Origin of the sequence: Bradyrhizobium sp. 179, assembly GCF_023073535.1 — a bacterium.
Classification (GTDB): Bacteria; Pseudomonadota; Alphaproteobacteria; order Rhizobiales; family Xanthobacteraceae; genus Bradyrhizobium.
In genome coordinates this window covers 1-57,671 of the sequence record NZ_JADPJR010000036.1, presented here as the reverse complement: position 1 = coordinate 57,671, position 57,671 = coordinate 1, and the positions used below count along the sequence as shown (strand labels likewise).

The 57,671-nt window shown below is 61.8% G+C and carries 44 protein-coding genes, 1 tRNA gene and 1 pseudogene (1 of these 46 running past the window's edge); 19 read left to right on the top strand and 27 right to left on the bottom strand.

Going from position 1 to position 57,671, the window contains the following annotated elements:
• Positions 1-1,115, bottom strand: partial view of an acetyl-CoA C-acetyltransferase gene (locus IVB12_RS08890; RefSeq protein ID WP_247297782.1) — the 5' portion only. It extends 64 nt beyond the left edge of the window; 1,115 of the gene's 1,179 nt are visible here — the first part of the coding sequence; the start codon lies at positions 1,113-1,115; its stop codon lies beyond the left edge, outside the window.
• 304 nt (positions 1,116-1,419) lie between these two features.
• Between IVB12_RS08890 and phaR the strand changes: the two genes are divergently transcribed.
• Together phaR and IVB12_RS08880 are read left to right on the top strand one after the other, a co-directional pair.
• Positions 1,420-2,010 (top strand): polyhydroxyalkanoate synthesis repressor PhaR, encoded by a 591-nt coding sequence (gene phaR, locus IVB12_RS08885; RefSeq protein WP_247276259.1) that lies wholly within the window; start codon positions 1,420-1,422, stop codon positions 2,008-2,010.
• 43 nt (positions 2,011-2,053) lie between these two features.
• Positions 2,054-2,671, top strand: a complete 618-nt coding sequence (locus tag IVB12_RS08880; RefSeq protein WP_247297781.1) for a class I SAM-dependent methyltransferase — start codon at positions 2,054-2,056, stop codon at positions 2,669-2,671.
• A 192-nt stretch (positions 2,672-2,863) separates the two neighbouring features.
• On the opposite strand, the gene IVB12_RS08875 is transcribed toward IVB12_RS08880, so the two are convergent.
• Complete coding sequence (locus IVB12_RS08875) at positions 2,864-3,751, bottom strand: branched-chain amino acid aminotransferase (protein WP_247297780.1); 888 nt, start codon at positions 3,749-3,751, stop codon at positions 2,864-2,866.
• Positions 3,752-3,865: 114 nt separating this feature from the next.
• On the opposite strand from IVB12_RS08875, the gene IVB12_RS08870 reads away from it, so the two are divergent.
• Complete coding sequence (locus IVB12_RS08870; RefSeq protein WP_247297779.1) at positions 3,866-4,801, top strand: alpha/beta hydrolase; 936 nt, start codon at positions 3,866-3,868, stop codon at positions 4,799-4,801.
• 8 nt (positions 4,802-4,809) lie between these two features.
• Here the strand turns inward: IVB12_RS08870 and IVB12_RS08865 are convergent, their stop codons facing one another.
• From IVB12_RS08865 to IVB12_RS08855, 3 genes and pseudogenes are all read right to left on the bottom strand, one after another.
• Positions 4,810-5,055, bottom strand: a complete 246-nt coding sequence (locus IVB12_RS08865; RefSeq protein WP_247298006.1) for a hypothetical protein — start codon at positions 5,053-5,055, stop codon at positions 4,810-4,812.
• Positions 5,056-5,260: 205 nt separating this feature from the next.
• A pseudogene (locus tag IVB12_RS08860) lies at positions 5,261-5,820 on the bottom strand (carboxymuconolactone decarboxylase family protein).
• 81 nt (positions 5,821-5,901) lie between these two features.
• On the bottom strand, positions 5,902-6,366 hold the full coding sequence (locus tag IVB12_RS08855; RefSeq protein WP_247276253.1) for an Lrp/AsnC ligand binding domain-containing protein: 465 nt from the start codon (positions 6,364-6,366) through the stop codon (positions 5,902-5,904).
• Positions 6,367-6,528: 162 nt separating this feature from the next.
• On the opposite strand from IVB12_RS08855, the gene IVB12_RS08850 reads away from it, so the two are divergent.
• Positions 6,529-7,542, top strand: a complete 1,014-nt coding sequence (locus tag IVB12_RS08850; protein WP_247298003.1) for a 1-aminocyclopropane-1-carboxylate deaminase — start codon at positions 6,529-6,531, stop codon at positions 7,540-7,542.
• 101 nt (positions 7,543-7,643) lie between these two features.
• Here IVB12_RS08850 and recQ read toward each other — a convergent pair whose 3' ends face one another.
• The 6 genes from recQ to IVB12_RS08820 form a co-directional block, all read right to left on the bottom strand.
• On the bottom strand, positions 7,644-9,509 hold the full coding sequence (recQ, locus tag IVB12_RS08845; protein WP_247297778.1) for a DNA helicase RecQ: 1,866 nt from the start codon (positions 9,507-9,509) through the stop codon (positions 7,644-7,646).
• A 235-nt stretch (positions 9,510-9,744) separates the two neighbouring features.
• Positions 9,745-10,488, bottom strand: a complete 744-nt coding sequence (locus IVB12_RS08840; RefSeq protein WP_247297777.1) for a polysaccharide deacetylase family protein — start codon at positions 10,486-10,488, stop codon at positions 9,745-9,747.
• Positions 10,489-10,591: 103 nt separating this feature from the next.
• Positions 10,592-11,590: a homoserine O-succinyltransferase gene (locus tag IVB12_RS08835; RefSeq protein ID WP_247297776.1), complete on the bottom strand. Its 999-nt coding sequence runs from the start codon at positions 11,588-11,590 to the stop codon at positions 10,592-10,594.
• Between the two features lie 12 nt (positions 11,591-11,602).
• Positions 11,603-12,904: an O-acetylhomoserine aminocarboxypropyltransferase/cysteine synthase family protein gene (locus tag IVB12_RS08830; RefSeq protein WP_247297775.1), complete on the bottom strand. Its 1,302-nt coding sequence runs from the start codon at positions 12,902-12,904 to the stop codon at positions 11,603-11,605.
• A gap of 290 nt (positions 12,905-13,194) precedes the next feature.
• The gene (locus IVB12_RS08825) at positions 13,195-14,754 is read right to left on the bottom strand and encodes an amidase family protein (RefSeq protein WP_247297773.1); all 1,560 of its coding nucleotides are present in this window, start codon (positions 14,752-14,754) and stop codon (positions 13,195-13,197) included.
• A 119-nt stretch (positions 14,755-14,873) separates the two neighbouring features.
• Complete coding sequence (locus IVB12_RS08820; protein WP_247297771.1) at positions 14,874-16,055, bottom strand: MFS transporter; 1,182 nt, start codon at positions 16,053-16,055, stop codon at positions 14,874-14,876.
• A gap of 98 nt (positions 16,056-16,153) precedes the next feature.
• On the opposite strand from IVB12_RS08820, the gene IVB12_RS08815 reads away from it, so the two are divergent.
• The 7 genes from IVB12_RS08815 to IVB12_RS08785 all read left to right on the top strand — a co-directional run bounded on the left by IVB12_RS08815 (position 16,154) and on the right by IVB12_RS08785 (position 24,521).
• Positions 16,154-17,107, top strand: a complete 954-nt coding sequence (locus IVB12_RS08815) for a LysR family transcriptional regulator (protein WP_247297768.1) — start codon at positions 16,154-16,156, stop codon at positions 17,105-17,107.
• A 187-nt stretch (positions 17,108-17,294) separates the two neighbouring features.
• Positions 17,295-18,512, top strand: coding sequence for a site-specific integrase (locus IVB12_RS08810; RefSeq protein WP_247297767.1), 1,218 nt, complete (start codon positions 17,295-17,297; stop codon positions 18,510-18,512).
• Between the two features lie 339 nt (positions 18,513-18,851).
• Positions 18,852-19,091, top strand: coding sequence for a helix-turn-helix domain-containing protein (locus tag IVB12_RS08805; protein WP_247297765.1), 240 nt, complete (start codon positions 18,852-18,854; stop codon positions 19,089-19,091).
• A 17-nt stretch (positions 19,092-19,108) separates the two neighbouring features.
• Positions 19,109-19,456: a hypothetical protein gene (locus IVB12_RS08800; RefSeq protein WP_247297763.1), complete on the top strand. Its 348-nt coding sequence runs from the start codon at positions 19,109-19,111 to the stop codon at positions 19,454-19,456.
• Positions 19,457-19,729: 273 nt separating this feature from the next.
• Complete coding sequence (locus IVB12_RS08795) at positions 19,730-20,338, top strand: hypothetical protein (RefSeq protein WP_247297761.1); 609 nt, start codon at positions 19,730-19,732, stop codon at positions 20,336-20,338.
• A 356-nt stretch (positions 20,339-20,694) separates the two neighbouring features.
• Positions 20,695-21,225, top strand: a complete 531-nt coding sequence (locus IVB12_RS08790) for a terminase small subunit (protein WP_247297759.1) — start codon at positions 20,695-20,697, stop codon at positions 21,223-21,225.
• A gap of 710 nt (positions 21,226-21,935) precedes the next feature.
• Complete coding sequence (locus IVB12_RS08785; protein ID WP_247297757.1) at positions 21,936-24,521, top strand: hypothetical protein; 2,586 nt, start codon at positions 21,936-21,938, stop codon at positions 24,519-24,521.
• 621 nt (positions 24,522-25,142) lie between these two features.
• Here the strand turns inward: IVB12_RS08785 and IVB12_RS08780 are convergent.
• The 10 genes from IVB12_RS08780 to IVB12_RS08735 form a co-directional block, all read right to left on the bottom strand.
• On the bottom strand, positions 25,143-25,676 hold the full coding sequence (locus IVB12_RS08780; protein WP_346658491.1) for a DUF4411 family protein: 534 nt from the start codon (positions 25,674-25,676) through the stop codon (positions 25,143-25,145).
• Positions 25,664-26,857, bottom strand: coding sequence for an XRE family transcriptional regulator (locus IVB12_RS08775; protein ID WP_247297755.1), 1,194 nt, complete (start codon positions 26,855-26,857; stop codon positions 25,664-25,666). Before IVB12_RS08775 ends, IVB12_RS08780 begins: the two co-directional genes overlap by 13 nt.
• A gap of 599 nt (positions 26,858-27,456) precedes the next feature.
• Positions 27,457-28,581, bottom strand: a complete 1,125-nt coding sequence (locus tag IVB12_RS08770; protein WP_247297753.1) for a hypothetical protein — start codon at positions 28,579-28,581, stop codon at positions 27,457-27,459.
• A gap of 275 nt (positions 28,582-28,856) precedes the next feature.
• Positions 28,857-29,183, bottom strand: coding sequence for a hypothetical protein (locus tag IVB12_RS08765; protein ID WP_247297751.1), 327 nt, complete (start codon positions 29,181-29,183; stop codon positions 28,857-28,859).
• Between the two features lie 23 nt (positions 29,184-29,206).
• The gene (locus IVB12_RS08760) at positions 29,207-29,431 is read right to left on the bottom strand and encodes a hypothetical protein (protein WP_247297750.1); all 225 of its coding nucleotides are present in this window, start codon (positions 29,429-29,431) and stop codon (positions 29,207-29,209) included.
• 71 nt (positions 29,432-29,502) lie between these two features.
• Positions 29,503-29,904, bottom strand: a complete 402-nt coding sequence (locus IVB12_RS08755) for a hypothetical protein (RefSeq protein WP_247297747.1) — start codon at positions 29,902-29,904, stop codon at positions 29,503-29,505.
• A complete protein-coding gene (locus tag IVB12_RS08750) occupies positions 29,901-33,479 on the bottom strand; it encodes a helicase-related protein (protein ID WP_247297745.1) in 3,579 nt (1,192 codons plus the stop codon). The genes IVB12_RS08755 and IVB12_RS08750 overlap by 4 nt, the downstream gene beginning before the upstream one ends.
• Entirely contained in the window at positions 33,476-36,076 is a 2,601-nt protein-coding gene (locus tag IVB12_RS08745) for a hypothetical protein (protein WP_247297743.1), read from the bottom strand. The genes IVB12_RS08750 and IVB12_RS08745 overlap by 4 nt, the downstream gene beginning before the upstream one ends.
• An 858-nt stretch (positions 36,077-36,934) precedes the next feature.
• Positions 36,935-39,844, bottom strand: a complete 2,910-nt coding sequence (locus IVB12_RS08740) for a DUF499 domain-containing protein (RefSeq protein WP_247297741.1) — start codon at positions 39,842-39,844, stop codon at positions 36,935-36,937.
• Positions 39,845-40,215: 371 nt separating this feature from the next.
• Positions 40,216-40,305 (bottom strand) — tRNA-Ser (locus IVB12_RS08735).
• Positions 40,306-40,499: 194 nt separating this feature from the next.
• Between IVB12_RS08735 and IVB12_RS08730 the strand changes: the two genes are divergently transcribed.
• Positions 40,500-40,841, top strand: coding sequence for a hypothetical protein (locus IVB12_RS08730; RefSeq protein ID WP_247297739.1), 342 nt, complete (start codon positions 40,500-40,502; stop codon positions 40,839-40,841).
• Positions 40,842-40,973: 132 nt separating this feature from the next.
• Here the strand turns inward: IVB12_RS08730 and IVB12_RS08725 are convergent, their stop codons facing one another.
• From IVB12_RS08725 to IVB12_RS08715, 3 genes are all read right to left on the bottom strand, one after another.
• Positions 40,974-42,437: a trehalose-6-phosphate synthase gene (locus IVB12_RS08725; protein WP_247297737.1), complete on the bottom strand. Its 1,464-nt coding sequence runs from the start codon at positions 42,435-42,437 to the stop codon at positions 40,974-40,976.
• Positions 42,438-42,676: 239 nt separating this feature from the next.
• On the bottom strand, positions 42,677-43,498 hold the full coding sequence (gene otsB, locus IVB12_RS08720; RefSeq protein ID WP_247297735.1) for a trehalose-phosphatase: 822 nt from the start codon (positions 43,496-43,498) through the stop codon (positions 42,677-42,679).
• 3 nt (positions 43,499-43,501) lie between these two features.
• On the bottom strand, positions 43,502-44,986 hold the full coding sequence (locus tag IVB12_RS08715) for an MFS transporter (RefSeq protein ID WP_247297997.1): 1,485 nt from the start codon (positions 44,984-44,986) through the stop codon (positions 43,502-43,504).
• Between the two features lie 180 nt (positions 44,987-45,166).
• Here IVB12_RS08715 and IVB12_RS08710 point away from each other — a divergent pair, with 180 nt between their 5' ends.
• Positions 45,167-45,541 (top strand): DUF3175 domain-containing protein, encoded by a 375-nt coding sequence (locus tag IVB12_RS08710; RefSeq protein WP_247297727.1) that lies wholly within the window; start codon positions 45,167-45,169, stop codon positions 45,539-45,541.
• 33 nt (positions 45,542-45,574) lie between these two features.
• On the opposite strand, the gene IVB12_RS08705 is transcribed toward IVB12_RS08710, so the two are convergent.
• Entirely contained in the window at positions 45,575-47,608 is a 2,034-nt protein-coding gene (locus tag IVB12_RS08705; protein WP_247297725.1) for a HAMP domain-containing methyl-accepting chemotaxis protein, read from the bottom strand.
• Between the two features lie 233 nt (positions 47,609-47,841).
• A complete protein-coding gene (locus tag IVB12_RS08700) occupies positions 47,842-49,881 on the bottom strand; it encodes a HAMP domain-containing methyl-accepting chemotaxis protein (protein ID WP_247297723.1) in 2,040 nt (679 codons plus the stop codon).
• 340 nt (positions 49,882-50,221) lie between these two features.
• Here IVB12_RS08700 and IVB12_RS08695 point away from each other — a divergent pair, with 340 nt between their 5' ends.
• The 4 genes from IVB12_RS08695 (at position 50,222) to IVB12_RS08680 (ending at position 55,262) form a co-directional block, all read left to right on the top strand.
• On the top strand, positions 50,222-50,707 hold the full coding sequence (locus IVB12_RS08695; protein WP_247297721.1) for a (2Fe-2S)-binding protein: 486 nt from the start codon (positions 50,222-50,224) through the stop codon (positions 50,705-50,707).
• A gap of 79 nt (positions 50,708-50,786) precedes the next feature.
• Complete coding sequence (locus IVB12_RS08690) at positions 50,787-53,129, top strand: xanthine dehydrogenase family protein molybdopterin-binding subunit (protein ID WP_247297719.1); 2,343 nt, start codon at positions 50,787-50,789, stop codon at positions 53,127-53,129.
• 15 nt (positions 53,130-53,144) lie between these two features.
• Entirely contained in the window at positions 53,145-53,945 is an 801-nt protein-coding gene (locus IVB12_RS08685; protein WP_247297709.1) for a xanthine dehydrogenase family protein subunit M, read from the top strand.
• Positions 53,946-54,149: 204 nt separating this feature from the next.
• Positions 54,150-55,262: a CaiB/BaiF CoA-transferase family protein gene (locus IVB12_RS08680; protein WP_247297707.1), complete on the top strand. Its 1,113-nt coding sequence runs from the start codon at positions 54,150-54,152 to the stop codon at positions 55,260-55,262.
• Between the two features lie 117 nt (positions 55,263-55,379).
• Here IVB12_RS08680 and hppD read toward each other — a convergent pair whose 3' ends face one another.
• Positions 55,380-56,498: a 4-hydroxyphenylpyruvate dioxygenase gene (gene hppD / locus IVB12_RS08675; protein ID WP_247297705.1), complete on the bottom strand. Its 1,119-nt coding sequence runs from the start codon at positions 56,496-56,498 to the stop codon at positions 55,380-55,382.
• Between the two features lie 120 nt (positions 56,499-56,618).
• Here hppD and IVB12_RS08670 point away from each other — a divergent pair, with 120 nt between their 5' ends.
• Both IVB12_RS08670 and IVB12_RS08665 read left to right on the top strand, forming a co-directional pair.
• Positions 56,619-57,098: an Lrp/AsnC family transcriptional regulator gene (locus IVB12_RS08670; RefSeq protein ID WP_247297703.1), complete on the top strand. Its 480-nt coding sequence runs from the start codon at positions 56,619-56,621 to the stop codon at positions 57,096-57,098.
• 74 nt (positions 57,099-57,172) lie between these two features.
• Positions 57,173-57,484, top strand: coding sequence for a DUF1272 domain-containing protein (locus IVB12_RS08665; protein ID WP_247297701.1), 312 nt, complete (start codon positions 57,173-57,175; stop codon positions 57,482-57,484).
• Positions 57,485-57,671: the final 187 nt, after the last annotated feature.

Sequence of the window (57,671 nt, the reverse complement as noted above, 5' to 3'; positions counted from 1 at the left end):
TTCTTCGAATCGCGCTTCTGCATTTCGTGCAGCAGCGTGACCAGCACGCGGGCGCCGGACGCGCCGACCGGATGACCGATGGCGATCGCGCCGCCATTGACGTTGACCTTGGAGGTGTCCCAGCCGAGGTCCTTGTTGACGGCGCAGGCCTGTGCCGCGAAGGCTTCGTTGGCTTCGATCAGGTCGAGATCACCGACATTCCAGCCGGCCTTCTTCAGCGCGGCGCGCGAGGCCGGGATCGGGCCCGAGCCCATGATCTTCGGATCGACGCCGGCCTGCGCCCAGGACACGATGCGGGCAAGCGGCTTCTTGCCTTCCTTGGCGGCCTGCTTGGCGCTCATGAGCACCACGGCGGCAGCGCCGTCATTGATGCCCGAAGCAGAGCCCGCAGTGACCGTGCCGTCCTTCTCGAAGGCCGGCTTGAGCTTGGCCATCGCATCGAGCGTCGCGCCATGGCGCGGATATTCGTCGGCGCTGACGACGACGTCGCCCTTGCGGGTCTTGATGGTGACGGGAACGATCTCGTCGTTGAACTTGCCGGCCTTCTGCGCGGCCTCGGCCTTCTGCTGCGAGGCGACCGCGAACTCGTCCTGTTGGGCGCGGGTGATCTGCCACTGCCGCGCGACGTTTTCGGCGGTGTTGCCCATGTGATAGCCGTTGAAGGCATCCCACAGGCCGTCCTTGATCATGGTGTCGACCAATTCGAGACCGCCCATCTTGACGCCGCCGCGCAGGTGCTGGGCGTGCGGGGCCATGCTCATGGACTCCTGTCCGCCAGCGACCACGATCTCGGAATCGCCGTTGAGCAGCGCCTGGTAGCCGAGCGCGACCGTGCGCAGGCCGGAGCCGCAGAGCTGGTTGACGCCCCAGGCCGGGCTCTCCACCGGAATGCCGGCGGCGATCGAGGCTTGACGGGCTGGGTTCTGGCCCTGAGCTGCGGTCAGGATCTGACCCATGATGACCTCCGAAACCCGGCCGGGCTCGATGCCGGCGCGCTCCAGTGCAGCCTTGATGGCGATGGCGCCGAGATCATGGGCGGGAAGAGTCGCGAACGCTCCGTTGAAGCTTCCGACCGGGGTGCGGGCGGCGCTGACGATGACGACATCGTCTGACATGGGCATCTCCTGAGGTTGAATGGGGGTAGGCGGGGCTGGGGAAACGGCTCGCCAGTCTCGGTCGGCATCCTGTTAACGTCATTGCGGCATGTCAATCGGCCGGCGGCCGAATTCATGCCGCAGCGCATTCAAAATAGCGTTCTTGGCGCTTTCGCAAGCACGTTTTTGCTCTCCGATTAACCGTGCCGCACAAAACGGTAGCGTGACCCCTTTGAAAATGCTTATTTTGTTGCGTTGCGTACTCTTCCCGCCCTGCGGCATAGCCCGCTGGGTTCCTGTTCTCCGCGTTTGCAAGTGAGAGCCCATGGCGAAATCAGACCAACCCACCACCATCAAGAAATACGCGAACCGCCGGCTCTATAATACCGGAACGAGCACTTACGTGACGCTCGAGGACCTCGCCGCCATGGTCAAGGACGGCGAAGATTTCCTGGTCTACGACGCCAAGACCGGTGACGACATCACCCGCTCCGTGCTCGCCCAGATCATCTTCGAGCAGGAGAACAAGGCCGGCCAGAACCTGCTCCCGACCACCTTCCTGCGCCAGCTCATCCGCTTCTACGGCGACAGCATGCAGATGGTGGTGCCGAAATATCTGGAACAGTCGATCGCGACACTGACGCAGGAGCAGGAGAAGTTCCGCAAGCAGATCGCCAACACGCTGTCCGGCACACCGTTTGCGCCGCTCGAGGAGCAGGTCCGCCGCAACATGGAGCTTTTCCAGCAGACCTTCTCGATGTTCAAGCCCTTCGCCGCGCCCCGTCCGGCGGCCACTCCGGAGCCGGAGCCCGATGCAAATGCCGAGGCGCCGAAGGACAGCAACATCGACGATCTGCGCCAGCAGATGAAGGAAATGCAGGAACGCCTCGAGCGGATGTCGAAGAAGGACGAGTAGGTCTATCCATTGAGCCGGCTCTCCGCGAGCCGGAGGACGCAACATGCCCGATCGACGCGCGCATTGGGATAACGTCTACGCCACCAAGGGCGAAGCCGAGGTCAGCTGGTTTCAGAACAGCCCGGCGACCTCGCTCGCGATGATCAGAGCAGCCAATTTGGACCGCGAGGCCGCCATCATCGACATTGGCGGCGGCGCATCGCGATTAGTCGATGCTCTGTTGCAGGACGGACATCGCGACGTCGCCGTGCTGGATCTCTCCGCCAATGCGCTTGACGTCGCGAAGAAACGCCTCGGCGCAGCCGCTTCAGTGGTTGACTGGATCGTTGCCGATGTCACGACATGGCGCTCAGCAAAGACCTACCATCTATGGCACGATCGCGCAGCGTTTCACTTCCTGACCGAATCCCGCGACAGGGCCGCCTATGTCGAGCGCCTGCGGTCGGCGCTTGCGCCCGGCGGCTACGTCATCATCGCGACGTTCGCGCCCGACGGTCCGGAGCAATGCAGCGGCCTGCCGGTGCAGCGCCATGACAGTTCGAGCCTTTTGGCGGAATTGGGGGCCGAGTTCGAGCTGATCGAGACGCGTAGCGAAATCCACCATACGCCGTGGCATTCGACGCAGGCGTTTCAGTTCAGCCGGTTTGAGCGAAGCCTTTAGAAACGGTGTCATGCCCCGGCTTGCCGCCTTCGCTAAAGCTTCGGCGGCCGAGCACCCTTGAGGCCCCGGCGTAGCCTTGGCGGAGCCGGGACCGGGGGCATCCAGCACGCCGCGCCTATCGAGGAGTCACAACTGTCTCTGGAATACTGGATCGCCAGATCAAGTCGGACGATGACAGCGGAGTAATGGCAGCTACGCCGCCAGCTTCACCGCATGCGCAAAATCCCAATAGAGTTTTCGCGCCCGGGCGTAGAACGGACCCGGCTTCAGTTCGCGCTCGTCGATGCGGACAACCGGCGCGACTTTGGCGAAATTGCCGGTGGAGAAGATCTCGTCAGCAGCGAGGAAGTCGGCATAGCGCAGCGTCTTCTCGACCACGGCGACGCCGTCGGCGCGAAGCAGGTTGATGACGCGCTGGCGCGTGATGCCGTTGAGGAACGTTCCGTTGGGCACGGGGGTGTAGACCACGCCGTCGTTGGCCATGAACACGTTGGAATTGCCGAACTCGGCGACATTGCCGAGCATGTCGAGCATCAACGCGTTCTGGAAGCCGCGCGAGGCGGCCTCAGCGAGCGCGCGCGAATTGTTCGGATAGAGGCAGGCGGCCTTGGCCTCGACCGGCGCGCATTCGGCGGTAGGCCTGCGAAACGGCGACAGCGTGATGGCGTTGCCGACGGGTTTTGGCATCGGCGCCTCGTAGATGCACAGGCACCAATTGGTAGTCTCGGGATCGAACAGCACGCCGCCGCCCGAACCGTGCTGCGCCCAATACATCGGACGGATGTAGAGCTCGGCGTTGGCCGCAAAGCGCGCAATGCCCTCGCGCGCGAGCGTGAGCCAGGTGTCGGTATCGACCACCGGCTTGAGGCCAAAGTTGACCGCCGATTGATTGGCGCGGGCGACGTGGCGGTCGAGATCGGGCGCCACACCCTCGAACGCACGCGCGCCGTCGAACACGACAGAGCCGAGCCAAGCCGCATGCGTCCGAGGGCCCATGATCGGCACATTGCCGTCCTGCCATTTGCCCTCGAAGAAGGTCCAGCTCGGTGAATATTCGATGGGCTTCCTGATCTCGGCCATGACCGGCCTCCCTGGCGTGATGCCGCATTAACGCGCCACTATTGGTCGCAATTTCTAAATGATTCCCTGCGGGAAGACAGTTACCCTCTTCCCTTGTCGGAGAATGAAAGATCCATGCCGCTCGATCCGCTCGCAAAACGTTTGTTGACCATGATGGCTGCCGCCGCGCCGCAGACACGAAGCCGGCCGAGCGTCGAGGCACGGCGGCAGTCGCTCGCGAAACTGATGCAGTTCGCGCGCGCTGATGCGCCGGATGTGACGACGTCCAATGGCAGGCTGCCGGGTCCTGGCGGCGAGCTGCCCTATCGCCTCTATGCGCCCGCAAGTGCCGGTGAACGCACGCCGGGATTCGTGTTCTTTCACGGCGGCGGGCTCGTCGCCGGCAGCATCGCCACGCACGACCGCATCGCAGCGGCGCTGGCGCATGCGACGGGCTGCCGCCTTGTCTCGGTCGACTACCGGCTCGCGCCCGAACACAAATTCCCTGCCGCCGTCGACGATGCGATCGCCGCCACCGAGTGGGTCGCGCGTGAAGCGCCAACACTCGGCATCGATGCGGAGCGGCTGGTGGTCGGCGGCGATTCCGCCGGCGCCACGCTGGCTGCGATCGTGTGCCAGGAGGCGATGCAGAACGCAGGCCTCTCCATCGTCGCGCAATGCCTGATCTGCCCGGTGCTGGATTTCGAGGAGATCTCGCCGTCACGCGAGGCGTTCGCCGAGGGCCACCTGATCGATCGCGCCACCATGGAAGCCGACCTCGCCGACTATCTGCCTCAGGGCTTGGATGCCGCCGATCCCCGCATCTCGCCGCTACGCGCGACACGGCTCGCGGGCCTGCCGATGGCGATCATCCATACCGCCGAATTCGACCCGATGCGTGACGAAGGCAATGCCTATGCGCGCAAGCTGCTGACCGCGGGCGTGGTCGTCGAGCACACCTGCCATGACGGCATGATTCACAATTTCCACGCCATGGGCGCCATCCTGCCGCAGGCGCAGCTCGTGCTGTCGCAAATCGGCGAGCAGGTCAGGCGAGCGGTGGAGAGATAGAACGCCAATCACACCCGCGCGTCGAGCACGGCCCTGGCTGCCACGACATATTCAGGCCAATGTGCATCAGCGTAAAGTTCGGCCTGTCGTGCACAGCTGACGTCGGGTGCATGCGCGGCCGCGATCATGCGCGCATAGCGCTCTTCCGCGACCGTCGTATCCTCGGTGGCAGGCTTCGGCGCGGCGGCCACCGCGGTCGGAGCGATAGCAAGCCCAGCCAGACCCGTGAGCAGGATACGGCGTGAGGTGTTCATGGCTTTCATGTCTCTATTGTCCTGCGCAGTGTTTAGTTCGGCCGTAACCGGCGAATGCGTCGCCGTGGCGGCAGCAAAATAGCGTTCGGCATCCGGATGGTCCAGCAGCCGACGGCGCCACTTGCTCGAACGCGCGACCAGCGCACCGGTTCTGTCGCCAAATCGCCGCACCGGGATGAGCCGCGCGCCCGGTTCGATCCGGGGGCTAATCCGGCACCGGCACGTCGTAGGTGTTGAGCGTGACCGAGACCATGCAGTAGACGCCGACGAGATAAGACAGCTCGGCTGCGCCGTGCTCGCCGAACTCCTTCACGGCGGCGCGCCAGGTCAGCTCCGGCAGCACGCCGCCGCCGACCAGCGCCGAGGCCATGTCGTAGGCGACCGCTTCCTGCTTGGTGAGATCGACCGGCCGCTGTCCAGCGACGATGGTCGCGAGCTTCTCGTCGGACAGCCGCGCTGCTCGGCGACCAGCACGTGGGCGTAGAGTTCGTATCCGGAGCGGAAATGCGAGCCGGTGACGAGGATGGCGACCTCGCGCACCGGTGCCGGCAGCAGCGGGTTCGACGCGATCGCCTTGACCAGCTCCCATACCGGCTTGCCGAAGCGCGGCTCGCGCAGCCAGGGATTCCACGGCCCCAGCAGCGCGCCGTCGTCGCGCATGTTCACAAAACCCTTGAAATGGTCCTTGATGCCGGCTCGCATGTCGTCATAAAGCGGCTTCTGTTCGTCGGCCAGATCCTTGGGATCGAGAATGGAAAGGCGCACGGCGGGATCTCCTCTTTGAGAAGATGCGAAGCTCGCCTGCATGCGCGCGCAGGGCAAGTGAAGTTGCTGTGACGGGCGCGCTCAAAACTCCAGCGGCGCGTTGTCGACGACTTCCTTCATCACGAAGAAGGTGCGGGTCTGGCGCACCCCGGGCAGCGCGATCAGCTGCTCGCCATGGATACGGTTGAAATCCTCCATGTCGCCGACACGGATCTTGAGGAAATAGTCGAAATCGCCGGCGACGAGGTGGCAATCGAGCACGAATTTCAGTTTTGTAATCGCCTGCTCGAAAGTGGCAAAACTCTCCGGGGTCGAGCGGTCGAGCACGACGCCGACCATCACCAGCGTGCCCTTGGCCACCTTCTTCGGCGCCACCATCGCGCGCACAGTCGCAATGAAGCCGTCCTCGAACAGGCGCTGGGTGCGGCGATGGCAGGTGGCGGGGCTGATCGCGACGGTTTCGGCCAGCTCGGCATTGCTGAGCCGGCCGTTATTCTGAAGCAATCGCAATATTTTAAGGTCGATACGGTCGAGCCGGGAAGGCATGGAAGAATCTCTCATCTTTAGCGGTCATCACGGCATAAATAGGCGTAATTGATGTTATTTTTGCAAGCAACGGCGCAAGATTGGTGCAGTATTTGAGAGCACCTTTCTTGCAGCAAGTGCTAGTCGCTGCGGCCAGCCCAATGCCAATCGGGATGACCCATGATGCTGAAAAAATTCGCGCGCTATCCGCTCACCTTCGGTCCGACGCCAATTGAGAAGCTTGAGCGGCTATCGAAATATCTCGGCGGTCAAGTCGAGGTCTACGCCAAGCGCGAGGACTGCAATTCGGGCCTTGCCTACGGCGGCAACAAGCTGCGCAAGCTCGAATACATCATTCCCGATGCGATCGCCTCCAACGCCGACACGCTGGTATCGATCGGCGGCGTGCAATCCAACCACACCCGCATGATCGCGGCGGTCGCCGCCAAGCTCGGCATGAAGTGCCGTCTGGTGCAGGAAGCGTGGGTACCGCACGAGGACGCCGTCTATGACCGCGTCGGCAACATCATGCTCTCGCGCATCATGGGTGCCGACGTGCGCCTGGTCGACGACGGCTTCGACATCGGCATCCGCAAGAGCTGGGAGCAGGCGATCGAGGAGGTGAAGGCGGCGGGTGGCAAGCCTTACGCGATTCCGGCCGGCGCCTCCGTGCACAAATTCGGCGGCCTTGGCTATGTCGGCTTCGCCGAGGAAGTGCGCAAGCAGGAGAAGGAGCTCGGCTTCAAATTCGACTACATCGTCGTCTGCACCGTCACCGGCTCGACCCATGCCGGCATGCTGGTCGGCTTCGCCGCCGACGACCGCGCCTGCAAGGTGATCGGCATCGATGCGTCGTTCACGCCTAGCCAGACGAAAGCCCAGGTGCTCGAGATTGCGCAGAACACCGCAAAGCTCGTCGAGCTCGGCAAGGAGCTCGTCCCCGACGACGTCGTGCTGATCGAGGACTATGCCTATCCCGCCTACGGCGTGCCGTCGGAAGAGACCAAGGAAGCGATCCGCCTCACCGCGCGGCTCGAAGGCATGATCACCGACCCCGTCTACGAGGGCAAGTCGATGCAGGGCCTGATCGACCTTGCGAAGAAGGGCTATTTCGAGAAGGGCGCGAAGATCCTGTACGCCCATCTCGGCGGCGCGCCCGCGTTGAACGGGTATGCCTATGCGTTCCGGAATGGGTGAGGTGGCGCAGATCCCGCCACATACACGGCTGTCGTCCGGACAAGCATGAGCACAGATCCGGCACCGAGAGCCACAGGGTCGCGTTGGGCGAAGACTACTCGCTAGCTCGCCCTGACGATCTGCAACAGCTCGTCGCCGTAATGCTCGAGCTTCTTGTCGCCGATCCCGGGCACGTTGCGGAGTTCATCCAGCGTCGTCGGCCAGGCCCGAACGATGCCGTCGATGGTGGCATCGTGCAGCACGACATAGGCGGGCACGCCGCGCTCGCGGGCGACGTCGGAACGCCAGGAGCGCAGCCGCGCGCGCAATTCGGGATCGATGTCGCCTTGCGGCGCGCTCGCCGCGGGTGCGAGGTCGCCGCGGCGCGATTTGACCCGTCTCGAACGGATGCGGGTGCCGGGCGCCTCCTCGCGCAGCCACACTTCCGTTTCGCCGCGCAGCACGCCCCGCGAAGAGTCCGTCAGCTTCAACGCGCCGAATGCTTCGCTGTCGCTCTGCAAATGCCCCATTGCCACTAATTGCCGCAGTACCGTGCGCCACTGCTTTTCGTTGAGCTCGCGGCCAATGCCGAACACCGACAGCTTGTCATGGCTGAACTGCATCACCTTCTCGGTCAGGCGCCCGACCAGCACGTCGATCAAATGCATTGCCCCGAAGCGTTGGCCGGTGCGGTAGACGCAGGACAACAGCTTCTGCGCCAGCACCTTGCCGTCACGCATTTTCGGCGGCGTCAGGCAATTGTCGCAATTGCCGCAACTCTCGGCCATCACGATCTCGCCGAAATAGGCGAGCAGCCGCCGACGCCGGCAATGCGGCGTCTCGGCAAGGCCGACCAGCGCGTCGAGCTTACCGATCGAGACGCGCTTGAATTCGTCGGAAGCGTTCGACTCGTCGATCATGCGGCGCTGCTGCACGATGTCGGAGAGGCCGTAGGCCATCCAGGCGGCGGAGGGCTTGCCGTCACGGCCGGCGCGCCCCGTCTCCTGATAATAGGCTTCGATGCTTTTGGGCAGATCGAGATGGGCGACGAAACGCACGTCAGGCTTGTCGATGCCCATGCCGAACGCAATGGTCGCGACGATGACGATGCCGTCCTCGTTGAGAAAGCGGTCCTGATTCCGGGAGCGCACGCTGCTGTCGAGGCCGGCATGATAGGGCAGCGCGGCCATGCCTGCGTCTTGAAGCGCGGCAGCGACCTCCTCGACGCGGTTGCGGGACAGGCAATAGACCACGCCGGCATCGCCCATGTGGCGCTCGCGGATGAACTCCTTCAGCTGAGACACCGCATTGCGCTTGTCGACGATCTCGTAGCGGATGTTGGGCCGGTCGAAGCTGGAGATAAATTGCGGGGACCCGGCAAGCTGAAGCCGCTCGACGATTTCCTTGCGGGTCAGATCGTCGGCGGTCGCGGTCAGCGCGATGCGCGGGACATCGGGAAAGCGCTCGGCGATGACGGACAGACCGACATATTCGGGCCGGAAGTCGTGGCCCCATTGCGAGACGCAATGCGCCTCGTCGATCGCGAACAGCGCCACCTTCGCCCGCGCCAGCATCGACAGGCAGCGCGGCGTCACCAGCCGTTCCGGCGCGACATAGAGCAGGTCGAGATCGCCCGCGATCAGGCGGCGCTCCACCTCCGAGGCTTCGTGCGGAGTCAGGGACGAGTTCAGCGCGGCCGCGTTCACACCTGCTTCGATCAGGCCCGCAACCTGATCGCGCATCAGCGCGATCAGCGGCGAGACCACGATGCCGCAGCCTTCGCGCAGCAGTGAGGGGAGTTGATAGCAGAGCGACTTGCCGCCGCCGGTCGGCATCAGCACAAGGCAATTGCCGCCTTCGGTCACGTGCCGGATGATCTCACCCTGCGCGCCGCGGAACCCCGGCAGGCCGAACACCGAATGCAAGACCGACAGCGCGTCGCGGCCGTTGGCCGGAGCAGACAGCGGAGCGGTCGAAGGAGAGGACATGGGCGTGAGGACATTGAGCTTTCGGTCAACGCCAGTCGCACGACCGAGCGGGCATGGCAAGACCGTTTGCGCGGCAGGGTATAGTGTTCCCCTCTCCGCTTTTGAGAGAGGCTGGCTCGCCGCATAGTGAGGGGTCTCTGACCGCGCATTCGATGAGACTTGTTTCGCGGCGACATACCCCTCATGCGGCCCTTCGCGCCACCTTCTCCACAAGAGGAAAAGGGAAGAACAGCCGCTATGCTCCGATCCTTCGCAGCGCCTCCGCGACGGTCAGGATCGGTACACTGCGCTTCTCGGCCGCCTTCAGCGCATGGCGCATCAAATGCGGCGTGCAACCATAGGGGCTCGGCCGGTCGGCGACGTCATGGCCGTACAAGATCAGCCATCCGCCGCTTGCGACCGCCTCGTCGAAATAGCGATCGATGCCTGTCGTATCGATGTCGCGGTCGATCAAGGGCGAAGCACGCAGGAACTGAAGGTCGATGACGCCGTGATTGACGCCGGGAAGGATGCCGCGCGCCGAACGGTAGGCTCTTGCAAGCTGCGGCTTGCGCCAAACCGAGGCGAGACCATACGGATAGGCGAAGTTCTCCAGCATGATCGAGGAATCGATGCTGCGGAAATGGTCGCGATTGCGCTCGATCTCGCGTTCCATGGCGGCTTCGTCGAGATCGACCGCGCTCTGGTGCGAGAAGGTGTGGCAGGCAATCTCGTGGCCGGCGCGGTGAAGCCGCACGATCGCGTCGTTCGACAGGCCCTGCCAATGATCCGACGGCTGATCGATCAGGCTGCCCGAGAGGTAGAATGTGCCGCGGCCGCCATGTTGCTCCAGGAGTTCGGCACCCTCCCCTGCAGCGCTATCTGGGGCATCGTCGAAGGTGAAGCTCACCATCGGCGCGCGCGCAGGCAACCGGTGCGGCGCGGCGCGGAAATGCCGAGCCAGCCGATTGCTCACGCGTCCCTGGAATGCCGACCACACGCTGCGTTTCCCGTGATTCCGTATGCGCTACTGAAACATTCGCGCGCTGGTTGAGGCAAGCCTAACGCTCGGGTAATCCTAACATGGAGCCAACACCCTTCGGCTAGCACGCAGGGACCGATACGTCGGCATCCGTATCGAGATATTGCAGCCAGTTCCGGAATAACGCTGCCGCTGCGGTACCGGCGGCGATATCGGCGCGCAAATTCAGCGCAGGCAATTCGTTGGTGAGCGCGGGATGGCGCTGGTGCCGTGCCTGTTTCTCGAAGCGGGCCAGCTTCTCTTCCGTCGCTGCGTCAAAATAACTCACGGGCAAGTTCGGATAATTCTCGCGCTCACGGGCGAGATAGCGACCGACGTCGCGCAGATATTCGCGCTGGAGCGACAGCGCGTCATATTCCGGGTGGCCCTGGAAGAACACGAAGCGGCTGGCATATTGGCGGACAAAGACGTCGACGCCGGCCTCTTCCGAGCGCGTCAGCACCCGGTACCCGGCTTGCACGAGCTCGCTCTCGGCGATCTCGTTCAGGCGCGAATGCGAGACCTTGAGCGGCATAGGCGCACCGCGCGTCAGCGGATCGTTCGTCACGGCTTCGCAGTCGAAGATGCCGTGACATTTGGCCGGCAGCCGCCGTCGTTCGATACGGTCGAGATGCAGCACCGCCGCATGCGCGGCGAGGCACGACCAGATCGTCGAGCGCGTGTTGACCTTGGCCCAGTCGATCAGCTCGGTCAGGTCGCGCCAGTACGGCTCCTGGTCGAGCTCGGGCGCGACCGGCTCGGCGCCGGTCACGATCAGCCCATCGAATTGACGGCGCCCGAGATCCGCAAGATCGGAATATTCGCTCTCGATATGCCACTTGGCGTCCGGCGAGCGCTTCACCGAAGGAAGCGAGAAGCAGTGAAAGCGGATGCGGCGCGAGCCTGCGGCCGCTTGGAGCAGCTTCATAAACTGCCGCTCGGTCGCCTTCAACGCCGGGTCCGGCACGTTGTTGATCAGCCCGATGGTCAGCTCGGCGCCGCGATCACGCGCGAGATCACCTTCGGCCGGCACCAGGGCCGGGCTTGATATGACTTGATCCCTGTCGATCAAGATCGTCATCGGCGCCGCCGCCTACTCCGCGGCCTGCAGATGCGACGACGGACAGGCCTTTTCCAGCGCCTGGTCGATGTCCTCGATGATGTCTGCGGAATGCTCGATGCCGATCGACAGGCGGATCGTCTCCGGCAGCACGCCCGCTATGCGCTGCTGCTCTGCCGACATCTGCCGGTGCGTCGTCGACGCCGGATGGCAGGCCAGCGACTTGGCATCGCCGATATTGACGAGGCGCGTGATCAGCTTCAGCGCATCATAGAAGGTCTTGCCGGCTTCCATGCCGCCCTTGATGCCGAAGGTGAACAGCGAAGAGGCGTTGCCGTTCAGATATTTCTGCACCAGCGGATAATAGGGGCTGTCCGGGAAGCCCGTGTAATTGACCCAGGCCACCCGCGGATCGCCACGGAGGAATTCGGCGACCTTGCGGGCGTTCTCGACGTGGCGCTCCATGCGCAGCGCCACGGTTTCGATGCCCTGGAGCAGCAGGAAGGCATTGAAAGGCGAGAGCACCGAACCCATGGTGCGCTGATAGACGCTGCGCGCGCGTTCGATGTAGGCGGTCCTGCCGAACCGCTCGGCATAGACGAGGCCATGATAGGACGCATCCGGCTTGTTGTAAGCCGGGAAGCGGTCGGCGTGTTTCCCCCAGGGGAAGTTTCCGGAATCGACGATGGCGCCGCCGAGCGTGGTGCCGTGGCCACCGAGGAACTTGGTCAGGGAATGCACGGCAATATCGGCACCGTAGTCGAACGGCTTGAGCAGAATCGGGGTCGCGACCGTGTTGTCGACGATCAGCGGCACGCCATGCGAATGCGCGATTTTCGCCAGCGCCTCGATGTCGCAGACATTGCCGGCGGGGTTGCCGATGGTCTCGGCGAATACGGCACGGGTATTCTCGTCGATCAGTTTCTCGATCGCCTCGGGCTTATCGCTGTCGGCGAAGCGGCCGGTGATGCCCTGCCGCGGCAGGATGTGGGAGAGCAGCGTGTGTGTGGTGCCGTAGAGCTGCGGCACCGAGACGATGTTGCCGCCGTGATCGGCGACATTGACAAAGGCGAAATGCAGCGCCGCCTGGCCGGTCGCAACCGCAAGCGCGCCGACGCCGCCTTCGAGCTGAGCGATTCGCTTCTCCAGCACCGCGCTGGTCGGATTTGCGATGCGGCTGTAACGAAAGCCCTCGGCCTCGAGATTGAAGAGCGCCGCGCCATGATCGGCGCTGTCGAACGCATAGGCTGCGGTCTGGTAAATCGGCACGGCGACGGCGTGCGTTGTGGCTTCCGGTTCGTAGCCGGCGTGAATAGCGATCGTCTCGTTGCGCATCGTGCCACCTCCGCGTGGAGCGGGCCGCACTTATCGGCCTGTATGAGGCGCGTGCGTTGTCCGCCATCCTCCTGTTAGAAGGGGGTGGTAAAGCGGACAATAATTCGCCTAGAGATCGAGGAAGTAACCCTAACGCTTGTTGGCGATGTGGCCAGAATTCGGGTTAAACTGGATTAACGAATTGACGAGGTTGCCGCGCCAGCGGCGTTACTTTTCCCTTCTCCCTTGGTTTTGCGTACCGCATAGGGGACAAAGGGTGCACCGTCAACGCGTCGACAGCCTGCCTAGCTTCAGGCCATCGTCTCCCACAATCGATGAGCGAGCACGCCGGCGCGCTTCTCGATCGCGGCCGCGGCATCGAGCGCGAGATCCTCGCGATAGCGCCCGGCAATGAGCTGCACGCCGATCGGCCTGCCGTCATGCACTGCCACCGGAACTACCGCGCCAGGCAGGCCCAGCACGTTAATCGCGGAGATGAAGCGGATCTCGCCCCAGAAGATCTCGCGCACGCGCTCGGGGCTGACGGTATCCTCGCGCGGGCCCGGCGTCGGCTTCACCGTGGTCGGCGCCAGCACGACCGGATACTCCTCAAAGAACAATTGCCAGGCGCGGATGTGGCCGTTGCGCGCGGCCGTCGCCTGCATCCAGGCTTTGAGATCGAGCACGTTGGCCTTGGTCTTCATGCCGCCCCAGGCCTTGTGAAAATCCTCGGACGTAACCTTCAGCATGCTGGCTTCCTGCATCACAACGGTCTCGTTGGTGATGATGTCGCACCAGGTCTGCCAGACGCCGTTGATGTCGGGCACCTCGACCTCGCTGACGCGATAGCCGGACCGCTCGAGATGATCCGCGGCCTGGCGCAGCGCCGCGGCAACCTGCGGCTCAACGTCCATGTCATCGGGGATCTTGGCCAGCGCAACCTTGATCGGCCCCTTTGGCTTCGGCCCGACGAGCGGCGCCGGCACCCACCAGGGATCGCGCGGATCGCGTTGGCTCATCACCTCCAGGGCGAGACGAACGTCGGCGACGTGGCGGGCGAGCGGCCCCTGCGCCGACATCAGATGCGCCAGCATCGGCCGCTCGGCGGTGGCGCTTCCGTTGAAAGCGGGGATCCGTCCCTGCGTCGGCTTGATGGTGGCAACACCGTTGCAATGCGCCGGCCAGCGCAGCGAGCCGCCGATGTCGTTGCCATGGGCGATGGTGCCGATGCCGGCCGCCACCGCCGAGCCTGCGCCGCCCGAGGAGCCGCCGCAGGTGATGTTCGGATCCCAGGGGTTCAGCGTCAGCCCGTGCAGAGGATTGTCGGTGAAGCCGCGGAAGGAGTATTCCGGTGTGTTGGTGAGCCCGATCACGATCGCGCCGGCCTTTTTCAAGTTGCGCACCACGGGGGAATCCGACGGCGCGATGAGGTCCTTGTTGGCGGGAACGCCGTTGAAATTTGGCCGCCCTTCGTAGTCGACATTTTCCTTGATGGTTACAGGCACGCCATGCAGGAGGCCGAGCTCGCCGCCCTTCGCGCGCTGCCTGTCGGCCGCATGCGCCGCTTTTAACGCCTCTTCGGAGAGATCGACGACGACGGCGTTCAGCCTCGGATTGACGGCGCGCATGCGTTCGAGATGCGCTTCGACCGTCTCGACGGCGGAGATTGCGCCGGAGCGGATCGCAGCCGCGGTCTCGACCGCCGACCATTGCCAAGCCGGCCCCTTGGGACGGCGCGATGAGGCCGGCTTGAGCCGCGTGGCTTTCTTTGTCTTCTTCGCAGCGACGGCCTTGCGGCTTGTGCTTTTCTTGCTGGAGGTCTTTACCGGTTTCTTCGAAGCCGTTTTCTTCTTGGTCGTCGCCTTCGCCACGTCGCATCTCCTGAAATTGCGCCGTAGACGTTACGAATGGCGAAAGGACGTGTACAGGTGCGTTTTCTGCATGGCGCGATGGCGCGACGCGGCGAATTGTCCGCGAACGCACCGCTGCGCTATTCCGCGGGGCAAGCCGCAACGGCGGCCTGGGCGCGGTCCAGCCGGAGGCTCCACAGCGCCAGCAGGAGACCGACAGCGGTGATGCCGGCTGCGACCAGAGGCAGCGCCGAGAAGCCGAGCCCGCGATCGATGGTGACGCCGCCGGCCCAGGCGCCGAGAGCGTTACCGAGATTGAACGCGGCGATGTTGAGGCTGGAGGCAAGCGTGCGGCCATCGGGGCCTGCCGCTTCCAGCACGCGAAGCTGGAGCGGGGCGACCGTCGCAAAGGCGGCGATGCCGAGCAGCAGGATCAGCACGACCGCGGGGATCTTGAGCGACAGCACGGCGGCAAGGCCAAGAAGCACGATGGCGAGCGCAGCGAGCGTTCCGATCAGCGCGCCGGCGAGCCCACGGTCGGCGAGCTTGCCGCCGGCGACGTTGCCGATCGCGAGGCCGACGCCGAACACCAGCAGGATCGGTGAGACCGCGGCCTCCGAAAAACCGGTGAAGCGCGTCAGGATCGGCTGGATATAGGTGAAGACGACGAACAGGCCGGCAAAGCCGAACACCGTCATAGCAAGGCCGAGCAGCACCTGCGGGCGGCCGAGCACCGAGACTTCCTCGGCAAGCGAGACCGGCTTTTCGCCATTGCCGACATGCCCGGGCACCAGCGCGGCAACCACGGCAAAGGCGATCACACCGATGACCGTCACGGCCCAAAACGCCGCGCGCCAGCCGAGCATCAGGCCGAACCAGGCGCCGAAGGGCACGCCCAGCAATGTCGCGACCGTAAGGCCGATGAACATGGTGGCAATCGCCGAGGCCTGCTTGTCCTCGGCGACGAGGCTGGTCGCCACCACCGAGCCGACGCCGAAGAAGGTACCGTGGGCAAGCGAAGTCAACACGCGCGCGGCCATCAGCAATTCGTAGTTCGGTGCCAGTGCGCAGGCCGCATTGCCGAGCGTGAAGATCGCCATCAGCGCGAGCAGCACGGTCTTCCGCGGCATACGCCGTGTGGCGAGCGTCAGTACCGGCGCGCCGACGAACACGCCGAACGCATAGCCGGAGATGAGCAGGCCCGCGACGGGCACCGAGACGTGCATCTCGGCGGCAACCTGGAGCAACAGGCCCATGATGATGAATTCGGTGGTGCCGATGCCAAAGGCACCGGCGGTGAGCGCAAGGACGGCGGAAGGCATGCGTGGCTCCGATGGATGAGACGAGCCACGCAGATAGCCGCGCGTGGGCAAAACCGTTAGCATGGCCGCAATCCAATCATTTGTGACGTGAATTCAACATGAGCCGTTTCGACACCAACCGCTCCGCCGAGATGGAGGTCTTCGTCCGCGTCGTCGACCTCGGCGGATTCACCCAGGCCGGTCGAAAACTGCGCCTGACGCCATCGGGCGTGAGCAAGCTGATCTCACGGCTGGAGGCACGGCTCGGCTCGCGCCTCGTCAACCGCACCACACGCAAGCTGACCCTGACCGAAGAAGGGCAGGCGTTCTACCAACGGGCCGTGCGCATCCTCGCAGAGATGGAGGAAGCCGAGCGCGAGGCGGCCTCCGGTGCGACCCCGCGCGGCCGCCTCACGGTGAACAGCAACATTCCATTCGGCATGCTGCATGTGATGCCACTGATCCCGCGGTTCCTGGAAGAGCATCCCGACGTCACGCTCGATCTCGTGCTCACGGATACGGTCATCGATCTGATGCAGGAGCGCGCCGACGTCGCGATCCGGGTCGGGCCATTGCGTGCATCACGTCTCGTCGCCCGAAAACTCGGCACCAGCCGCATGGTCGTGGTCGGCGCGCCGGACTATCTCGCACGTTGCGGCACGCCGAGGACGCCGGCCAATCTCGCTGATCACCGCGGCATCGGTTGGACGTTTCCGCGCAGTATCCGGGGCTGGCCATTCAAGCGCGGCGACCACACCGAAGAAGCGGTGCCACCTCCCGTCGCGCGCGCCAGCGACGGCGAAGCCGCGCGCCGCCTTGCGCTCGGCGGCGTCGGCCTCGCGCGCCTTGCCCTCTTCCACATCGGCCCCGACATCGAATCGGGCCGCCTCGTCCCGGTGCTGCAAAGCCACAATCCCGGCGACCGCGAAGACATCCACGCCGTCTATGTCGGCCACACCGCGCCGCTCCCGGCACGCGTCCGTGCGTTCATCGATTTCCTCGCCGAGCACGTGCGGGTGAGCGATCCCGTGCTGAAGCGGGCCGGAGACGGGAGATGGAAGCTGGCGGGATGATGAAATGGCGGAGAGAGTGTCCGCCAATCATGTGTCTTCTCGCGTTCTCTGTCGTTCGCCACTGTCCCGCAAATCGCCGTATCTGGGCTGCCTTCATGACGCTCATGGTTGCCTATGTCCGTTCCAATTCGAGTCAAGCCGCGCTATATTTGGGGACCGACTTGGGGACCGAACAGGAAGGCGACGGATGGCTGGCAAGCTTACGGCTCGCAAGGTAGAGACGGCAAAACCCGGCAAATACAGCGACGGCGCCAATCTCTATCTGATCGTTTCCCCTTCCGGGTCGCGCAAGTGGGTTCTGCGCTTCACATGGCGGGGCTGCGCTAAGGAAATGGGCCTAGGAAGCGCCTTGAGCGTGCCCCTTGCCGATGCCCGGGAGCAAGCCGCTTGGGCGCGCAGAAAAATTGCTCAAGGGCTCAATCCCATCGAAGAGCGAAAGCGCGACAGAGGTATCCCCACGTTCGGGGAGATGGCCGACACGGTACGTGAAATGCTTTCGGCCGGCTTTCGCAACGAAAAGCACAAAGCGCAGTGGAAAATGACTCTCGAGACCTACGCGAGCCCGCTGCGGGGTAGGCCGGTGGATACCATCACCACAGACGACGTTCTGGCTGTTTTAAAGCCGATCTGGACCACAAAGTCCGAAACGGCCTCCCGGCTCCGCGGCCGCATCGAGAAGGTTCTGGATGCCGCTAAAGCCAAGGGATTCCGCGAAGGGGAGAACCCAGCCCGATGGCGAGGACATCTGGATCACCTCCTGCCAAAACAGCTAAAGCTGGCCCGAGGTCACCATGCTGCTATGCCTTATGAACGAGTAGCGGCATTTCTCGCTCAGCTTCGGGACAGCGACTCCTTGGCCGCGCAGGCGCTTGAACTATGCATCCTGACGGCTGCGCGCTCGGGTGAAATTCTTGGAATGCAGTGGAATGAAGTTGATCTGGAGAAGAAGCTTTGGACCGTTCCCGCTTATCGAATGAAGGCAGGAAGGGAACATCGGGTGCCGCTTTCAGCGCGCGCCGTTTCGATTCTGCGTGGCCTTCACAAAGTCAAGTCGGGCAGTTTTGTCTTTCCCGGGCTGGTCCGCGGTAAGCCGCTCTCCAACATGGCGATGGAGATGGTCTTGCGGAGAATGAAACTCGAAGAGGTTACCGTGCATGGATTCCGCTCCAGCTTCAGAGACTGGGCAGGTAATGTTTCCAGCTTTCCGCGAGAGGTTGTCGAGACCGCGCTGGCACACGTCATTGGTGACAAGGCCGAGCAAGCTTACCGCCGAAGCGATGCATTGGAGAAACGGCGACGGCTGATGGATTCGTGGGCCGCATATTGTGAGCCGCGCTCCAATAACGTCGTATCCATAGCAAAGCGCAAGAAGGCGGCCCTCACAGACGAAGCAGCCGAACCGTGAACCAACAGCCTCGAAGTTCTGTCAACCGGCGCGTTTCGTCGTCGAGGCACGGCCTGTGGGCGGTCCCAGCCCCCTAAATGCGCGGCCTGTCGCGCATTCGCGTGTAGCTTGCAATGATCGTTAAAGCCCGCTATTAGCTCTGACGTTCGATCTTTGCTCAGAATGAGCCGCTGGCACGCCGCCGGTGTATCGAACTCCCTCCCCGTATGCAGCTCGAGCCGAGTGTGCGCGGACATCTAGAAACCCGTGTTTTGTGACGGGTGCCTAATGTCTCGCGCGCGCGCGCGTTGACGTTTGTCAACAGTCACAAGGCACCAGCTCGTACGCGAGGAGGCTTTGATGAAACCTGCCGCACAAAAGCAAGCTCAGGCCAGAGCACTAACCGTCGACGAATTCTGCCGAGAATATCGGATCGGTCGGACGACGTTCTACCAGCAAGTGCGACTCGGACATTTGCGAGTCCGAAAGATTGGCAAGCGCAGCCTAATCGCTACCGAAGATGCCGAAGCTTGGTTCCGCACGCTGGACGTAGCAGAGCCTGCGTCACTGGCGTCCGCACCCATCAATTCAAACCGCTGAGCATGGTCCGATTAGCCATGCCCGACATCACCATCATTGTGAAGCCAGCGTTCGATCGCCGTGGTCGACGCCAGCACGACCGGTTTGATGCTTATTTACGCGAAACCGGCGAGCTGATCTGCCGCGCTACGCGCCAACCTCTGCTCGACGGCAGTCGGGTCCTTTTGAGCCGAGGTTACGATCCCGCGGATCGTATCTGCATGGTCTGGCCGCACAAGCCGGAGGTCGTCGCCATGACAGCTGTCATCGGGAAGGCTGCGCAGTTCGACGTGATGGGCGAAAAGTTCGTGCGACGAAAAGCCACTAAGCCCGACGCCCCCGATCAGCACCGGATCACCTTGCCGGAAGACGCTCCCGCCAAATGATTCCGCCGACGCGATTGAAGCTCGCGTCGGCGGCAAATGCCGTCCCTGTACCGCCAAGTAAAGAGCGCAGCTATGAAGAATATATCGCACCGCAAGTCATCTTGCCAATCCGACTTCGTCACCACGCCGCCCGACCGCTGGGGGGCAAATCGCGACGAAGCGATCCTGACTCCAGGTGGGCGACACGTCAGGGATCGCACGGGTCTTCCGATCCGCATCGCTAATCTCGTTGCAGAGCTGAACGGCCTCGGGTTTCCGCGGTAAGCGACCCCAATGCGACAACCTCGCGACCATACTCGTTTGTTGCGCAAGGGTCCCTTCAACCTGACCACTCGTAGACTGCGAGAGCTTGAGAGGATCATCAGCCTCAGGTTTCCAAACGGCATCCTCCCGACCTCCGAGCAAGCGGATGTCTATCTGCTTCAAGCCGCCAAGCTGCTTCGCCGAAATCTTCATGAGCGGAAGGGCCTTCCGACACTGGCAGAGGTGTTTGAGAGACTGGCCATCTGGGCGGAACGTTGGGCTTATTTCACCTCGGTAGATCATTTGAAGCAAATTGCCGACCGAGCACTACAGCGGTCGGGAATTGAGAAAGCCGACGAACTTGGCAAATTGCTCGCCTTAACCTTTGAGGAGCGCAGATATCTGAAGATCACCACCATCGGCGCCTGTGACGTCACGAAGGCGCAACGTGCGCACCGTCGCAAAAAACAAAAACGCGAACGCGACAGGGAGCGAGCAGCCAGACGCCGTCGCAAGCAAGGCATGGTGCCAAGATCGGAATGGTTAAAGACCCGGCTTTCGGTCCTGCGTCCGTGGGAGAAAATGAGCATTTCTCGGCGGACATGGGAGCGTCAGAGACGAAAGTCGGACGTTGAATGACCCAGTTATGTCGTACCCCATTGATAGCAGTGCTGGGCGACACACTTGCGACACTAAGATCGCGACGCGTAGCGTCAACACTAATGGGAGCCCGCCTGAGGCGAGGTCCTATCGACGGGGTGATGTCAAGCCCGCAATCGAAAACCGATCCACGGGGCTGCCATAGCGATATGGAGGATACTTCTTTCGCCATGCCATTGTTGATCCGATCAAATTGATACCCGGCGAGCGCGCATGCTCGCCATCAAACTGATCAGTCCCAGCTACGCACTCCGCAAACATTGAACGTCCAGCCTTTGGGGACTTGGATCGGATAATTTCGTGATAAGGGTGGATAAGGCCAAACGAGACGACCGATGCCAATACTATCGAAGCCGAAGCACGAAATTATCGCCAACGCCCTTGCGTCGGGGAAGAGCCAGGCGGAGGCCTACCGAGCGGCCGGTTACGTGTATAAGCCAGCGAATGCGAGCAGGATCTGTAGGAATCCATCCATCGAAGCACGAGTTCGAGAGATCATAAGCGAGCGCGCCAACAGTGAGGCCAAGGCGCGAGAAATCGGAATAACGCGAGCTGCTCTTACGGAAGAGTGGATCATTGTCCGGCTGAAGCATGTAATTGATTTGTCGATCCGCGGGCTCCCAGTCCGCGACCGGAATGGCGATGCGACTGGAACCTTCAAGCCGGATCTGGATGCCGCCATAAGCGGGTTGAAGCTGGCGGCGAAGATTGCGGGACTTCTTATACACAGACACGAGATTGACCAGCCTGGAGTATTCGCGCGAATGACGGATGCAGAGCTGAATCAAGCGTTGTCCGAACAGCTCAAAGCGCTCGGTCTATCCGAACGTTCATTGGGGGAGATTCGGACATCTGTTTTTTGTTGAATGATCGGCAGCATCTAAAGGCGTGCGGCGGTTCAGGTTGGAGCGTGACGCACGTCCGTCGCCGACCATTAAAAGCGGAAGTGCTGGACGACGGACCTGCGACATTATGACAGCCTCATAGAGCGTCCTGTGGTGGTGCCCTCTAGTGTAGGCCGGCCGCTTTGGAAATGAGCGACGGGCGAGGCTCCCATAGGCCATAGAACCGGGATCGGGTCGCTAGCAAAAGAATTTGAGGACCGTGCCCAGAGCTTAGAACCCTGCGAACATTCAACAGATCCGGTTGGGAGCAAAACGCAGTGCTCTGTTGGCAGCAACCTTTTTGTCTTTGTCTGAACGCGCGACGGCTGAGACCAAGCACGAGGATAAATCGGATGATCCAGCGAACTCCGGGAACTTACTATGATGTTCTTAAGAAAGGGCGGAGGACTCGTCTGGAGACCAGCCACGCATTGAAAGTAATGAAAGCTGTTTCAATGACTTATAACGAACACGTGTCGGAAGGAGTATCCTGCCAACCGCGCTGAGTTAATTCGGCTTTTTAGGATCCGAGCGCAAGAGCTGCAGTAGGGCGGCTATGTCGGAGGTAAACACGGCTTGTCCGCCAGGGCGCCCGACTCGATCCCCGCGCTAATGTCCGACGTCGCGATTCTGCACGGAACAGGATATAGAAAGGTGCCCAAAACGTTCCACGACGGGCACTAGGGGTGGCAATGGTTTCTACTATTTCACTCACGCGATTTGCCCGGCGTGCGTCCATTTGGGTCATCATCATCATCCTCGTGATTGGATTCTGTGTAGGCGCGGGCCTCACTCGTGCGTGGGCGGCGCTTGGTATAATTGTTCGACCCGCCCTATTCCTGTGGCCATGGCTGATCGGAGCCGCAGCATTTCACGCCATCATCCGCTCTGATCAAGGTGCGGCAATCGCGCACGATCTTGTTGCCCATGAGGACTCCACCGGCGTAACTATCGCCAGTCTTTTCGTCGCGTGGTTATTGGTTGCCCTTGGGTGTCTGCTCGCCCTTGTTGCCTCGACCCCCAAACCTATCGCAGCGCGAGTCGGGACCAACAAAAGCAGACCGCAGACTTCAGCGCGCGTGCTTTCAAGCGGAATCTGGCTAGGAGCGCTGTCAATCAGCCCCTCGATCATGTTTTCGCATGCGACTTCACTCATGGTTGCGTGGATCATTACGGGACTGTTGGGCCTTGTCGTCGCCGTAGGGACTGCCTGGACCGCGTTGAGCGGGGCGGTTCGCCAGTCTGCAGCGCGTCGCTTTCTTCGATTCGTGCTAACACATTCCTTTTGGTTTTCGATCATCGCAATACTCTCAGCGCTTGTGCCGATCGTGATTGGAGCCGGAATTTCGATGCGGGCACCTTCCCGGCTCGCTGAGGCAGGCACGCTGCTCATAGCAATGGTTGGGATCGCCGCAAATGCCACATTATTCGGAGTGGCACTCGTGGTCGTCCCATTGTCCTTGCAGAAGCGATGGATCGGGGCCGCTGTCGCCGGCATAATGGCACTTTGGATCATCGTCACACCCGCTCAAATGAACACTGCCAATCCCTTGCTCGAAGACGCTCGGGTGCAAGCGGAAATCGCGTGGGCGACCCAGCGACAAAACTCATGCGTGAAAGCACCGTCGAACCTGCTGGGTGCACTCGATCGCCCTATAGAGCATGCAACGACGTTTGCTGATGAGCGCGGAAATGATAACCGCTTCTTTCTTGTGAGCGCCGAAGGCGGCGGTATTCGAGCCGCGTACTGGACCGCCCTCTCTCTGGAGCGGCTCAGCGCCTCGTCGAACGGTCGCTTCGCGGAGCGCGTTGTCTCGCTCGCCGGTGTATCTGGCGGAAGCCTCGGCATTGCAACATGGTTAGCCGCTCAGGAGCGACGGGATCTCGACTCAGAAGGACGCTTTCACCTCATCGAGCGCTTCCTTATGTCCGATTTCTTGTCACCTCTCGCAGGTGGCCTTCTCTTCCTAGATATGCCGCGTTTTCTATTCGGGCCGCTCTGGTTTTCGGCGGGACGGGATCAAGCATTTGAGAAGGCACTCGCGGATCTCTGGCACGATCTCGGCAAAACCGACTTTTTCTACCGTCCCTTCATGGATCTTTGCGTGGATGGCTTCAAGGCAGCGCCCGCGGTCTTTTTTGTCTCAACCGATGTGCTAAGCGGGTCCGCCGTTTCGTTGTCGCCCACTTCGGTCATGATGGCGGGAAGGACACCTCTGCTCCTTTCATTAGGCGCAACCGGTCTTTATGGGAGTTTCGAGAACACGAGTCTCGTCAATGCCACTGTTGCGCAAGCCGTTCACATGAGCGCGCGGTTTCCCTATCTGTCACCACCAGCCGTCGTTGGCGTAAACCCTGAGTATGTCGCTATGCAAGGTGAGTGGAACGGAAAAATCAAGGATCTCCCTAAGGCCGATCGAAAGCACGCTTCTGAGGAAGCATTCAAGCGGATTCGCGCCAGTGGGATCGCGAAGAACGATCCATGGCCACTCGCGTGGGTGCTCGTCGACGGTGGCTACGTTGACAACACCGGCCTAATGATCAGTGAAGCAGTGGCGGGAGTGCTGAAGTCCGAGATCGCACGCGAGGAGAAGTCTACCGACGATCCGACCCGGAAGTCTCTGCATGTCATCCATATCGCAAACGATCCGGAAGAGGCTTGCCTAACCCCGCCTTCAGCGTGGCGCAACGATGCAAGCGCAAAAGTATTGCATTTTTTTGATTCGGGCGGAGGCCAGCCGCGCTGCATGCGCGATATCGCGAAGCTTGAGCAGTCCTTCAGTCCTTCACACCTGCTGTGGCTTCTCGCTCCACCTGTGAGTCTCATTTCAGCGCGTCGTGTGCATTCCGAGCGGCTGGTGAAGCAATTTCAAGCCGACCCCCTAGCGTTTTGGAATTACGCCCTATCGAGCAGACTGACCAGTGGGTATGACACGACCTACATTGAGCGCGGCTTGCAGTCGTTACGAAAGAAGAGAGATGAAATTATCGCACAGCGTTCCGAAGAGGTACGAGAACTGGTGACCCAGGGTGCCGTTTCAAAGGAGATGGCCGATGATTACATTAATAGCCTACAGGCTTGGAAGAACGCGACGGATCAGAGTGTTGACAACAGCATCTGTCGTGTAGCGCCCACTGCACCTGTGCCGCCGCTCGGTTGGACACTGGATCAGGGTAGCGCGCAAGTGATGAACTGCTTGCTGCGAACGAATATCGGGGAAACTCTTTCGGTACCATCATTACCTTCGCGCAGTACCAAAGGGGTGCGCAGTAAGTAAAAATGTGCTCACTTTTCTGAAATTGTCTCGCGCGCCGAACGCGACTAACCTGCGGGCGCGTGGAGCGATCAGGATGACGTTAGTGCATGGAGGTCAGGACTACTGTCATGGCTTTTTGCTACGTTCCGGCCGACGGGTAGCGTACACGCGACAATTCTGAAACTGGCTCCAATGTGTCAATAGTTGTTCTGCAAATCCACGATCGCGCATCCAAGCTGGCCTCAGCGATTCAACGGTAGCTTCGCACGAATGACGGATGCAGAGCTAAATCCAGCGTTTTTCGAACAGCTCAAGGCGCTCCGTCTGTCCGAGCGTTCATTGGTGGAGATTCGGGCATCTGCTTTTGCCGAATGATCGGCAGCATCTAAGGGCGTACGGCAGTTCAAATAGGAGTGTGACGCACGTCCGTCGCCTACCATTGAAAGCAGAGGTGCTGGGCGACGGACCTGCGACACTATGGCAGCCCCCTAGAGCGTTCTGTGGTGGTGCGCGCTAGTGTGGGTCGGCCGCATCGAAATGAGCGACGTGCGCAGCTGTCATAGGCCCTAGAGCCCGGATTGTTTTGACGACGCCGACTCCGATCAACGGAAACATCCGTTGTTAACTTTGCTGCGAGCGCCGTTACGCTCTTGCGCGCCAGCCCGTCGAGAACCCAAGCGCCTTCAGCATCGCGAACGTGTTGCACCACGTGACGCCGAATGTGTCGCACACGTCAGGGACCTTCCGATTCTGCCGTCTTGCGCTTGGCCGAGGCGTTTCCGTCGTCACGACGCAACGGTCAGCCGGCGCCTGGAGCCCATAAGCGATCAGGAACGGGTCTCGCCCGATCTGCTCAAGCTCATCGTCCGTCAGGTCGGGCGCGTAGCCCTCCGCGACCACTCTGGCGACAAGCGCCTCGTTCACCATTTCGTCCAACAACAGCGCCTCGCGGTGGACGGGCTCGTGAACCCACGCATAAAGGAGATCGCGCTCCTCATCGTCGGAGCCGTCGAGCACCTCCTCGAATATCTCCAACGGCATTTTGACGCGCCCGCCCTGAGCTTGGTGAAGCAGGAAATCCCAAAACTCAGGCACGGCGTCGACGGGGTAGTACGTCGCGTGTGCTGTCATCAGGACGTTCGCGTCCAAAAGGTACAGCATGGCTAGGCTGCCCACCCGCCGAGCGCCGCCACGTTCAAGAGAGGCGCGACGTTGCGAGGTTTAACGCCGAGCACCTTCCCGGCCTTCGTGGGGGTGAGCGTGCCGCCATTGAGGTGACGAGCCGTGAAGTGAAGGAGCGCGGACCCGAGCCGACTCCGGCGCACGACGTAGTAGTCCGGCCCGGTACCTCTGCGCTCTCCCCTCGCCGCCCTCTGCGCGAGCCACTCTTCGCGGAACCGCGCCGTGAGATCACGCCACGCCGGCTCGCCGATCTTGCCGGCCCTGAAAAGACGGTAGGCCACCATCGAACGGCTGAGATGGCGAGCCGTCGCGAAGTCGCTGATGAGGCGCGCCGCCTCCGCCAAGTCCGGATTTCGGTCCACGCCGACGAACTCGAGTTCTGGGTTCGGCAGGAGGAAGGCCGCGGCCACATCGTTACAGAAACGCTCGATCCTCGACTCGGGCAGTCCACCGCTCACGCCAGACGCGCCGAGCCAAAGGTGCGCTAGCTCGTGCAGGAGCGTGAACGACCAGGCCGGCTTTGCGTCCTGATCGTTGATGACAACGAACGGCGCGAACCTGTCGGCCAGGGCAAAGCCGCGGAACGCCTCCACGGGGATCGCTGTGTGATGGCTCCCTAGATTGCCGATCAGGAGCACGAACACGCCGGCCGCTTCGACCTGACGCCTCAGGTAAGCGAAGGCCGCCTCGGGGGACGGCTGAGACCGGTAGTCGGCCAGATCAACGCCAAGCGTCTGCCGGACCCTTGCGAGCACGCTGCCGACTCCGTCTTCCATCCTGGCCGAGCCTACCCACGAAAGCGGCTGCGCCTCCTCCTCTTCTTCCAGGATCGCGCGCACCATGCCCTGGCGAGCGCGGACATCGCGGACGAGAGCATCGATCAGCGCTTCGGTGGTTGTCTGGCGCTCGGGCAAGGTGCGGAAGTCCTCGCCCCGGTCCCCGATCCTCGGCGGCGCGGCGAGGTAGAACGTCAGAAGCGGCCGGCGGTAGGCCTTGGCCATCTTCAGGAGCATCGGCCGACTGACTTCGTTCTCGCCAGCCTCAAAGGCCGCAAGCCGGTCTGTCGCCGAAACACCCCTGGCGTCAGCGATCTTGAGCTTGCGCACGGCCTCCTCCTGCGAAAGGCCGGCGGTGGTTCGCGCCCAGCGCAGGATTTGTGGGTTCACGGCAGGCATGACGAATCTTTGCACATCAACGCGGTAAAAGGCCAGTCCGCCAAGGCTGAGCCTATAGCCGCATGGTTAGCACAGCCTTGCCTCCAAGGGCGAGGACGGCCGGACGACCCCATGAAGTCGCTGCGCCCCCGGCGCGACAAACTCCGCGCCGTCTTCGTTGATCGTTAGAGGGCCGCCGGCCGACACAGGGCGCACAGGGCGTTCGACTTGGAGGGGGCGGCCGGAGTGACCCGCCGAGACCATCGTGGGCTACGCCAGCTGTCCGATGGTCAACCCAACGGTCAGAGATAGGACTCCGCAAGCGAGGAGCAGCCAAGCAAGCAGAGACAGAGACGATTTTCCTCACAAGGTCAAAACCGCCCTCGCCCTTCGTGCAGCCTATAGGTGCTCGGTGGAAGGCTGTGGCAAGTCGACTGTCAGCCCAAGCGGCGAGACCACAAACAGGCGTCTGCCCATCCGGATCGTTTTCGAGGTGAACCTTGATATCATGCTGCCTCCGAAGTCCGCGGCGTCGAGCTAGCTATGCGTCATTGTTGGGCTAGCGTTGCGCCTTGTTTGTCGAAAGATGTACGCCGGCATCCGCAGGTTGATGGCGACGACTAGCCGCCGATGATCCTTATCTCAGAAGGCGAGATGAGATTGACTTGGTTTGAGATCTCGCCCCGCATGCGGAGAAGGTAACCCCTTTTCAGGTATCCGGCGACGGCGCCAATATCCACTGCTATCTGGTTCGCGGCATGATGCTTCTTCGCGCCCAGAGCCGGATTTGCCATTCGATAGAGCCCATCCTCGTACCGATGCGCCACAAACAGTTCGCCGTCACGGGACAACCGTTCGAACCTAGGGCAGCTGGGGCTTTGCGATGGTCCGAGTGAGCTGTTCGGATCGAGGCGAGCTGGAGGGCAAGCTTGGGCCGGCGCGGCTGCTCTGGGCTGCGTAGGCTCCACTGGCTTTGCCGGGCGGTTTTGCGGTCGGATTGCCGCATCGGCGATCTCTGAAAGCGATGTAGATAGTGACCGGCGGCTTACGACGTGCTTTGCCGCCTCAACAGCAGCTCTTTGCTTGAGACCCTGCGCTGTGTCCCCACCATCGAGCCATGCATTGATGTGGCTCTGTGCGAGCGAGGTCCCATGCACAGTATGAATCCATGTCACGCGGCCGTCTGAGTAGGCGACCCGATTGATCCGCTTCATGCTTGGATGGAGCGATTGCAATTGCCGAAAGCATGCTTCGATGTAATCGTTATCGTTCGATAGCAGCACCACGACCTCAAGCCTTGAGGGTAGCTCGCTCAAGAATTGCCTCATGCAATTCAGAGCCCAATCATTGGAGGAGTTTCGGTGCGAAAGACGGTTGATGATATCGCCCGATTTTGAAGCAGCGCCGGTCGCGGGATCCATATAGGCAACACTGCAGCGGATCAGGGATCCGAAAGCATAATCGGCCTCTGAGTCTCGGATAAGATCGTCGAGCGACTGCTCCAAGCCGATCAAGCCGAGTTTTCTCAATATTGCAGTAACGTTGTGTCGGAAGCCCGCAAACGGAATCTCGTTATGTGGTGCGACCCGTAGTTTCTCACACTGCCGAGCACCTTTCGAAAATCCAAGTACTAAGTAGCGCGGATTGATCGCACCCAGGCCAGTGGATTGTTTTCGAGGATCCATCCATCCCGCTCGATTTTCGTATTGCCCCAGACTGCGTCGTTGGGAAAGCAACGGGAGCATTTGACACGTCCGTGGGGTGGCAGATCTCTCACTATGTCGGTCTCCTCAGGTCGAAATTCGAATCAAGCAGAGCCGTCAAACCACAACTTTTTTAGGATTTCTATTGGCAGTTATAGGAAGATTATGTGCAAAGCAAAATTGTTGATCGGCGACTGTGAAGAGCAGGGCATTCGCGCGTCGATCTGCCAGCGCCGGATAAATCACGACCTGCACCAGAACGGGCGGGCGCATATTGAGATAGAGCTGACGAAGCAGAAGCTGATGAGGGGTGTCCGTCAGTCACTCTCGTCCTCTCGCTGAGGCGGCTTTTGAATCCATCGCGTAAAGTTAGTCGGGTGGTGGTCCATATTTTCGAAGACGTTCCTGTCTTTGTCCCAGCGCATCGTCTCTGCAAATCCGGTGATCGCGTCGTAGCCTATAAACTCGTCCCCATTGCGCGGGGCCGTCGCCGGCGGCTTCCAGGGTGACGGCATTTCGGTGGCCGTTCCTATTTGGTAGCCGCCAAGATCATTTATCTGTTCTATGCTTTCGGGCATCGTCCCGACACGGCGCAGCGTCTGTAACGCCTCGCGGATCGTTTCCGCCTCGACTGCAGCCGTCACTCGCCACCACTTCCTGGGCATCATCAGACTCTTTTCTTTCTAGCTGGCGGGTTTAACGCGATCGCCTTAGCGAGGGCGTCACTCAAAGCTTTACGGCCTTGAGCCAGCAGACGGTTACGCTCTTTCTCTGTCTTGGCCTTCGACGCTCTCAACTGATACGCGCCGTCAGTCGCAACACCCGCGTTGTAGATGCGCTTGCCTTCCGGTGTCTTGATGTCCTGGCCAGAATACTCGTTCCTTCCAATCATTTGCGTCTCCGCTGTTCGCTAGGCGAATTGATTGCCCGCCCGTGCACACGGAAAGGCGGCCGCAACCGCGGCTAGGCCTTTTCTGTCAGCGGCCTCGGTATGTGACCTGCGTTCACTGCCCAGTTGCTAAACGCCTCGAACTCAGGCCGCGTGGCCTCATAAGCCGCCACAAATTTCTGGATGGCGCGCGCAATCATTACTACGACCTCAAGTTCAGAAATTGTCGCCGTTTTTGGTCCGGTCGGGTGTTTCAGCCAATTGCTGAAGGCGTTGTGGTCGTGGCCGGGTAGCTTCTCTTTCAACAGCCGGAACAAGTACGATTTCATACTCTCCGGCACTTGCCCCTCACCGGCGGCGGCAAGTGTGATAGCACATTCGTATTCGCCATTCTGAAAGTGCTTAATCGCGGCGCAGATTTGCCGTATAGCGGATCGTTGCTTGTCGGTCTCGACCGTCTTCCCGGCGTCGCTCATGTCGCCACTGCTCCCGGTTGTTCAATCGAGGATGCCATCGACCACCGCGGATCAGCCAACGCCGCATCTAATTCGCGGCCCGTCAGTCGCGTTTTGACCTGCGCTGGCGTCAGTTCCGCTCGGTACCCCCGAAGATCAGCAAGATGAAATGCGTCCCAGTCGGGATATCCGCCCAACCGGGCGAACACTGTCTTTAGGCGATCTGCCGTTGGGCTTCGTTCACTCGCAAGACGATGAAATTTACCGTTGAGATCGTCGGTGTCAGGTTCGAAGCAGATCAGCATTCGGCCCACCTCTTCGATCAAACGAAGCCGTGCGGCATCGGTCTGAGCCGATCGCGTCGCATTTTCCAGCTTACTTCGTCGAACTGCCGCCACCTCGACCAGCTGCCGAACTTCGGCAAGCAGGTCTGCGCGGGCCTCTTGCCAGGCTCCTTTGGGAACTTCGAGCCCGTCCCATTCAGCGAGCAGGGTCTGAAGTTCGGCGAACGATCGTATAGCGCGCATTCTTTCCGCCGTCGCCCAGCCACAGGCCATCGCCCGAAACCCGTCCTCTTCTGCGGCAACAACGACCAGGGGTAGCCGCTCGCCTGGTTGTTGGAGTTGACGCAACAGCTCCCACTGACGCGCATCGAGTCCGTCCACACAACTCGCATGGACGTGTGTTTCGACGCCGGACGAGTGAGTCGCGATGCGCAGTGGCCCATCGCCTATCCGATGCACCCCGTTGGATTCGGCATTCACGGATATGTCGGTTCCGTCGAGAGCACTGAGAAGAATGCCTACATGCTCTGGTCCGATAAGCCCTCGCTCTATCGGAGCGGGCAGCGCATCATCCTCCGGATAGGCCTGCATGAGCGCTGGATCTGCTTTGATAGCTTCAGCGGTCTTCGCCAGTGATTCTTCATTCACATGCTCTCGGCCGATGAGCATCCTCATCGCCTGGGAGAGGACTGGCTGCATAGGACCTACAAAGGTCTCGAACAGGCCACAACGTGTCGCGAGCGCTCGGTAAACTCGCTCGTCTACACTGTCCTGAAGATAGAGGTTAACGATCGGAAGCACCGGCTGCTCTTGGCCGATGCGATCCACGCGGCCAATGCGCTGTTCCACCTTCGAGGGGTTCCACGGAAGATCGAAGTTAACGAGCGCTCCGGCAGCCTGAAGGTTCAAGCCTTCGCTCGCCGCGTCAGTGCATACGAGCACTTTCGTTCTGCCGTCGCGCAAGCTCTTGGTGACGGCATCTTTCGAAGCGGGTTTCCATTCTGTGCCAAGGCGGAACGCCCCTCCATCGCCTGAGTAGGATGCGACTGCATGGCCAAATGCACCGACCAAAATATCACGAAGATACTCCATTGTGTCGGCATAACCGGTGAAGACCAGCACACTCCGACCATCTGCTGCAATTCTCTTCACCCATGAAACGAGGCGGTCGCGTTTTGTGTCCAACCCGCCCAGGCTGTCGATGCGCGAAAGAAGCTCTTCCACCTCAGTCAATTCGGCCCGAGCTTCGTCTGGGGTTTCGGGAAGGGCTGAGGTGAGCTTCACGTTAAGAAGGTCTTCAAGCTCCTCTGCGTCATCAAGCTCCACTACCGTATCATCGTAAGCTCGTTGTGCGATAACTGCCTTCAACCCGATTGAGCGCCGGTCAAGGCTTTTACGCAATGCGAAGGGAGAGCTGGCCGCACGGCGTCGGTAAATAGTCATCACGAAGCCCTTCCCTGGCTTCTGAACCTCCAATTCCTGAAACCGCCGGTCGATGTACCGCGTCAACGCCTCATAAACTTGACGTTCCTCTCCAGTCTCGAAGTCAAATGGATCTTCTTTCACGTCGCGTTTGGGTGGCGCGCGCTCCAGAAGCCCCATCTCGTAGTAACGCCGCAAGGTCCGGCGCGTATTTCTGTGCATCCGATGAGATAACGGCGAACATTTCCTGAGCCAATTAACGGCCGCTTCCCGCGCGGCCGCTGGAAGAAAGCATAGCGCCTTAGCAAATGCGTCCGTATCCTCGATTGGCGGAAGGTTCAGCTCGGGAGGTGATGTCGGCCTTCGCGCTGTCGCAAGAAGAAGGCGAGCGAGCCCCGTAGCCTCCCGGCGCGTAAGCTTTCCATTCTGCAGGTCTGCAACAGTTTGGTAGAAACGCCGGATAATGTGAAAGCCTGAAAGCCAAAGTCCGCCCTCTCCTAGGATTTGGAGCAGGTCCCAAGGCTCCCAAGGATGGGTCTGCATCGGAGTTGCCGAGAGCACCATTATGCTTCGCGCCTGAGCGGTCGCCTGCAGCCGACGTAATAGTCCAAGAAGGAGTGTCGGTGTGTTGAACTCACCTTCGATCTGACTGGCGCGGCGGGCGGCATGGCCTTCGTCCAAGAGCACAAGGTCCCAAGCTTGAGCGGATAAAAGGAGCGGCAGATTGGTTTCTGTTCGGGCAGTTTCACGGCTCAACAGCAGCAAGTCCTGCTGTAATGCCTCAGCAAGACCGGACACCTGCTGCCGAGAACCGTCGGGCCAGACCAATGTGCGGGGACCTTCGAGACGCGGCACCCAAAGCCCCCCCTTTTCGCGAAGCTCGCCTTGCCACTGCTGCAGGAGGTTCGCCGGAGGCAGCAGTAAGACACGGCGTACGCCGCGACCCGCGAGCAGACGTCTAAGCGCCAAAATCGCCTCGACGGTCTTGCCCATTCCGACCTCATCGCACAGTAACCTGCCGTTCGGCCAAGACTCGGCGGTCTCACGGACGACGTGGCGTTGATGAGGCCAGAGCGCCACAGGAGCCATCGCATCGCAGGTTGCAGCGCCGCCTTCGGCAAAGAACGGTGAGGCGAGAGCATATTGCCAAAGCATAGCTGCGCGCTGTCGCGGGAGATTGTCTTCACCCTCGGTGGGCGGCCTGGTTTCGGGCGCGAGCTTGATCAGCTTGTCGCGCACAGCCTCTGGCAACGAAACGGTAACGACAGCGGGATCTTGGCCCGACCAAAGTGTGGCGAATTCCTCGCGAAAATGGTCGTGACGCTCGGCGTCGGTCCAGCTCCCGCTGATCTCCAGCTTCTCGTAGTTGCGTCGGAGACCGCTGGCGCTTTCATTTCCGCTGCCGGAGAAAACCACAGCGTCGCCTTGCGGATCGACGAAAAGCCCGAACTTAGCGTGCAGGATGCCATCGCCTTGCCGCATCAGGCCGACCTTGACCACTACCCAGCCCTCGCGAACTAGCCAAGCCAGCATCTCCAGGCGTCGCTTCTGAAGGGCGGAAGCAGGACTTCCGAACCGTGACAACAACGCATCAATTAGTGGCGTTTCCTTTCCTGCGTCGAGAAGCGCCTTCACGTCGTCTTCTGATAGCTCCTCATTTACGAGCAGGCGAATTGCTGGCTTCTCAGTGGCTGCGCCATCCAACACCCTTTGGATGAACGCGCCAAAGCCGGCGGCTGCCGCAGAGAGAACTGAAGAGGAGAAATAGGCGCAGCAGCGATCATAGCGCACCGCGCGCTTGAGAGCCGGCTCATAGAGCTGAGTGGCAAGCTGCCCGTCTGGAGCGCGCAGAAAGCGAGGCCAGTCTACTTCGCGGAGCGACAGGCTCATTCCTCGTCCTCTTTCTCCTCGGCCTCATCGTCCTCGTCCGGCTCCGTGCCTTCCTCTTCTTCCTCATCATCGGGTCGCGCGAGCAGTTCAAGAGCTTGCTGGTCTGATCCCTTCTCATCCCAATCCGGAGGGTTGATACCGAACAGCGGCTCTAGCATTGCATGCCACGCGAGGAACTCCGGAAATTTTCCAGCCATTTCGCTGTTCGGGCGACGAACGGCGAGGGGAGCGGCCTGGAGCAGCGCCTCGATCAACCGTGCCGTGGCATCTCCCGGCTTTACGCTGTGGCGCGCACAGAAGCCCTTTGCAGCGCCGATGCCCGGCGCTCCGCCGCCCGCATCGGCATAGACAAGCGCGAGGGCCTGGGCACGGTCGAGATGCGTGCGGAACGCTGGATCTCGCGGATGGATCTTTAGGGCATCAGCCCGCTTCAGCTTCTTGCCATCGCCGGCGCTCCAACCAAAGAGAAGCTGCTGCGCCTCCTCATCGCGGAGTGGCCCTTCGCGCCTCCGTCCTGCGGCAGAGAGAATGTTGACTTTGTCGGCCTTGCGCGTGATTAGGCCGGCCTCCTCCAGTGCTGCAACATCCATGCCGACGGCGTGACCAAGCAGCTTAGCCTCGTTGAAGCGAAATTCCGCCGCGCCTAGCGTCGCCCAGCAGAGCAGCGCGAACTGGGCCTCGGGTTCGACACCAGCGAGACCGCCCTTGGCGAGCTGACGGATTCGCCAGTTCGCCACTGCATCCGCGGCAATGTCGATCGCTCGCCCTACGCCGACTGTCTCTCCAGTGTCAGTCCTTACCCGGTCGTAAGCAGAGAAGACCGTCATAGCGGGACCGAAGCTGCCCACGAGCTGGTCAACTGGGTTCAGACGCTCGGAAGCGAGATGCTCTGCGCTGCGCTCTGCTGCAGCTTTGATCTCAGCCTGCATCCTAGCATCGAAATATCCGGTTCCCGCGCCGGGCGCGCGGACACGAGCAATGAGGATGACCGTGGACTGGGCCGCGTTTTTTTTGGCCTGATGGAGACTGTGCTCGCTTTCTGTTTTCACCGGCCACGTAGCCGTGATTATAAATCCAGCTGCGATCAACGATTCGAAAAGAGCTTCCCAAGCTTCCTGCTTTTTGTGAGTGAACATCACTGTCAGGACGCCTTCGGGCCGAAGTGTGCGCTTGGCCTCGGCAAACACATCGGTCATCAGTTGCTGATAGTGCGCTTGGGCCAGAACAGCAGCTTCCTTGGCCTTCTTTACGTTCGCGCGGAAGCGAGCATCGTTCTTGACCGCTTCTTGAGCGTTTTCACACACTATCGAGGAGAACCACTCAGGCCGGCGATGACCTTGGCTCCGCTTGAGCCATACGTAGAAAAAATCTGCTAGTTCACTGTATTGGACGTTGTCGGAATAAGGCGGATCAACGATCACGGCGTCGAGAGATTGATCGTTCAGGTGAACTAGGGAGGTTGCTGAGCCCTGTGACGTTACGGCAACTGATGCTGCAGCCGCCTTAGGTAGTTTTGCTATCTGCTCGTAGGCATCCACCGCGTTTGAGATAGCCCAATGCAATCCGCTGCCAGGTTGTATGGGCGCCATTTCGGTGAACGTGGTCTTGAACGCAAAATCATGACGGTCAAATACACCGCGAATCACCTGATGCGACGTATGCCAGGAAGCAAGAACGCTGTTGTAATTGGTAAACTTATCGATGGCGAATGCCAGCAGATGTGCCGCCGCCTCACCCATTTCTGGTCCTTCTTCGGCAACGATTTTCGGCCGGAGGGCATGAAGCTCTTCCATTAGCACGCCAAGGCTCAGCAACTGGCGCGGACTAAACATGTCCGCCCATCGCTTAATGCCACGTTGCATTGGCTCTTTCGTCTTTGAGCCGTCCGGAATAAGCTCCGTTGGGAGTAAGTTCTTCGCTTCCCATTCGCCCTGCCACTGCGCAAGTTGAGCTTCTGCTGCTTCCAGCGCCTCCTCGTCAATTGGTAGCGGCGGTCGAAATTTCACTCCTTGTGGGGTCTTCAAGGCAACCGCGTATAGGGCGCTGCCCATATTTCCCTGCAAAGCCTGCGATTTGATCCAGTCGGCAGGGATCACTTCTCCAGTAAAGAGGCTGATGCCCTTGCCCTTACTATAGGTCCGCTGCGGTGCCTCGCTCAGAGCATCGCGGCCGACGCCGACAGAGCGAATCTCGACCGTCCAGCTGCCAGCCTTCTTGTTCACAACCGGATTAGCCACGAGGGGAATGCCGCCCTTCGGCTTCAATAAGTGCCAGTCTGGTACCAGAGGCGTCTGATGTCGGGTTGTTGGGCAAGCGACAGTGCGTGCGAATATGTAACAAAGCGGCGGTAGCATCGCCTCATTGTTCTGATCTTTCGGAGTCGGAAAGAACCGCTCCATGCGCTCGACGTAGCGCTTGCGCCACGCCTCGCCCCACTTCCGCGCTGTCTGGGCGAGAGCCGGGCCGAAGCGAAAGGGATATTCTAAAGTCGCTTCCAGTATGCTGCATGCTACCGGGTTGTACTCATTGGCCAGCGTTGGGAAGCCCAGGCGTGCACTTTCCAATGGAATGGCGCCGCCACCGGCCATCGGGTCCATAACGGTGGGGAGATGTCCCCAAATGCGCGCGGCAGCCTGATGTGCTATCGCTATGTCCCTAGAATGGATCGGAGACCGGAAAGCTCGTGGTCCATGTGGATTCTCAATCTTTTTTCCCGCGGCCCGAGCAGTGACCAACAGATCCTCCGCTTTCATGACGCGATCCGCGGACCCATAGAAGCCCATCAAGCGTTCGAATACATCGCGCGGGAAATCCGCCGGCAATATACTTGCAAGCACTGCAGCGCGGCTGGCTGACAGGGGACGTCGCGCCCACCAGACATGAAATCGCTTATCGGGCGGTTGTTGCCCAGTACTGCGCTCCCGTATGCACTCCACACCAATGGCACCTGCGGGCAGCCACTCTTCAATCAATAGGCGCGGCCGCTCCGCCCCCCTCTCGCCAGCCATTTATGCCACCGCCTCTGTGATGATTCTCAATGCACGAACCCACCGCAGTCCGCGCCCGTCCTGCATACGCCCGAACCAGGCCGCCGCCTCGGCTGGGTCCGCTGCGCGGAAATGCTCAGCCGATTTGGAAAGGCGTCGAGCGTCTCTAAGACCGCGTGCAACTATGGCGAAGCCGGCCACTCGAGCGCCCCAATCAGCATCGATCGGCCGAAACGGTCCCGGCTCCAACTTGGCCGAGCCACCGCCGGCTCGCACCGCGCTGCGAAGCAATCCGCTGGCCGCCGTCAGTGCAAGAGGCGACAATGCGGCGACCCGATCAAAGCGCTCCTCCATGCGATCATTCACGCGCCGCCGATAGACGATTCCGGCGAGGCCATCCCTGCGCTGAACTAGTCGAATCGCGAAAGGTGCGGCGCGCGTAGCCTGTACACGAAGACTCGCCAACGTTCAGACCTCCGATACTGCCGCAAAGCGGGCCTCGATCGTGCTGCCTTCAGGCAGTTGCATTTCAACTGTACGCAGCAGAGCACCGAGATCGGGCTTGCCCTCCGGTCCAAAGCCAAGAACGACCGCCACACTGATACTACCGCCTGGCGCCATCGCGTTGCCAAGCGTTTGGGCCATAGTCAACGGCTTAATGGCCGCTGAGATCTTCGCTTCCGCGACATGAAAACTGAGCCTGCCACCATCCTTCAAGTCACCCGTTAGTTCGGCCTCGATCTGAACAACGGCAGCTCCGAGTGGCTGCGTTGCCCCCAGCACCTTTTGAGCATCTCCAGCAGACACACACGATATTCGCAGCTGGAGCAGGCGGCGCTTGTCGGCGAGCTGGCAAGTGGTTGCCATGTCTGCCGTAGTGGTCGGACCCGAGGCCTTCGGCGGCGGAGGCGGTAAAGGCAAATCGCCGGGCTTGGGAGCCTCCTGGAAGCCATCGATCCTCAGCCACTCTTTCGCAGCTGTGCTCGTCGCTCCCGCCACATGCGTCGTTTCGTCCATAGGGAGAGTTGTGAGCTTGCGGTGCGAATCACGCTGGCGAATGCCATTCGCCATGTGAACGGCGCCGAGCTTGTCGAATGCGACGCCGTCTTCCTGCCGAACCACTAAGCGTCCTTCGGCGACGGCACGTAGGATCGAAGCGCGGATCACGCTAGGATCACTCACCAACTTGAGACCTTGCGCACCGAGAAATCGGCGCTGAAGGCTTGCAGTGCTACGAACCTCCGTCGAGTCTGCAAGCGGGGTAGCACCATCGAAGACTCGATCGACGAAGTAGTCGGGTGCGAGGCTATCAGATGGTGCGTAGATGAGCTTGCGGTCTTCGATGAAGGCTCGAACTGCATCCTGGCCGGAGGGCAGCTGCAAAGGCGATCCTTCAGGTGGGACGATGAATCGCTCGTCAATGGTCAGCAGACTGCCATCAGCGAGCACAAGCCGGTTGAAGGTGCGGGCTGCTTGGAGGCGGGCAGCCTTTATCAGCTCCGGCTTTTGCTTTTTTAGCTGTTCGCGAGCGAGTTTTCCGGCCTCGGAATTGGGCGTCTCGTCTTCGATCTCTTCAGCTGCCTTGAGTCGCTGGACACGCTGAATCGCTTGTTCCAGGCTGGTGGCATCAGGGGCGACTGCAACAATCGCGTTGCGGTACGTGCGCATAACCTGACCGCCAGCCGTATCGTCGCTATAGGTGACTACCGATTTGGCAATGTCTTCGCTCTCACAGAGGGCAAGCTGAAGTTCCGGACGCTCTGGCACTGCCTTCGCATTCGGCGGCCAAGGCAAGAGCTTCGCCAGCGCGCCCTGAAACGATTTCTGGACATCAGTCTTGAGCCGGTCCAGCGCGTCCGCCCGCGGGACTTGGCTCATGCGCTCTTCAATCTGTTTTAGAATGTTCGGCTCATAACGGAATTGCCAAGCATTGGCGGAGCCGCTCATCGGATAGATGTGCCAACAGGAGCCGGCGAGATGGTCCAGCGCTTCGCCGGGTTCAATGCCGGCTTCGTCTGTACGAAGGACAGCTACCGTGAGGTCTGCCGGGGCAAATCCGCTGTGCGCTTCGAGTGGCAGGCTCTCAAGCAATAGAGCTGAAGCTACTCGGCGATGTACGCCCCATTCGTTCTGGTCCAGCTCGCAAGCATGCCCCATAACATCAGCGCTAACCGCTGCACGGAACTTCTCGCGATCAAGGCGCTCCAAGAGATCGGCCTGGATCGTTCGGTTGGACCAGTCGATATCGCCAGCAGTGATCAGCTCAGGATTGCGCTTTGGATCGTCCCAGACTCCGCGAATCAGCCTCGCGAACAGCCGCAAGGTGCCGCGCGAAAGATTGTAATCAGGAAGGACGCGAAGCCGCTCTTCGGCCGTCTTTAGCAAGCGTGGATGTAAGGGGTAGCAAGTCCGAATCCGCTCAGCATAAGCGGTCGAGCGCACCTCCTCTGGAACAAGCGTCGGATGCTCTTCCGCGACCCGCTGATATAGCGCGTGGTAGTTGGCCGACGCCTTAGCGGCTGCTCCAGCATCGACACTCTCGAAGAGACGGCGGATGATAACCTGCGCCGTTTCGTCCCCAATCGGTTCAATGACGGTTGCTTGACGCCCGGTCTGTTGTTCCATCATTCGCGCGAGCTGCGCGAGGCGAGCTGAGTTTTCAGCGTCAGCGGGCTGATCTTTCGGGTCCGTGATGACAAGGACAGCATGCTTGCGCGTGACGATGGCTGTCATAAGCGTCCGTAGGAAGCCAACGACGTTGCCGACCTCCTGTTGCGTTAGCTTCGCCATATACAGGACCAGCTCATCGAGCAGAATGAGGATCGGCTCATCCGGCAGCATTTTCTCAACCGTGGCTGAGTCTGGCGAGGCTGCAGCTGAATTTGTGGAGCCGAAGGCGTTCAAGGCGCTGTCACCGCCAAACAGAAACGCTAGTTCAGCAGCAAGGCTCTTTGCCTCCTGATTGCCATGGCGTGCAAAGACGGGGTAACCGGCACCCTCCGCATCGATGCCGACCACTCTGACATGTTTGGGTCGGCCAGCTGGAGGTAGCAGGTCCGTTCCGATGGTCGGGTTGCTGATGTTCTTCGCCAAGTGCCAAAGCGTCATCAACGCATGCGTCTTGCCGCCGCCAAACCCAGTGGAAAGGCGGAGTACCGCGCCGCCTTCAGCGGTGGAAGCAAGGCGGCCGAACACATCGCGGCACAATTTGGAGAGGGCAGCGGTAGGATGCGTGTTCTGAAAAAAGCGATCTGCCTTTCGGTAAATATCCGGACCTTCGTCGCGGATTAGCTTGCCGAAGCTCGCGGCAAAGATGGCATCGTCTAGTTCCCCCTGGCGGACATCCTCCCGAGGTTTACTGCCGTCCTTCACGCCCATTGCAATCGCCCACCCTTGCCTCTGCGAACGTCATTTAGCCCGGGAAGCCGCACGTTGTCTCGCCCGGTACCCACAATTGCTGCAGGTGTCGACAAGATGCTTGGCTCCGAGTCCTCGGACGAAGACGGGTCACGGCCCCTGGCCTGACACCGAATGGGGCTGAGGCATCGAAAATAGTTATGGGCCCTAAACGGTGGGCTACATCTGGATAAAAAGTGGAGAGCTGCGGGTCGGCGAAAAACTCTTGGTGCTTAGCGATTGCTTTCCGGCTGTCAGCCCTTCCGCTCGGTAGTATTTGGGGGCTAGTTTGGGGACCGCGACCGAGTTTACTAGAATTTATCAAGCCAATTCAATAACATATTTTCCTTGACTGGCGGAGAGAGTGGGATTCGAACCCACGGTACGGTTTCCCGCACACACGCTTTCCAAGCGTGCGCCTTAAGCCACTCGGCCATCTCTCCGGAGCGCCCTCTCTTGAAGGGGCGCCGAGGATTTTGCAAGGGATCGCGCTAAAATCGGATGAATTTTCCGCAACATATTGGATTTACGAGAGAATATCTCGCGCCGGCCAATGTCCTGACGCGCCGGTCGACTGAACCAGCGGTGGGTTTGGGGCGACGATTCACGTGAGGACGCCAGACATGCCAGGGACGCCATGACCATCTGCAGGACCATCACCGCGCTGAGTCTGATTTCGGCCTTGGGTACCGCCCTCGCCACGCCGGCCCTGGCGCAGGTCTGCACGCGGCAGGGCGTCCATGTGAGCTGCGACGACGGGCGGCGCGGAATGCTGTCGGGCGATGCCATCATCTGGCCGGACGGCACGCGCTCGAGCGCCGCGCCGCATCCGAGCGTGATCATCGGCAACAAAAGTTCGGTGCATGTCGGGCCAGGCGTGTTCGTCGGCCAGGGTAAGGGTATGGCGCCGATGGATGATCCGAACGCGCCGAACAAGCGGCAGTGCGCGATTCTGGATGGCGTGTCGTATTGTTATTGACGCGTTGCTAATTGACGCGGCGGGCCGCCCTCGCAGTGCACCGTCATGCCCGGGCTTGTCCCGGGCATTCACGTTCCTAAGGCGAGGCGTGAGGCGTGGATGGCCGGGACAAGCCCGGCCTGACGCGAGACCTTAGATCAACCGCACGCCTGAGATCGCCGACTTCAGCCAACGTAGCGCCTGCGGCGGTTGCGCGGCAAGCGGCGCGACGGCGGCCTTCTCCGTCCGGCACTTCTCGAGCTCAGCGACGAAATCAGCGGACCATTGCTGGATGGTGTGGCCGCGCAGCTTCTTCATCATCGCGTCCCAGCGCATCTTGCGCTCGGTGAGCGCCATTGAGGCCGCGACCGCGATCGCGCGCGCCATGCCGTCGATGTCGTGCGGATTGACCAGCAAGGCGCTGTCAAGCTCGTTGGCCGCGCCCGCGAACTTCGACAGCACCAGCACGCCCGGATCGGCCGGGTTTTGCGCGGCCACATATTCCTTGGCGACGAGGTTCATGCCGTCATGCAGCGGCGTTACCACGCCGATCTGCGCGGTGCGGTAGAGGCCTGCGAGCACGGCCTGGCTGAAGCCCTTGTTGAGGTAGCGGATCGGCGTCCAGTCCACTTCGCCGTGGCGACCGTTGACGTCGGTGACGAGGCGAGCGACCTCGTTCTGGAGGTTGCCATAGGCCTCGATGCCACCCCGCGAGGGATTCGCGATCTGGAGCAGCGAGATGCTGCGCGCAAGCTGCGGCTGCTCGGTCCAGAGCCGGTCGAACGCGCTGATGCGGTTCACGAGGCCTTTCGAATAATCGAGGCGGTCGACGCCGATCGCGAGGCGCTCGCCGTTGAGGCTGCGCCGCAGCCGCGACACGTCAGGATGCGAGACCGATTTCGCGGCATAAGCTGCGAACTTTTCCGCATCGATGCCGATCGGAAACACTTCACAGCGGGTGCGGCCATGCTGAGAGATCGCAACGCCGTCCTCGACGGCGAGGCCGAGCTCACCGCCGACATAACCGAGGAAGTTCTGGCAATCCTCATTGGTCTGGAAGCCGAGCAGATCGTAGGCCAGCATCGCGGTGATCAGCTCGCGATGATTGGGCACGCCCTGCATCACCGCGGCGACCGGCCACGGCGTATGAAGGAAGAAACCGATCGGATCATCGACGCCGAGATCGCGCAATTCCGCACCGAGCGCAAGGAAGTGATAATCCTGCACCCAGAACGCAGTTTTTGCTTTTCGGAAGCGCATCAAGGCGCGCGCCATGAAAGCGTTGACCTCGCGATAGCTGACATAATCCTCGCGCGAGACGCGGATCAGATCGCTGCGCGAATGCAGTGCCGGCCACAACGCCGAATTGGCAAAGCCTTCGTAATAGCCGCCGTAATGCGCCGCCGGCAGATCCAACGTCGCAATCGCGCCCGACCCCAGCGCTTCGATCTCCGCGAACGGTTCCTTCTGATGGCCATCGCGCACGCGGCCTGAAGAACCCACCCAAATAGCTCCCGAATGTTCCACGACCGGCAGCAAGGCCGCCGCGAGGCCCCCCGTCATGGGTTCATTGGGTTTGCCGCGCGCGACGCGATTTGAAACGACGACTAAGTTCACAGGTCGTCCCCTCCTGTTTCATTCCACCCGTTTAACTGCCGTTCATCAATATGGTTCCTGATCATCGTTTCAACGAATTGAAACCAAAATCAGGCGTGCGCGTTGGAACTGGTTTCGCTCGCGGAACCAAGGATTTCACCGCAAAGAGAGTTCGTGCGCCCGGAATTGCGCAGGATGCATTGCGATACGCCACGACAGCGTGTCGGACATTGTGTTTGCGAAGTGGCGCTGCCTTTGTTTCACCTCGGATCGAGCAGGTGCGCAAGGAACGCGCGCACATCGCTCGGCGCATCGAAGTGACCATTCACACCCATGGCGCGGCGGCCGACCGAGAAGGCGAGCCCGTTCATATCAGGCATGATCGCGAACACGGTCTCATCCGTGACGTCGTCACCGATGAACAGTGGACGACGCCCCCTGAAGGGCTCGTGCTTCATCAACTCGCGCACGCCGCTCGCCTTGGTGAAGCCTGAATGCTTGATCTCGCAGACGAACTTGCCAGGCAGCACCTCGATCGGCGCACTGGGCAGGTCCGCGCGGATCAGCGACACGGATTCGTAGATCGCCTTCTCCGCATGCGGCGCCAGGCGGTAATGCAGCGCCAGCGAGTAGCCCTTGTCCTCGAGCAGAATGCCCGGGCTGAGCTTGGCAATCGCAGCCAGCCGCCGCTTCAGCTCCTTGTCCAGCGGCGGCGCATGCACGGCATCAGCTTCATTGTCCGCAGACAGCCGCATCTCGGCGCCATGACCGGCGACGGCGCAAAACACGTCGGGCGCGAAAATCAGATCGATATCGTTGAGTGAGCGGCCGCTGACCAGCGCCAGCGCGCCTGACGTACATTCGACCAAACGGTTGAGTGTGTCCGAAAGGCCCGGCGGCACCCACACCTCGCGCGGCGTCGGCATCAGGTCGAGCAGCGTGCCGTCGATATCGAGCAGGATCGCGGTCTCGTTCAGATGCGGCACGAGCGCGTGCGGCACCGGCACCGTTTCGGGCGTCTCGTCGTCACCAGGGATGGTGAGCTTCTCGTCCAATGCCATTTCCGCCAGTTCCGATTTCATAGTCTACTCCATAAAGGCAAGCGGCCGCGCGATTTGTTCGAGCGATTTGCGCTCCGCCGAGACGGCATAGCGCCACGCCACGATCGCAGCCGCGATCATCAGGGCTGCCCCCAGCAAATAGCCGGCGAATACGCTGGTGCGCGATCCCGTGTCGATCAGAACGCCGAACAGCGCCGGCCCGATCACGCCGCCGATGCCCGTGCCGACGGCATAGAATACCGCGATCGCCAGCGCGCGAACCTCCAACGGAAAGTTCTCGCTGACGGTGAGATAGGCCGCGCTCGCGGCGGGCGAGGCGAAGAAGAAGATCACCATCCAGGCGACGGTCTGCCCCTGCGCGCTGAGCGCGCCGATCGAGAACAGATAGCCTGACAGCGCCAGCAGCAGGCCTGACATGCCATAGGTGAACATGATCATGGTGCGGCGGCCGAGCGTATCGAACAGCCGGCCGAGCAGCAGCGGGCCGAGGAAGTTGCCGGCGGCGAAGGGTAGCAGGTACCAGCCAACGTGATCGGCGCTGATGCCGTAGAAATCGGTCAGCACCAGCGCGAAGGTGAAGAAGATGGCGTTGTAGAAAAATGCCTGCGCGCTCATCAGCACGAGGCCGACCAGCGCGCGCTGGCGATAAACCGAGAACAGCGTGTGGACGACCTCGGCGATCGGCGTGTGATCGCGCATCCTCAGGCGGATCTTCGTAAAGCGACCGTCGCTCGTATCCTGGCCGTGTCCAATGACCGAGCGCTCGATCTCATCGGCGATCGCATGAGCCTCATCGGGCCGGCCATGGATCATCAGCCAGCGCGGACTCTCCGGAATCCACATCCGCATCAATAGCACGACGAGGCCGAGCGTCGCGCCGATCAGATAAGCGAGCCGCCAGCCCATGTCGGGCCCCATCACCGCAGGATCGAGCAGCACGATGGCTGCCACCGCGCCCATCGCAGCGCCGATCCAGAAGCTGCCGTTGATCACGAGATCGGTCCAGCCGCGATACCGCGCCGGCACCAGCTCCTGGATGGTTGAGTTGATCGCGGTATATTCGCCGCCGATACCGGCACCGGTGAGGAAACGGAACACCGCGTAGCTCGCCACATCCCATGACAGAGCCGTCGCAGCCGTCGCCGAGAGGTAGAGCGCAAGCGTGATGAAGAACAATTTCTTGCGGCCGATGCGATCGGTGAGCCAGCCGAAGCCGAGCGCACCCAGCACCGCGCCGGCGAGATAGGCGGAATTAGCGATGCCGAGATCGAGATTTGAGAAATGCAGCGAGGGACTCTGCTTCAGTGCGCCCGAGAGCGCGCCGGCCAGAGTCACCTCGAGTCCGTCGAGGATCCAGGTGATGCCGAGCGCGAGAACGACGCGCGTGTGAAAGCCGCTCCACGGCAGCGCGTCGAGCCGCGAGGGGATGCTGGTCTCGACGATGCGATCCGTCGCCACCGCCGAGATCGCAGGTCCATAATTCAGCGCTGGGCTTTCCTGCAATTCCATCGCGTTGTTGCGTCTGATCAATGGAAGCGGCCCCGGTTCACATGACGTGGACGGGGTCGATCCGATCATTGGGGGTGCGGCATTCCGCCTGCCTGCGACAACGTCTGCCATGAGGTCGGGTTCCCTTGGGAACAGCCTCCAAGAACATCCGTTTCCGATGGAGCTGCAAGGAGTTGACGCATGGCTCAGGTCAGAAAGACGACACATTCGCGGAAGACAGGCGCGCGCAGCACCGCGCGCCGCAAGGCCAGCACGACACGCAAGAGGTCAAGCCGCCGCGCAGCACCGAAGCGATGGTCGCAACGTGTGACGAAGGAGAGCAACGCGCTCGATCTCAAGCACGGTGTGTTCAAGCTCAAGGACCCCAGGAAAATCGCGGGCTCCCTAAAGCGCTCGGCCGAGCACAGCTCGCGTCGCAAGACCGGCGCCTATCGCTCTGCGCTGTCGATGCTGACGTTCTATATCAACCGCGCCGGCAAGACGCTGCCGAAGACGCAGCGCACGCGACTGGAGCGCGCAAAGGTGGAGCTGAAGCGAGCTTTCGGGAAGGAGTGAGTTTCAGAGCTCCGCAGTGGCGCGGTCCGAGCGTCACGCCGCGCGGATATTGGCCATGAAGCGGTCGAGCTCGGCGCGCAGGCGGGTGCTTTCGCTCGACAGCGTCTTGGCCGAGTTCAGCACCTCTTCCGAGGCCGAGCCGGTTTCAGCGGCGCCGCGGTTGACCTCGCCGATATCGGTGGCTGCGGTCTGGGTACCCTGCGCGACGGTCTGGACGCTGCGGGCGATCTCCTGCGTCGCCGCACCCTGCTGCTCGACGGCGCTCGCGATCGAGGTCGAGATCGACGAGATCTGGCCGATGGTCGCGCCGATCTCCTTGATCGCGGCAACCGATTCGGCCGTGGCGCCCTGCATGCCGGTGATATGCGAGGAGATTTCATCGGTCGCCTTCGCCGTCTGGCTCGCCAGCGACTTCACTTCGCTCGCAACCACGGCAAAGCCGCGGCCGGCCTCCCCGGCGCGCGCCGCCTCGATGGTGGCGTTGAGCGCCAGAAGATTGGTCTGCTCGGCAATCGCCGTGATCAGCTTGACGACCTCGCCGATCTGCTGGGCGGCATGCGACAGCTTGCCGATGCGGCCGTCGGTCTCCTTGGCCTGCACCACGGCGGCCTCGGCGATGCGGCTGGAATCGCGGACCTGGCGGCCGATCTCCTCGACCGAGGCCGAGAGCTCTTCGGTCGCGGTCGCGACCGATTGCATGTTGGAGGAGGCCTGCTCGGAGACGCCGGCGACCTGGCTCGACAGGCTCTGCGTGGTCTCGGCGGTGCGGGTCAGCGTGGAGGCTGCCGATTCCAGTTGCACGGCGGAGGCCGAGACGTTGGAGACGATGGCGCCGACCGCGTTTTCGAAATCGTCGGCGAAGCGGATCAGCTCGGCGCGCCGGCTTGCAGCCTGCTCCCGGTTCTGGGCTTCGCTGGCGGCGGCATCGCGCTCGGCCTTGGCCACCGCCTGAACCTTGAACTCCTCGACCGCCCCGGCCATCTCGCCGATCTCGTCCTTGCGACCAAGACCCGGCAGCACCACGTCGAAATTGCCCGAGGCCAGCTCCCGCATCGCCTTGCACATCGCGATCATCGGACGCGAGATGCCGTTGCCGAGCAGGAAGGCCAGCGCGGCACCGATGGCAAGGCCACCGAGCGCCATCATCAGCATCAGCCGCTCGGTGTCCCCGATCGTCGCATTGGCGCTCGCCTCGATGCGCTGCTGGTCGGCAGTCAGATCGGAGCGCAGCTCGCCCGAGAGTTTCACGATGGACGCGGCCGTCTTGGTCATCTCGCCATTCAGCTTGACGATGACCTTGACGTTTTCGGTCAGCTTTACGAAGGAGGTGCGATACTGCTTCAGGAGATTGCCGATCTCGGTGACGCGGTCGGTGATCTTCTGGTCGTTCGCGTAGATCGAGACCAGCAAGGTCTCCAAGAACTTGATGCGGGCGATCACGCCATCGGCGGTCTTCGGCTCCGGCTTGGCAACGAAGGCACTGACCGAGGTGGAGACCGCCAGATATTGCGAGGTGATGTCCTTCGCTGTGGTCTGGACGGATGCAAGACCCGCCAGCGCCGCCGTGTCGCCGAGATCGTCGAACTTGAAGCGGATCTTGTTGCCGACGCCGTTGAGCTCATCGGCCGCGATCTTGTTGTTTTCGCGTGTCAGGGTGATGATCTCACCGAACAACTTCGTGAAGCGCTGGAACTCGGCCTCGAGCTTGCCGACCTGCTCGCGGCGCGCAGCGCCGGTCGTGGCGGACAACGACTTGCCGATCGCGCCCCTCAGATTCTCTTCGGCGGCCTTGGCCGCGGTCTCGTCGTCGGCGGCGCCGGTCAGGGTGTAGGCCCGCGCCAGCCCCTGATAGACGATCAGTTCACGATCGACCGTCCGCGCCAGATCGGCTTCCGATACGCTGGTCCGATACGCGGCCACGGCGCCTGCGATCCGCTCGAAGCCGAAATAGGCGAAAGCCATGCTGACGGCGAGGATGGCTAGCACCGCCACGAAGCCGAGGATGATTTTTGCGCGAAAACGCAGCGTTGGCAGCTTCGATGGTTTCGACTTCGACTTGACCGACATTCCCCCACCCCATTCCATTCGCGGAAAACCAGGCGCAGCCCGGAAGCAGCCCGCTTCCTGACCCTTGGGCACGTTACGGGGCAAAGGATAAGCTGTGGTAAATTTGTGGCACCGCAACTGGCGGTTAGCTGACGCGGGGGATAGTTATGAGCCGAGCGCCGATCGGGACGACGGGCCGAATGTGAGGCGACAGCGTGGGCTTCGGCCGCAGAATGGCTTGACGCGCAGCGAACTTACGCCGCGCGGATATTGGCCATGAAGCGGTCGAGCTCGGCGCGCAGGCGGGTGCTTTCGCTCGACAGCGTCTTGGCCGAGTTCAGCACCTCTTCCGAGGCCGAGCCGGTTTCAGCGGCGCCGCGGTTGACCTCGCCGATATCGGTGGCTGCGGTCTGGGTACCCTGCGCGACGGTCTGGACGCTGCGGGCGATCTCCTGCGTCGCCGCACCCTGCTGCTCGACGGCGCTCGCGATCGAGGTCGAGATCGACGAGATCTGGCCGATGGTCGCGCCGATCTCCTTGATCGCGGCAACCGATTCGGCCGTGGCGCCCTGCATGCCGGTGATATGCGAGGAGATTTCATCGGTCGCCTTCGCCGTCTGGCTCGCCAGCGACTTCACTTCGCTCGCAACCACGGCAAAGCCGCGGCCGGCCTCCCCGGCGCGCGCCGCCTCGATGGTGGCGTTGAGCGCCAGAAGATTGGTCTGCTCGGCAATCGCCGTGATCAGCTTGACGACCTCGCCGATCTGCTGGGCGGCATGCGACAGCTTGCCGATGCGGCCGTCGGTCTCCTTGGCCTGCACCACGGCGGCCTCGGCGATGCGGCTGGAATCGCGGACCTGGCGGCCGATCTCCTCGACCGAGGCCGAGAGCTCTTCGGTCGCGGTCGCGACCGATTGCATGTTGGAGGACGCCTGCTCGGAGACGCCGGCGACCTGGCTCGACAGGCTCTGCGTGGTCTCGGCGGTGCGGGTCAGCGTGGAGGCTGCCGATTCCAGTTGCACGGCGGAGGCCGAGACGTTGGAGACGATGGCGCCGACCGCGTTTTCGAAATCGTCGGCGAAGCGGATCAGCTCGGCGCGCCGGCTTGCAGCCTGCTCCCGGTTCTGGGCTTCGCTGGCGGCGGCATCGCGCTCGGCCTTGGCCACCGCCTGAACCTTGAACTCCTCGACCGCCCCGGCCATCTCGCCGATCTCGTCCTTGCGACCAAGACCCGGCAGCACCACGTCGAAATTGCCCGAGGCCAGCTCCCGCATCGCCTTGCACATCGCGATCATCGGACGCGAGATGCCGGTACCGAGCAGGAAGGCGAGGACCGCACCCAGCAGCGTGCCGCCGACGGCGAGCATCAGCACCAGTTGCTCGGTCTGCCCGATGGTCGCCTCCGACTCCGCCTCCAGCCGCTGCTGTTCGGCGATGAGGTCCGCCTTCATGGCGGTGGCGCCCTGAAGGATGGCGCCGGCCGAGCCGCTCATTTCGGTCACGAGCTCATCGACCAGCTTGGCGTTGGCGATCAGCTTCTCCAGCGCTTCCCGATAAGCCCCCAGCAGCGCCTTGGCGTCCTTCAGCCCGGCGACGATCTTGTCGTCCATGGAATAGATTGCACCGAGTGAGTTCTCGACGAATTTCAGCCGCGCCAGCGCGCTTGCCGCGACCGCCTGGTCGGAATTGAGGATGAAATTGCTCGCGGCGGAGCTTGCGGTCTGGAACTGGGCATTGACCTGCTTGGTGCCGAACTCGATCGCCTGCGCCTCCGCGTCGGAGGCGTTGTTGCCGATGTCATCGAGCTTGTATTTCAGGAGATTGGCGTTGCGCTGGAGCTGGTTCTGGACCAGCAGCACGCTGTCAAGCTTGGCCTGCAGGATCTTGGCAAACGTCGCGGAGAAGTTGGAAAACTCCTTGGCGAGCTTGTTGAGGCCCTCTTGCCGCGCCGGCTTCTTGGCGCTCTTGATGGCCAGGTCGATCGCGCTCTTGAGGCTGGCTTCTGCCTCCAGCGCCGCCTTGGCGTCGTCCTCCTTGCCGGTAACGACAAAGTAGCGGGCAGCCGAACGATAGGCGAGCAGCTCGCGGTCGATGTTGCGGGCAAGGTCGGCTTCGGAAACGCTGGTGCGGTAGGATCCGACCCCGGAGGAAACCCGCTCAAAGCCGAAATATGAGAAGGCCATGCTGCCGGCGGAGATCACCAGCACTGCGGCAAAGCCCAGGATGATCTTGGTACGGAACCTGAGAGCCGGAATTAGTGTTCGCTTCGACGGCGACCCGATACGCCCGGACATTCCCACCCCCATTTTCATTCAGCCGCGACCCGGAGGCGCCCCGCCCCAGACCTGGACGCGCAAAACTAAGGCACAATCGATAAGGGGCGGTAAACTCAGTGCATCTCCCGATTCCGAGGTCATCGGGCCAAAGCTGACCGGCTACAAAAAGACGACAGCTGGCATCCCATGGTCAGAGGGCCGCGCCGTCCGAGTCCAGCGGCTCGCTGGCAAATCATTGCACGCCCTTCTGGATCAATGACTTTTCCATGACGCCGGCGACCAAAATCCCAGTTGCAAAGTTCCGGGTCGCCGGTCTCTAATTGGAAACAATCAAAATCAATCCCGGGAGGACTTCACCGTGTCTACTGTCAAACTGACGGTCAACGGCAACGCCGTTGCCGTTGACGTCGAGGACCGCACGCTGCTGGTCCAGCTGCTGCGCGACCACCTCAACCTCACCGGCACCCATGTCGGCTGCGACACCAGCCAGTGCGGCGCCTGCGTCGTCCACATGGATGGCCGTGCGGTGAAATCCTGCACCATGCTGGCGGGACAGGCAGACGGCGCGAGCGTCACCACGATCGAAGGCATCGCAAAGGGCGACGAACTGCATCCGATGCAGGCCGCTTTCCGCGACAATCACGGCCTGCAATGCGGCTATTGCACGCCAGGCATGATCATGTCGGCGATCGACATCGTGCAGCGCCACGGGGGCCAGCTCGACGAGGCCACCGTGCGTCAGGAGCTCGAGGGCAATATCTGCCGCTGCACTGGCTACCACAACATCGTCAAGGCCGTGCTGGATGCGGCCGGTCGCATGAAGGTTGCGGAGGCGGCCGAGTAAAGGCCGCAGCGAACAAGAAAATCACTGGCGCTTTCGATGGAAAGCGCGGGTCAACAAATTCCGGTCGGGAGGACCAGACATGGGTGTTGAAGGCATCGGCGCACGCGTGCTGCGCAAGGAAGACAAGCGTTTCATTACGGGCAAGGGCCGCTACGTCGATGATATCAAATTGCAGGGCATGACCCATGCGTATTTCATCAGAAGTCCGCACGCGCACGCCAAGGTGAAGGGGATCGACTCTTCCGCCGCGCTGAAGATGCCGGGCGTTGTCGCGGTGCTCACGGGACAGCAGCTCGTCGACGACAAGGTCGGCAACCTGATCTGCGGCTGGGCCATCACCTCCAAGGACGGCAGCCCGATGAAGATGGGTGCATGGCCGGCGATGGCGCCGGAGACGGTGCGCTTCGTTGGACAGGCCGTCGCTGTCGTGATCGCCGAGAGCAAGAATCTGGCGCGCGACGCGGCGGAGGCCGTGGTGGTGGATTATGAGGAGCTTCCGGCGGTCGCCGACATGCACGCCGCCATCAAGCCCGGAGCACCGCAGCTTCACCCCGAAGCCCCCGGCAACCAGGTCTACGACTGGGTGATCGGCGACGAGAGTGCGGTGGATGCAGCCTTCTCGAAGGCCGCCAATGTGGTCAAGCTCGACGTCACCAACAACCGCCTCGCGCCCAACGCCATGGAGCCGCGCGCGGCGATCGCCGATTACGACGCGGCGGAGGAGCATTTCACGCTCTACACGACGTCGCAGAACCCGCACGTCGCCCGCCTCGTGCTGTCGGCGTTCTACAACATCGCCCCCGAGCACAAGTTGCGCGTGATCGCGCCCGACGTCGGCGGCGGCTTTGGCTCGAAGATCTTCATCTATCCCGAAGAGATGGTGGCGCTGTGGGCCTCCAAGAAGGTCGGCCGTCCCGTGAAATGGACCGGCGACCGCACCGAGGCCTTCCTCACCGACGCGCATGGCCGTGACCACGTGACCCATGCCGAGATGGCCTTCGACGCCAACAACAAGATCACCGGGTTGAAAGTGAAGACCTACGCCAATTTCGGCGCCTACATGTCGCTGTTCTCGTCGTCGGTGCCGACCTATCTCTACGCAACGCTGCTGTCCGGCCAGTACAACATCCCGGCGATCCATGCCGAGGTGATCGGGGTCTACACCAACACCACGCCGGTCGACGCCTATCGCGGCGCCGGCCGCCCCGAGGCCAGCTATCTGCTCGAGCGGCTGATGGAAACGGCGGCGCGCCAGCTGAACGTCGATCCGGCCGCACTGCGCCGGACCAATTTCATCACTCAGTTTCCGCACCAGACGCCTGTCATCATGGCCTATGACACCGGCGACTTTAATGCTTCGCTCGATGCGGCGATGAAGGCGATCGACTATGCCGGCTTCCCTGCCCGCAAGGCACAAGCAAAGGCACAAGGCAAGCTGCGCGGCATCGGCGTATCCTGCTACATCGAGGCCTGCGGCATCGCGCCGTCAAAGGCCGTCGGCAGCCTGGGTGCCGGCGTCGGCCTGTGGGAATCGGCTGAGGTGCGCGTCAACCCAGTCGGCACCATCGAGATCCTGACCGGCTCGCACAGCCACGGCCAGGGTCACGAGACCACCTTCTGCCAGCTCGTCGCCGATCGCTTGGGCGTTCCCATCAGCCAGGTCTCGATCGTCCATGGCGACACCGACAAGGTGCAGTTCGGCATGGGCACCTATGGCTCGCGCTCGGCTGCCGTAGGTCTCACTGCGATCCTGAAGGCGATGGAGAAGATGGAATCCAAAGCCAAGAAGATTGCCGCGCATGCGCTGGAGGCTTCTGAGGCCGACATCGTCATCGAGAACGGCGAGTTCAAGGTCACCGGCACCGACAAGGCGATCGCCTTCCCGATGGTCGCGCTCGCGGCCTACACCGCGCACAATCTGCCTGAAGGAATGGAGCCCGGCCTGAAGGAAAGCGCCTTCTACGACCCGACTAACTTCACCTTCCCGGCCGGCGCCTATATCTGCGAGCTCGAGGTCGATCCCGGCACCGGCAAGACGTCCTTCGTCAACTTCGTCGCGGCGGACGATTTCGGCCGGCTGATCAACCCGATGATCGTCGAGGGACAGGTTCATGGTGGCCTCGCCCAAGGCATCGGGCAGGCGCTGCTCGAGCACGCGATCTACGATGCCAACGGCCAGCCGGTCACGGCCTCGTTCATGGATTACTCCATGCCGCGCGCCGACGATCTGCCCTCGTTCAATCTCTCCCACACCACGACGCTATGCCCGGGCAATCCCCTGGGCATCAAGGGTTGCGGCGAGGCCGGCGCGATCGGCGCTTCTGCGGCCGTGATCAACGCGATCACGGATGCGATCGGCAAGAACAATCTGGAAATGCCCGCAACCCCGGACAGGGTGTGGCGCACGATCCACGCGGCTTAAGAGGGAGGAACAAAGATGTACCAGACCACTTATCATCGGGCTTCCTCGGTCGAAGAAGCCGTGAGCCTGTTCGGCAAGAGCAGCGATGCGAAATTTCTCGCCGGCGGACAGACATTGCTGCCGGTCATGAAACAGCGGCTTGCCAGTCCCTCAGACGTGATCGACCTCGGCAGGATCAAGGAGTTGCAGGGCATCGAGCTGTCAGGCGATACGCTGACAATCAAGGCCGCCACGACCTATTACGACATCATGCAGAATGCCGATGTGAAGAAGGCGATCCCCGCGATTGCCTATCTCACCTCGGTGCTCGGCGACCCTGCCGTGCGCTATCGCGGCACGATCGGCGGCTCGATTGCCAACAACGATCCTGCCGCAGACTTTCCGGCCGCGCTGCTGGCGCTCGGCGCGACCGTAAAGACCAATAAGCGATCGATTGCGGCGGAGGATTTCTTCCAGGGCCTGTTCACCACGGCGCTCGAAGACGGCGAGATCATCACCGCGGTGTCGTTCCCGGTTCCGGCAAAAGCGGGTTACGAAAAAATGCGGCACCCGGCCTCGCGCTTCGCACTGACCGGTGTGTTCGTCGCGCAGACCAAGTCCGGCGAGGTTCGGGTGGCCGCCACCGGCGCCTCGCAGTCTGGCGTGATGCGCGTGCCCGCAATCGAAGCCGCGCTGAAGGCGAACTGGTCGCCATCGGCGCTCGACAGCGTCAGTATTTCTGCAAGCGGATTGCTGGCTGACATCCACGGCACCGCCGAGTACCGGGCCAACCTCGTCAAGGTAATGGCGCAGCGCGCGGTGGCCGCGGCTGGGTGATGTTCGCGCTTCAGCGCCTCGACGCAAATTTTCCGCGGCGCGCACTTCGGTGCGCGCCGCTTTTATTATGCGCCCATGCATGAAAAGCGCTTGCCTCGTTCGGCGTAAGGCGGGAAAAGTTAATTGACCAATTAACTCGATAAGGAAACGTCCAGGCGAATGCGCTCATCGCGCACGCGCGCTGCGACCCGAGGAAACAACAACGTGCTCGACAAACCAGCCCAAAACTCCTCCGTCCGCACCTCCGGCCCGCTGTCGGGCTTTCGCATCGTCGAATTCGCCGGCATCGGACCCGGCCCGTTCGCCTGCATGATGCTGGCCGACATGGGCGCCGACGTCGTCACGCTCGATCGCGTCGGCGCGAGCAAGAGCATGAAGTCGGTGGCGGGCCGCGGCCGCAAGGTGATCGAGCTCGACCTCAAGGACAAGGCGGCGATCGCGCAAGTGCTCGACCTGCTGGCCAGCGCCGATGCGCTGGTCGAAGGCTTCCGTCCCGGCGTGATGGAGCGGCTCGGGCTCGGGCCGGACGTGGTGCTCGCGCACAATCCCAAGCTGGTCTATGGCCGCATGACCGGCTGGGGCCAGGAAGGCCCGCTTGCCAACGCCGCCGGCCACGACATCAATTACATCTCCATCACCGGAGCGCTCGCCGCGATCGGCACCAAAGAGGCACCGGTGCCGCCGCTCAACCTGGTCGGCGATTTCGGCGGCGGCGCGCTTTATCTCGTCGTCGGCGTGCTGGCGGCACTGCTGGAGGCGCAGCGATCAGGCAAGGGCCAGGTGGTCGATGCCGCGATGTGCGACGGCGCGGCGTCGCTGATGTCGTTCTTCTTCGACATGACCACGATGGGACGCTGGACCGAGGAGCGCGACCAGAACTTCCTCGATGGCGGCGCGCATTTCTACGGCGTCTACGAATGCGCCTGCGGCCATTTCGTCTCGATCGGCTCGATCGAGCCGCAATTCTACGCGCTGCTGCGCCAGCACGCGGGCCTGACCGACGCCGATTTCGACGCGCAGATGGATCGGAACGCCTGGCCGGCGCTGAAGGAGAAGCTGAAGGCGGTGTTCAAGAGCAAGACGCGCGAAGAGTGGTGCAAGATCATGGAAGGCACCGACATCTGCTTCGCGCCGGTGCTGACCATGTCGGAGGCGACACGGCATCCGCACATGGTCGCCCGCAACGTCTTCATCGAGCGCCACGGCGTGAAGCAGCCCGCGCCCGCGCCGCGCTTCTCGCGCACACCGTCCACGGTCCGCGAGCCGGAAGCGGCGGAGATCGGTGCGGTCACGAAGGCGTGGAAGGCAGCGAAGTAGCCTCAGCGCACGAATCCGTTGGGTGAGAAAAGGCGCATAGCGCCGTGCCGAGCATCTCTCGGAGATTGCAACAGAACTGGTGGGCACGCTTACGCTTGCCCACCCTGCGGCACCGAGCTATGCCGCGCTGTCCACCTTCAACACCCCGCGCCGGATCTGATCCTCCTCGATCGATTCGAACAGAGCCTTGAAATTGCCCTCGCCGAATCCATCGTCGCCCTTGCGCTGGATGAACTCGAAAAAGATCGGCCCGATCGCGTTGGCCGAGAAGATTTGCAGCAGCACCTTGGTCTGACCGCCATCGACCACACCCTCGCCGTCGATCAAAATGCCGTTGGTCTTGAGACGTGCGACGTCCTCGCCGTGTTTGGGCAGGCGCGCGTCAATCTTCTCGAAATAGGTATCGGGCGGAGACGGCATGAAGGGCAGGCCGGCCTGGCGCAGGCCTTCGATGGTTTGATAGATGTCGCGGCAGCCGCAGGCGATGTGCTGGATACCTTCGCCGCGATAGGTCTTCAGATATTCCTCGATCTGGCCGGAATCGCCGGCATCCTCGTTGATCGGAATCCGGATCTTGCCATCCGGGCTGGTCAATGCGCGCGAGAACAGGCCCGAGGCGCGGCCCTCGATGTCGAAGAAGCGGATCTGGCGGAAGTTGAACAGCTTTTCGTAGAAGCCGGCCCAAACATCCATGCGGCCGCGATGGACGTTGTGGGTGAGATGGTCGAGATAGAACAGGCCCGCGCCGAACGGCCGCGGATCGCGCGCCCCTAACCATTCGAACTCGGCATCATAGGCCGAGCCGTTGTCCCCATAGCGATCGACCAGATACAGCAGGCTGCCGCCAATACCCTTGATGGCGGGGACGTCGAGCGTCTTTTGCGACGACAATACGTCGGCCGGCTCGGCACCGAGCGCGATCGCGCGATCATAGGCCGCTTTCGCATCGACAACACGGAACGCCATCGACGGCGCACAGGGGCCGTGCGCGGCGACGAAGTCGTAGCCATGCGTGCCGGGCTCTTCGTTGACGAGATAATTGATGTCGCCTTGGCGATAGACCGTGATCTTCTTCGCCTTGTGGCGCGCCACGGCCGTATAGCCCATCAGTTTGAACAGCGCATGCAACTCTTCCGGGTTGGGATGCGCATATTCGACGAACTCGAACCCGTCGGTTCCCATCGGATTGTCGGCGCTGATCCTGGCCGGCGGCGCATCGTGCGGAAACGGACCCATGGTGTTCTCCCAAATTGCTGCTGGCAGAACTATCCTTCATGCAGCGCGCAATGAGCGTGCAAATGCGCCGCTAAATCGCTATCTTACACACGATCCATGCACAGAATGGGCGAAATACGCATGATCTCAGTTGATGCCTTCGACCTCAGGATTCTCGACGCACTCCAGGACGATGGCCGCCTCACCAACCAGGAGCTCGCCGACTTCGCTGGCCTCTCTGCCTCGCAATGCTCGCGGCGTCGGATGCGGCTTGAAGAGGAGAAGGTGATCGCGGGCTACCACGCTGATCTCTCCAGCGAGACGCTCGGCTTCGGCGTGGTCGCCTTCATCCAGGTGACGCTGGCGACGCACTCGCCGGACAATGCCAAGCGCTTTCGCGCGCTGGTCAATCGAATCGACGAAATCCAGGAGGCCTATTCGCTCACCGGCGATGCCGACTATGTGCTGAAAGCCGTGCTGCGTGACCTCAAGGGTCTCTCCAACCTCGTCAACGACGTCCTAATGCCGCATCAGAGCGTGGCGCATGTACGCTCCTCGATCGTGCTCGACAGGCTGAAGGAGAGCACGCGGCTGCCGCTCAAGGAGATCAAGCCGGGCTGAAATCGAGGGAAATCCGACATTCGCGCTAGGCATGGGATCTGCAATGATTGAGGCCAATCCGCGGAGATTCGACCATGGCCCTCCAGCTTCGACCGAACTGCGAATATTGCGACCGCGACCTGCCGCCGAATGCAATCGACGCGCGGATCTGCTCCTATGAATGCACCTTCTGCGCACAATGCGTCGAGACCAGGCTCTTCAATGTCTGCCCGAACTGCGGCGGCGGCTTTGCCCCGCGCCCGATCCGCCCCACGCAAGAATGGCGGCCGGGCGTCTGCACGACCAGGCAGGCGCCCTCCGAGAAGCGGGTGCATCTGAAGTACAGCCTGGAGGATGTCGCTGCGCATTGCGCGAGGATACGCGAGGTGCCGCCGGAGAAGCGGTAGGTTCTCTCAACACCGTTGATCCCGTAGCAACCATTAAGTGACGGCAGTTTTTTGCTCCGCCCGGATCGTCTGCGCCTGCCATGATGACGCCTTGCTCGCGTCCGTCAAGGCGTGGCCTGGCAACAGACCACGTGAGGTTCGAGCGAGCGACGGCCATCCTTGACGGACGCTGCGCGCGACGTCATGA

Excerpts from the sequence above, each read along its gene's own strand:
- phaR (WP_247276259.1), top strand. The coding sequence starts at position 1,420 with ATGGCGAAATCAGACCAACCCACCACCATCAAGAAATACGCGAACCGC.
- IVB12_RS08880 (WP_247297781.1), top strand. The coding sequence starts at position 2,054 with ATGCCCGATCGACGCGCGCATTGGGATAACGTCTACGCCACCAAGGGC.
- IVB12_RS08875 (WP_247297780.1), bottom strand. The coding sequence starts at position 3,751 with ATGGCCGAGATCAGGAAGCCCATCGAATATTCACCGAGCTGGACCTTC.
- IVB12_RS08870 (WP_247297779.1), top strand. The coding sequence starts at position 3,866 with ATGCCGCTCGATCCGCTCGCAAAACGTTTGTTGACCATGATGGCTGCC.
- IVB12_RS08865 (WP_247298006.1), bottom strand. The coding sequence starts at position 5,055 with ATGAACACCTCACGCCGTATCCTGCTCACGGGTCTGGCTGGGCTTGCT.
- IVB12_RS08855 (WP_247276253.1), bottom strand. The coding sequence starts at position 6,366 with ATGCCTTCCCGGCTCGACCGTATCGACCTTAAAATATTGCGATTGCTT.
- IVB12_RS08850 (WP_247298003.1), top strand. The coding sequence starts at position 6,529 with ATGCTGAAAAAATTCGCGCGCTATCCGCTCACCTTCGGTCCGACGCCA.
- recQ (WP_247297778.1), bottom strand. The coding sequence starts at position 9,509 with ATGTCCTCTCCTTCGACCGCTCCGCTGTCTGCTCCGGCCAACGGCCGC.
- IVB12_RS08835 (WP_247297776.1), bottom strand. The coding sequence starts at position 11,590 with ATGACGATCTTGATCGACAGGGATCAAGTCATATCAAGCCCGGCCCTG.
- IVB12_RS08830 (WP_247297775.1), bottom strand. The coding sequence starts at position 12,904 with ATGCGCAACGAGACGATCGCTATTCACGCCGGCTACGAACCGGAAGCC.
- IVB12_RS08820 (WP_247297771.1), bottom strand. The coding sequence starts at position 16,055 with ATGCCTTCCGCCGTCCTTGCGCTCACCGCCGGTGCCTTTGGCATCGGC.
- IVB12_RS08815 (WP_247297768.1), top strand. The coding sequence starts at position 16,154 with ATGAGCCGTTTCGACACCAACCGCTCCGCCGAGATGGAGGTCTTCGTC.
- IVB12_RS08810 (WP_247297767.1), top strand. The coding sequence starts at position 17,295 with ATGGCTGGCAAGCTTACGGCTCGCAAGGTAGAGACGGCAAAACCCGGC.
- IVB12_RS08805 (WP_247297765.1), top strand. The coding sequence starts at position 18,852 with ATGAAACCTGCCGCACAAAAGCAAGCTCAGGCCAGAGCACTAACCGTC.
- IVB12_RS08800 (WP_247297763.1), top strand. The coding sequence starts at position 19,109 with ATGCCCGACATCACCATCATTGTGAAGCCAGCGTTCGATCGCCGTGGT.
- IVB12_RS08795 (WP_247297761.1), top strand. The coding sequence starts at position 19,730 with ATGCGACAACCTCGCGACCATACTCGTTTGTTGCGCAAGGGTCCCTTC.
- IVB12_RS08790 (WP_247297759.1), top strand. The coding sequence starts at position 20,695 with ATGCCAATACTATCGAAGCCGAAGCACGAAATTATCGCCAACGCCCTT.
- IVB12_RS08785 (WP_247297757.1), top strand. The coding sequence starts at position 21,936 with ATGGTTTCTACTATTTCACTCACGCGATTTGCCCGGCGTGCGTCCATT.
- IVB12_RS08775 (WP_247297755.1), bottom strand. The coding sequence starts at position 26,857 with ATGCCTGCCGTGAACCCACAAATCCTGCGCTGGGCGCGAACCACCGCC.
- IVB12_RS08770 (WP_247297753.1), bottom strand. The coding sequence starts at position 28,581 with ATGCTCCCGTTGCTTTCCCAACGACGCAGTCTGGGGCAATACGAAAAT.
- IVB12_RS08760 (WP_247297750.1), bottom strand. The coding sequence starts at position 29,431 with ATGATTGGAAGGAACGAGTATTCTGGCCAGGACATCAAGACACCGGAA.
- IVB12_RS08755 (WP_247297747.1), bottom strand. The coding sequence starts at position 29,904 with ATGAGCGACGCCGGGAAGACGGTCGAGACCGACAAGCAACGATCCGCT.
- IVB12_RS08750 (WP_247297745.1), bottom strand. The coding sequence starts at position 33,479 with ATGAGCCTGTCGCTCCGCGAAGTAGACTGGCCTCGCTTTCTGCGCGCT.
- IVB12_RS08745 (WP_247297743.1), bottom strand. The coding sequence starts at position 36,076 with ATGGACCCGATGGCCGGTGGCGGCGCCATTCCATTGGAAAGTGCACGC.
- IVB12_RS08740 (WP_247297741.1), bottom strand. The coding sequence starts at position 39,844 with ATGGGCGTGAAGGACGGCAGTAAACCTCGGGAGGATGTCCGCCAGGGG.
- IVB12_RS08730 (WP_247297739.1), top strand. The coding sequence starts at position 40,500 with ATGACCATCTGCAGGACCATCACCGCGCTGAGTCTGATTTCGGCCTTG.
- otsB (WP_247297735.1), bottom strand. The coding sequence starts at position 43,498 with ATGAAATCGGAACTGGCGGAAATGGCATTGGACGAGAAGCTCACCATC.
- IVB12_RS08715 (WP_247297997.1), bottom strand. The coding sequence starts at position 44,986 with ATGGAATTGCAGGAAAGCCCAGCGCTGAATTATGGACCTGCGATCTCG.
- IVB12_RS08710 (WP_247297727.1), top strand. The coding sequence starts at position 45,167 with ATGGCTCAGGTCAGAAAGACGACACATTCGCGGAAGACAGGCGCGCGC.
- IVB12_RS08705 (WP_247297725.1), bottom strand. The coding sequence starts at position 47,608 with ATGTCGGTCAAGTCGAAGTCGAAACCATCGAAGCTGCCAACGCTGCGT.
- IVB12_RS08700 (WP_247297723.1), bottom strand. The coding sequence starts at position 49,881 with ATGTCCGGGCGTATCGGGTCGCCGTCGAAGCGAACACTAATTCCGGCT.
- IVB12_RS08690 (WP_247297719.1), top strand. The coding sequence starts at position 50,787 with ATGGGTGTTGAAGGCATCGGCGCACGCGTGCTGCGCAAGGAAGACAAG.
- IVB12_RS08685 (WP_247297709.1), top strand. The coding sequence starts at position 53,145 with ATGTACCAGACCACTTATCATCGGGCTTCCTCGGTCGAAGAAGCCGTG.
- hppD (WP_247297705.1), bottom strand. The coding sequence starts at position 56,498 with ATGGGTCCGTTTCCGCACGATGCGCCGCCGGCCAGGATCAGCGCCGAC.
- IVB12_RS08670 (WP_247297703.1), top strand. The coding sequence starts at position 56,619 with ATGATCTCAGTTGATGCCTTCGACCTCAGGATTCTCGACGCACTCCAG.
- IVB12_RS08665 (WP_247297701.1), top strand. The coding sequence starts at position 57,173 with ATGGCCCTCCAGCTTCGACCGAACTGCGAATATTGCGACCGCGACCTG.